Origin of the sequence: Sphingobium sp. PNB (genome assembly GCF_019873065.1) — a bacterium.
In the GTDB taxonomy this organism is placed as follows: domain Bacteria; phylum Pseudomonadota; class Alphaproteobacteria; order Sphingomonadales; family Sphingomonadaceae; genus Sphingobium; species Sphingobium fuliginis.
In genome coordinates this window covers 1-53,494 of the sequence record NZ_JAINEZ010000032.1, presented here as the reverse complement: position 1 = coordinate 53,494, position 53,494 = coordinate 1, and the positions used below count along the sequence as shown (strand labels likewise).

The 53,494-nt window shown below is 65.8% G+C and carries 64 protein-coding genes, 1 tRNA gene and 1 pseudogene; 51 read left to right on the top strand and 15 right to left on the bottom strand.

Going from position 1 to position 53,494, the window contains the following annotated elements:
* Positions 1-74: 74 nt before the first annotated feature.
* Positions 75-1,586, bottom strand: a complete 1,512-nt coding sequence (locus K7W03_RS12820; protein ID WP_222886492.1) for an acetyl-CoA hydrolase/transferase family protein — start codon at positions 1,584-1,586, stop codon at positions 75-77.
* A 100-nt stretch (positions 1,587-1,686) separates the two neighbouring features.
* Here K7W03_RS12820 and K7W03_RS12815 point away from each other — a divergent pair, with 100 nt between their 5' ends.
* Entirely contained in the window at positions 1,687-2,568 is an 882-nt protein-coding gene (locus tag K7W03_RS12815) for a LysR family transcriptional regulator (protein WP_222886491.1), read from the top strand.
* Positions 2,569-2,881: 313 nt separating this feature from the next.
* On the opposite strand, the gene K7W03_RS12810 is transcribed toward K7W03_RS12815, so the two are convergent.
* The 3 genes from K7W03_RS12810 to K7W03_RS12800 all read right to left on the bottom strand — a co-directional run bounded on the left by K7W03_RS12810 (position 2,882) and on the right by K7W03_RS12800 (position 3,917).
* Positions 2,882-3,151, bottom strand: a complete 270-nt coding sequence (locus K7W03_RS12810; RefSeq protein ID WP_044661281.1) for a 3TM-type holin — start codon at positions 3,149-3,151, stop codon at positions 2,882-2,884.
* A 9-nt stretch (positions 3,152-3,160) separates the two neighbouring features.
* On the bottom strand, positions 3,161-3,700 hold the full coding sequence (locus K7W03_RS12805) for a glycoside hydrolase family 108 protein (RefSeq protein ID WP_044661282.1): 540 nt from the start codon (positions 3,698-3,700) through the stop codon (positions 3,161-3,163).
* A gap of 140 nt (positions 3,701-3,840) precedes the next feature.
* A tRNA-Pro gene (locus K7W03_RS12800) sits at positions 3,841-3,917 on the bottom strand.
* Between the two features lie 189 nt (positions 3,918-4,106).
* Here K7W03_RS12800 and yajC point away from each other — a divergent pair.
* The 7 genes from yajC (at position 4,107) to K7W03_RS12765 (ending at position 11,000) form a co-directional block, all read left to right on the top strand.
* Complete coding sequence (yajC, locus tag K7W03_RS12795; protein WP_044661323.1) at positions 4,107-4,442, top strand: preprotein translocase subunit YajC; 336 nt, start codon at positions 4,107-4,109, stop codon at positions 4,440-4,442.
* 9 nt (positions 4,443-4,451) lie between these two features.
* Positions 4,452-6,053: a protein translocase subunit SecD gene (secD, locus tag K7W03_RS12790; protein ID WP_025551592.1), complete on the top strand. Its 1,602-nt coding sequence runs from the start codon at positions 4,452-4,454 to the stop codon at positions 6,051-6,053.
* 15 nt (positions 6,054-6,068) lie between these two features.
* Complete coding sequence (gene secF, locus K7W03_RS12785) at positions 6,069-7,055, top strand: protein translocase subunit SecF (protein ID WP_025551591.1); 987 nt, start codon at positions 6,069-6,071, stop codon at positions 7,053-7,055.
* The gene (locus tag K7W03_RS12780; RefSeq protein WP_306303108.1) at positions 7,052-7,453 is read left to right on the top strand and encodes an Mth938-like domain-containing protein; all 402 of its coding nucleotides are present in this window, start codon (positions 7,052-7,054) and stop codon (positions 7,451-7,453) included. The genes secF and K7W03_RS12780 overlap by 4 nt, the downstream gene beginning before the upstream one ends.
* Before the next feature lie 103 nt (positions 7,454-7,556).
* Complete coding sequence (locus K7W03_RS12775; RefSeq protein ID WP_025551587.1) at positions 7,557-8,675, top strand: Ppx/GppA phosphatase family protein; 1,119 nt, start codon at positions 7,557-7,559, stop codon at positions 8,673-8,675.
* 10 nt (positions 8,676-8,685) lie between these two features.
* Positions 8,686-9,357, top strand: coding sequence for an RlmE family RNA methyltransferase (locus tag K7W03_RS12770; protein WP_044661324.1), 672 nt, complete (start codon positions 8,686-8,688; stop codon positions 9,355-9,357).
* 134 nt (positions 9,358-9,491) lie between these two features.
* Positions 9,492-11,000, top strand: a complete 1,509-nt coding sequence (locus tag K7W03_RS12765) for a YifB family Mg chelatase-like AAA ATPase (protein ID WP_044661325.1) — start codon at positions 9,492-9,494, stop codon at positions 10,998-11,000.
* Positions 11,001-11,073: 73 nt separating this feature from the next.
* Here the strand turns inward: K7W03_RS12765 and K7W03_RS12760 are convergent, their stop codons facing one another.
* The 5 genes from K7W03_RS12760 to K7W03_RS12740 are packed head-to-tail and all read right to left on the bottom strand — an operon-like array spanning position 11,074 to position 17,170.
* A complete protein-coding gene (locus tag K7W03_RS12760) occupies positions 11,074-11,829 on the bottom strand; it encodes a FadR/GntR family transcriptional regulator (RefSeq protein WP_025551582.1) in 756 nt (251 codons plus the stop codon).
* 18 nt (positions 11,830-11,847) lie between these two features.
* Positions 11,848-12,771, bottom strand: coding sequence for a Gfo/Idh/MocA family protein (locus tag K7W03_RS12755; protein WP_025551580.1), 924 nt, complete (start codon positions 12,769-12,771; stop codon positions 11,848-11,850).
* Entirely contained in the window at positions 12,768-13,745 is a 978-nt protein-coding gene (gene araD1 / locus K7W03_RS12750) for an AraD1 family protein (protein ID WP_222886495.1), read from the bottom strand. The genes K7W03_RS12755 and araD1 overlap by 4 nt, the downstream gene beginning before the upstream one ends.
* A gap of 20 nt (positions 13,746-13,765) precedes the next feature.
* Positions 13,766-15,343: an aldehyde dehydrogenase (NADP(+)) gene (locus K7W03_RS12745; RefSeq protein WP_222886490.1), complete on the bottom strand. Its 1,578-nt coding sequence runs from the start codon at positions 15,341-15,343 to the stop codon at positions 13,766-13,768.
* A 24-nt stretch (positions 15,344-15,367) separates the two neighbouring features.
* The gene (locus tag K7W03_RS12740) at positions 15,368-17,170 is read right to left on the bottom strand and encodes an IlvD/Edd family dehydratase (RefSeq protein WP_222886489.1); all 1,803 of its coding nucleotides are present in this window, start codon (positions 17,168-17,170) and stop codon (positions 15,368-15,370) included.
* A 122-nt stretch (positions 17,171-17,292) separates the two neighbouring features.
* Here K7W03_RS12740 and K7W03_RS12735 point away from each other — a divergent pair, with 122 nt between their 5' ends.
* A complete protein-coding gene (locus K7W03_RS12735) occupies positions 17,293-18,195 on the top strand; it encodes a 2-dehydro-3-deoxygalactonokinase (RefSeq protein WP_222886494.1) in 903 nt (300 codons plus the stop codon).
* A 104-nt stretch (positions 18,196-18,299) separates the two neighbouring features.
* Here K7W03_RS12735 and K7W03_RS28350 read toward each other — a convergent pair whose 3' ends face one another.
* Both K7W03_RS28350 and K7W03_RS12725 read right to left on the bottom strand, forming a co-directional pair.
* Positions 18,300-18,452: a hypothetical protein gene (locus K7W03_RS28350; protein WP_222886488.1), complete on the bottom strand. Its 153-nt coding sequence runs from the start codon at positions 18,450-18,452 to the stop codon at positions 18,300-18,302.
* A gap of 7 nt (positions 18,453-18,459) precedes the next feature.
* Positions 18,460-20,496 (bottom strand): PAS domain-containing sensor histidine kinase, encoded by a 2,037-nt coding sequence (locus tag K7W03_RS12725; protein WP_226870115.1) that lies wholly within the window; start codon positions 20,494-20,496, stop codon positions 18,460-18,462.
* 146 nt (positions 20,497-20,642) lie between these two features.
* Between K7W03_RS12725 and K7W03_RS12720 the strand changes: the two genes are divergently transcribed.
* The 4 genes from K7W03_RS12720 to rpsI all read left to right on the top strand — a co-directional run bounded on the left by K7W03_RS12720 (position 20,643) and on the right by rpsI (position 23,147).
* Complete coding sequence (locus tag K7W03_RS12720) at positions 20,643-21,689, top strand: COX15/CtaA family protein (protein WP_061939341.1); 1,047 nt, start codon at positions 20,643-20,645, stop codon at positions 21,687-21,689.
* On the top strand, positions 21,686-22,003 hold the full coding sequence (gene cutA, locus K7W03_RS12715) for a divalent-cation tolerance protein CutA (RefSeq protein WP_044661331.1): 318 nt from the start codon (positions 21,686-21,688) through the stop codon (positions 22,001-22,003). Before K7W03_RS12720 ends, cutA begins: the two co-directional genes overlap by 4 nt.
* 137 nt (positions 22,004-22,140) lie before the next feature.
* Entirely contained in the window at positions 22,141-22,620 is a 480-nt protein-coding gene (rplM, locus tag K7W03_RS12710; RefSeq protein WP_007686594.1) for a 50S ribosomal protein L13, read from the top strand.
* On the top strand, positions 22,620-23,147 hold the full coding sequence (rpsI, locus tag K7W03_RS12705) for a 30S ribosomal protein S9 (RefSeq protein WP_044661332.1): 528 nt from the start codon (positions 22,620-22,622) through the stop codon (positions 23,145-23,147). Before rplM ends, rpsI begins: the two co-directional genes overlap by 1 nt.
* 137 nt (positions 23,148-23,284) lie before the next feature.
* On the opposite strand, the gene K7W03_RS12700 is transcribed toward rpsI, so the two are convergent.
* Entirely contained in the window at positions 23,285-24,463 is a 1,179-nt protein-coding gene (locus K7W03_RS12700) for a M23 family metallopeptidase (RefSeq protein WP_222886487.1), read from the bottom strand.
* 525 nt (positions 24,464-24,988) lie between these two features.
* Here K7W03_RS12700 and rpsL point away from each other — a divergent pair.
* From rpsL to K7W03_RS12555, 29 genes are all read left to right on the top strand, one after another.
* On the top strand, positions 24,989-25,360 hold the full coding sequence (gene rpsL / locus K7W03_RS12695; protein WP_007686591.1) for a 30S ribosomal protein S12: 372 nt from the start codon (positions 24,989-24,991) through the stop codon (positions 25,358-25,360).
* A 15-nt stretch (positions 25,361-25,375) separates the two neighbouring features.
* The gene (gene rpsG / locus K7W03_RS12690; RefSeq protein WP_222886486.1) at positions 25,376-25,846 is read left to right on the top strand and encodes a 30S ribosomal protein S7; all 471 of its coding nucleotides are present in this window, start codon (positions 25,376-25,378) and stop codon (positions 25,844-25,846) included.
* A gap of 174 nt (positions 25,847-26,020) precedes the next feature.
* Positions 26,021-28,093 (top strand): elongation factor G, encoded by a 2,073-nt coding sequence (gene fusA / locus K7W03_RS12685; protein ID WP_222886485.1) that lies wholly within the window; start codon positions 26,021-26,023, stop codon positions 28,091-28,093.
* 136 nt (positions 28,094-28,229) lie between these two features.
* Positions 28,230-29,420 carry an elongation factor Tu gene (gene tuf / locus K7W03_RS12680; RefSeq protein WP_025547259.1) on the top strand — a complete coding sequence of 397 codons (1,191 nt, stop codon included), beginning with the start codon at positions 28,230-28,232 and terminating at the stop codon, positions 29,418-29,420.
* Between the two features lie 208 nt (positions 29,421-29,628).
* The gene (gene rpsJ, locus K7W03_RS12675; protein ID WP_007686587.1) at positions 29,629-29,937 is read left to right on the top strand and encodes a 30S ribosomal protein S10; all 309 of its coding nucleotides are present in this window, start codon (positions 29,629-29,631) and stop codon (positions 29,935-29,937) included.
* Between the two features lie 274 nt (positions 29,938-30,211).
* On the top strand, positions 30,212-30,967 hold the full coding sequence (gene rplC, locus K7W03_RS12670) for a 50S ribosomal protein L3 (protein WP_025547262.1): 756 nt from the start codon (positions 30,212-30,214) through the stop codon (positions 30,965-30,967).
* A 2-nt stretch (positions 30,968-30,969) separates the two neighbouring features.
* Positions 30,970-31,593, top strand: a complete 624-nt coding sequence (gene rplD / locus K7W03_RS12665) for a 50S ribosomal protein L4 (RefSeq protein ID WP_025547264.1) — start codon at positions 30,970-30,972, stop codon at positions 31,591-31,593.
* Entirely contained in the window at positions 31,586-31,903 is a 318-nt protein-coding gene (locus K7W03_RS12660) for a 50S ribosomal protein L23 (RefSeq protein ID WP_007686581.1), read from the top strand. Before rplD ends, K7W03_RS12660 begins: the two co-directional genes overlap by 8 nt.
* A 2-nt stretch (positions 31,904-31,905) precedes the next feature.
* On the top strand, positions 31,906-32,742 hold the full coding sequence (rplB, locus tag K7W03_RS12655) for a 50S ribosomal protein L2 (RefSeq protein WP_007686579.1): 837 nt from the start codon (positions 31,906-31,908) through the stop codon (positions 32,740-32,742).
* A 5-nt stretch (positions 32,743-32,747) separates the two neighbouring features.
* On the top strand, positions 32,748-33,026 hold the full coding sequence (rpsS, locus tag K7W03_RS12650) for a 30S ribosomal protein S19 (protein ID WP_007686576.1): 279 nt from the start codon (positions 32,748-32,750) through the stop codon (positions 33,024-33,026).
* On the top strand, positions 33,026-33,412 hold the full coding sequence (gene rplV / locus K7W03_RS12645; protein ID WP_025547267.1) for a 50S ribosomal protein L22: 387 nt from the start codon (positions 33,026-33,028) through the stop codon (positions 33,410-33,412). The genes rpsS and rplV overlap by 1 nt, the downstream gene beginning before the upstream one ends.
* Before the next feature lie 5 nt (positions 33,413-33,417).
* Positions 33,418-34,113: a 30S ribosomal protein S3 gene (rpsC, locus tag K7W03_RS12640; protein WP_021239758.1), complete on the top strand. Its 696-nt coding sequence runs from the start codon at positions 33,418-33,420 to the stop codon at positions 34,111-34,113.
* A gap of 21 nt (positions 34,114-34,134) precedes the next feature.
* Complete coding sequence (gene rplP, locus K7W03_RS12635) at positions 34,135-34,566, top strand: 50S ribosomal protein L16 (protein WP_007686573.1); 432 nt, start codon at positions 34,135-34,137, stop codon at positions 34,564-34,566.
* Between the two features lie 3 nt (positions 34,567-34,569).
* The gene (gene rpmC, locus K7W03_RS12630) at positions 34,570-34,773 is read left to right on the top strand and encodes a 50S ribosomal protein L29 (protein WP_013847759.1); all 204 of its coding nucleotides are present in this window, start codon (positions 34,570-34,572) and stop codon (positions 34,771-34,773) included.
* 15 nt (positions 34,774-34,788) lie between these two features.
* A complete protein-coding gene (gene rpsQ, locus K7W03_RS12625) occupies positions 34,789-35,052 on the top strand; it encodes a 30S ribosomal protein S17 (protein WP_006960320.1) in 264 nt (87 codons plus the stop codon).
* Positions 35,053-35,252: 200 nt separating this feature from the next.
* Complete coding sequence (rplN, locus tag K7W03_RS12620) at positions 35,253-35,621, top strand: 50S ribosomal protein L14 (protein WP_007686569.1); 369 nt, start codon at positions 35,253-35,255, stop codon at positions 35,619-35,621.
* Positions 35,621-35,932: a 50S ribosomal protein L24 gene (gene rplX / locus K7W03_RS12615; protein ID WP_025547274.1), complete on the top strand. Its 312-nt coding sequence runs from the start codon at positions 35,621-35,623 to the stop codon at positions 35,930-35,932. Before rplN ends, rplX begins: the two co-directional genes overlap by 1 nt.
* Complete coding sequence (gene rplE, locus K7W03_RS12610; protein WP_037481563.1) at positions 35,932-36,504, top strand: 50S ribosomal protein L5; 573 nt, start codon at positions 35,932-35,934, stop codon at positions 36,502-36,504. Before rplX ends, rplE begins: the two co-directional genes overlap by 1 nt.
* A 52-nt stretch (positions 36,505-36,556) precedes the next feature.
* A complete protein-coding gene (gene rpsN / locus K7W03_RS12605; protein WP_025547277.1) occupies positions 36,557-36,862 on the top strand; it encodes a 30S ribosomal protein S14 in 306 nt (101 codons plus the stop codon).
* Positions 36,863-36,874: 12 nt separating this feature from the next.
* Positions 36,875-37,270, top strand: a complete 396-nt coding sequence (gene rpsH, locus K7W03_RS12600; protein ID WP_025547278.1) for a 30S ribosomal protein S8 — start codon at positions 36,875-36,877, stop codon at positions 37,268-37,270.
* A complete protein-coding gene (gene rplF / locus K7W03_RS12595; protein WP_025547280.1) occupies positions 37,270-37,803 on the top strand; it encodes a 50S ribosomal protein L6 in 534 nt (177 codons plus the stop codon). The genes rpsH and rplF overlap by 1 nt, the downstream gene beginning before the upstream one ends.
* Before the next feature lies 1 nt (position 37,804).
* Positions 37,805-38,158 carry a 50S ribosomal protein L18 gene (gene rplR / locus K7W03_RS12590; RefSeq protein ID WP_025547282.1) on the top strand — a complete coding sequence of 118 codons (354 nt, stop codon included), beginning with the start codon at positions 37,805-37,807 and terminating at the stop codon, positions 38,156-38,158.
* 2 nt (positions 38,159-38,160) lie between these two features.
* Positions 38,161-38,877: a 30S ribosomal protein S5 gene (rpsE, locus tag K7W03_RS12585; protein WP_044661335.1), complete on the top strand. Its 717-nt coding sequence runs from the start codon at positions 38,161-38,163 to the stop codon at positions 38,875-38,877.
* A gap of 6 nt (positions 38,878-38,883) precedes the next feature.
* The gene (rpmD, locus tag K7W03_RS12580) at positions 38,884-39,060 is read left to right on the top strand and encodes a 50S ribosomal protein L30 (RefSeq protein WP_013847753.1); all 177 of its coding nucleotides are present in this window, start codon (positions 38,884-38,886) and stop codon (positions 39,058-39,060) included.
* A gap of 154 nt (positions 39,061-39,214) precedes the next feature.
* A complete protein-coding gene (rplO, locus tag K7W03_RS12575; protein WP_025547286.1) occupies positions 39,215-39,739 on the top strand; it encodes a 50S ribosomal protein L15 in 525 nt (174 codons plus the stop codon).
* 250 nt (positions 39,740-39,989) lie between these two features.
* On the top strand, positions 39,990-41,354 hold the full coding sequence (secY, locus tag K7W03_RS12570) for a preprotein translocase subunit SecY (RefSeq protein ID WP_013847751.1): 1,365 nt from the start codon (positions 39,990-39,992) through the stop codon (positions 41,352-41,354).
* Positions 41,355-41,402: 48 nt separating this feature from the next.
* On the top strand, positions 41,403-42,059 hold the full coding sequence (locus K7W03_RS12565; RefSeq protein WP_025547288.1) for an adenylate kinase: 657 nt from the start codon (positions 41,403-41,405) through the stop codon (positions 42,057-42,059).
* A 97-nt stretch (positions 42,060-42,156) separates the two neighbouring features.
* A complete protein-coding gene (locus K7W03_RS12560) occupies positions 42,157-42,696 on the top strand; it encodes an SRPBCC family protein (protein ID WP_222886484.1) in 540 nt (179 codons plus the stop codon).
* Between the two features lie 172 nt (positions 42,697-42,868).
* A complete protein-coding gene (locus K7W03_RS12555; protein WP_103000931.1) occupies positions 42,869-43,909 on the top strand; it encodes an acyltransferase family protein in 1,041 nt (346 codons plus the stop codon).
* 280 nt (positions 43,910-44,189) lie between these two features.
* Here K7W03_RS12555 and K7W03_RS12550 read toward each other — a convergent pair.
* Positions 44,190-44,833, bottom strand: a pseudogene (locus K7W03_RS12550) (glutathione S-transferase family protein).
* Positions 44,834-45,331: 498 nt separating this feature from the next.
* Between K7W03_RS12550 and K7W03_RS12545 the strand changes: the two are divergent.
* From K7W03_RS12545 to K7W03_RS12530, 4 genes are all read left to right on the top strand, one after another.
* The gene (locus K7W03_RS12545) at positions 45,332-47,287 is read left to right on the top strand and encodes a ribonucleoside-diphosphate reductase subunit alpha (RefSeq protein WP_222886483.1); all 1,956 of its coding nucleotides are present in this window, start codon (positions 45,332-45,334) and stop codon (positions 47,285-47,287) included.
* 64 nt (positions 47,288-47,351) lie between these two features.
* Positions 47,352-47,765 (top strand): endonuclease domain-containing protein, encoded by a 414-nt coding sequence (locus tag K7W03_RS12540; RefSeq protein ID WP_319024313.1) that lies wholly within the window; start codon positions 47,352-47,354, stop codon positions 47,763-47,765.
* A gap of 6 nt (positions 47,766-47,771) precedes the next feature.
* The gene (locus K7W03_RS12535) at positions 47,772-48,827 is read left to right on the top strand and encodes a ribonucleotide-diphosphate reductase subunit beta (protein ID WP_025547297.1); all 1,056 of its coding nucleotides are present in this window, start codon (positions 47,772-47,774) and stop codon (positions 48,825-48,827) included.
* Positions 48,828-49,016: 189 nt separating this feature from the next.
* Entirely contained in the window at positions 49,017-49,517 is a 501-nt protein-coding gene (locus K7W03_RS12530; protein ID WP_103000933.1) for a glycine zipper 2TM domain-containing protein, read from the top strand.
* Between the two features lie 67 nt (positions 49,518-49,584).
* Here K7W03_RS12530 and K7W03_RS12525 read toward each other — a convergent pair whose 3' ends face one another.
* Positions 49,585-50,160 carry a thermonuclease family protein gene (locus K7W03_RS12525; RefSeq protein ID WP_025547300.1) on the bottom strand — a complete coding sequence of 192 codons (576 nt, stop codon included), beginning with the start codon at positions 50,158-50,160 and terminating at the stop codon, positions 49,585-49,587.
* 116 nt (positions 50,161-50,276) lie between these two features.
* On the opposite strand from K7W03_RS12525, the gene K7W03_RS12520 reads away from it, so the two are divergent.
* On the top strand, positions 50,277-50,669 hold the full coding sequence (locus K7W03_RS12520) for a globin (RefSeq protein ID WP_222886481.1): 393 nt from the start codon (positions 50,277-50,279) through the stop codon (positions 50,667-50,669).
* Between the two features lie 27 nt (positions 50,670-50,696).
* On the opposite strand, the gene K7W03_RS12515 is transcribed toward K7W03_RS12520, so the two are convergent.
* Complete coding sequence (locus K7W03_RS12515; protein WP_222886480.1) at positions 50,697-51,002, bottom strand: hypothetical protein; 306 nt, start codon at positions 51,000-51,002, stop codon at positions 50,697-50,699.
* A gap of 135 nt (positions 51,003-51,137) precedes the next feature.
* Here K7W03_RS12515 and K7W03_RS12510 point away from each other — a divergent pair, with 135 nt between their 5' ends.
* From K7W03_RS12510 to K7W03_RS12495, 4 genes are read left to right on the top strand one after another with little or no spacing between them, the layout of a single operon-like run.
* Entirely contained in the window at positions 51,138-51,518 is a 381-nt protein-coding gene (locus tag K7W03_RS12510; RefSeq protein ID WP_025547304.1) for a RidA family protein, read from the top strand.
* Positions 51,519-51,523: 5 nt separating this feature from the next.
* Positions 51,524-51,880, top strand: a complete 357-nt coding sequence (locus K7W03_RS12505) for an ArsC family reductase (protein ID WP_025547306.1) — start codon at positions 51,524-51,526, stop codon at positions 51,878-51,880.
* Positions 51,881-51,891: 11 nt separating this feature from the next.
* Positions 51,892-52,929, top strand: coding sequence for a glycerophosphodiester phosphodiesterase (locus K7W03_RS12500; RefSeq protein WP_222886493.1), 1,038 nt, complete (start codon positions 51,892-51,894; stop codon positions 52,927-52,929).
* A gap of 39 nt (positions 52,930-52,968) precedes the next feature.
* Positions 52,969-53,394 (top strand): RrF2 family transcriptional regulator, encoded by a 426-nt coding sequence (locus K7W03_RS12495; protein ID WP_013848211.1) that lies wholly within the window; start codon positions 52,969-52,971, stop codon positions 53,392-53,394.
* Positions 53,395-53,494: the final 100 nt, after the last annotated feature.

Sequence of the window (53,494 nt, the reverse complement as noted above, 5' to 3'; positions counted from 1 at the left end):
GGGGAGGGGAAGCATTGACGTCCGCCATTGGCCAAATCGAGCCAGCCGGGCCACCTCATCCCCATCTCCCCAACCTACCCCCGCATCGTCCCCGTATCGATGAAGCGCTGGTGCCACGCCAGCGCCTCCCCCGGCAGCATGGGCGACTGCAACCCGTATGACCCCGCCAAAGCCCGCCGGAAATAATCCTTCAGCATCGGCCGGAAGTCCGGATGCACGCAATTCTCCATGATGACCTCCGCCCGCTGCCGGGGCGCCAGCCCGCGCAGGTCCGCCAGCCCCTGCTCGGTCACGATCACCTGCACATCCTGGTTGATATGGTCGACATGGCTGCAATGCGGCACGATGGCGGAGATCGCCCCACCCTTGGCCGTCGACGGCGTCATGAAGATCGACAGATAGGCATTGCGCGCAAAGTCCCCCGACCCGCCAATGCCGTTCTGGATGCGCGATCCCATCAGATGCGTCGAATTGACGTTGCCGTAGATGTCCGCCTCGATTAGCCCGTTCATCGCGATGCAGCCCAGCCGCCGCACCAGCTCGGGATGGTTGCTGATCTCCTGCGGCCGCAGGATCATCCGGTCCCGATAGCGCCCCATATCGGCATTCATCCGCGCCGCCGCCTCCGGGCTCAGGGAAAAGGCCGTCGCGCTCGCCATCCGCAGCTTGCCCGCGTCGAGCAGGTCCAGCATCCCGTCCTGGATCACCTCAGTAAAGGCGACCATGTCCTCGAACGGCGCGTCGATCAGGCCGGTCAGCACCGCATTGGCGATATTGCCGACCCCCGACTGCAACGGCAGCAGCGAAGCAGGCAACCGCCCCTTCTTCACCTCATGGCGCAGGAATTCCAGCAAATGCCCGGCAATCGCCCGCGCCTTGTCGTCCGGCGCCTTGAAGGGCGCGTTGCGATCCGGCGCATCCGTCTCGACCACCGCGATCACCTTGTCCGGATCGCAGCGGAAGGTCGGCTGCCCGATGCGCTGGTCCGCGCACACCAGCGGGATCGGCTGGCGATGCGGCGGCAGCGCCGTGCCGTAATAAATGTCGTGCATCCCCTCCAGCGCGGGGTTCTGCCAGCGATTGACCTCCAGTATCACGCCCTTGGCCCGGTCGATCCAGGTCTTGTTGTTGCCCACGGAGGCGGAGGGGACCAGCTCGCCCCCGGCGGTGATCCCCGTCACCTCGACCACCGCGACATCCAGATCGCCCAGGAAACCCTGCCACGCCATCGGCGCGACCTGGCTCAGATGCATGTCGAAATATTGCATCTGGCCCTTGTTGATCCGCTCCCGGGCAATGGGATCGCTATTATAGGGCAGGCGGAACTCCACGCCGTCGGCCTGCGCCAGCGCCCCGTCCAGCTCCGGCCCGGTCGACGCGCCGGTCCACACCCTGACCCGGAAGGGCTCGCCCGCCGCATGCGCCTCGGTGATCCGCTTCGCCAGCGCCAGCGGCACCGCCTTGGGATAGCCCGACCCGGTAAAGCCGCTCATCCCCACGGCCATCCCGTTGCGGATCAGCGCCGCGGCCTCCTCCGCCGTCCGGCATTTGGCGGCCAGCCCGGCATGGGCGATGCGATCGGTCATGGCTATCCTCTTCCATCATTCCTTGCGCGCTGGCATCTGGCTTTTCGGCCGATCAGACAATAAGGATAAGCCGCACAATATCTGTGCGAGTATCGTGCAAATGTCCGATCTGTTGATCGCCCTGCGGACATTCGTCCGGCTATGCGAAAAACCCAACTTCTCCCGCGTGGCTGGAGAGATGCACGCCAGCCATACGACCATAGCCCGCCGGCTGGATCAGGTGGAATCGCATTTCCGCGCCATCCTGTTCCATCGCACCACCCGCCGGCTGATCGCCACGCCGGAGGCTGACCGCCTGCTGGTCCACGCCCGTGCGATGCTGGACGCGCTGGATGGGGCGGAACAGGAATTCGGCCCGGTCCGCGATCAACCGGGCGGCCTGGTGCGCATCGGCTTCACCACCGCGCTCGGCCTCTATTATGTCGAGCGCCTGGGCGATCTGACCGCGCGCTACCCCGCGCTCCAGCTCGATTGCGCGATGACGGACTGGCAACGCGACGTGGTGGAGGACCGCCTCGACCTTGCCCTGCGCGTCGGCCCGGTGGGCGACGACAGCCTGGTGGTTCATCCGCTGGGCGCGCTGCCCCGCCTGCTGGTCGCGCATCCCGCCTATCTTGCCGGCCGCGGCATGCCCTCGTCCGCCGAAGACCTTCCGGGGCATCAGTGCATCGCCTACGCTTATGGCGACGTGCCCGCCCGCTGGACCATCGACGGGCGGGAGAGGGTGGTGGGCGGCACCTTCCGCAGCGACAGCAGCGAAGCCGTCCACCGCGCCGCCCTCAGCGGCCTCGGCATCGCCCTGCTACCCGCCATCCGGGTGCAGGGCGACATCGCGGCGGGACGGCTGGTCCCGGTCCTGCCGGAAAGCCATATCGCCCCGCTCGACATCTGGGCCGTCCACCCGTCCCACAAACGCCTGCCGCCAAGAGCGCGGGTGGTGCTGGACTTCCTCAAGGAGAATTTCCCCGGTGAACGGCCCTAGAGCCAATCGACATTCAGAAGATGACGAGCCGAAAATGATGGTTTTCCGTGACCCGGAGCGCAGCCTACTCAAGGTAGGTGAGCACCGGAAGCACGGAAAAGCGTCATTTGCAGGCCGTCAGGGCTGAATGTCGATTGGCTCTAGAGCGCGCTGCGTCAAATCATAGGCAGGCCGCGCGCTCCAAGCTTTTGTTGTCGCATCCTTTTGAACGCAAAACCGGTTCCCACTTTTGCGCAGGATGCTCTGGCCTGAAGACCCGCCGCGCTCATTCGAGCGTCTTCGCAGGAACAGGATAAGGGGCAAGGGGCGCCTCTTACCGCTCCACCCCCTTCGCCTTCCCCCAGGCGCGCGCCGCCGTATAGCCCAGATAGCCCGTCCCGAAGAGCGCATAGAGCGGCTCCGGCAGGGCGTTGAAATAGGCCCGCATCGCCCGGATGATCCCCGCCGCCACATCGGGCCGCACCCCGCCGACCAGCCCCAGCGGCACCGACCACAGCAGCAACCCGTACATCATGTAGAGAAAGGCCGGCCGCGCCCGCAGCGTCCACCGGTCCCCCGCGACTCGCCTGCGTGAAGACGTCATCCCTGCCTCCTATCCGATCCGGTTGGCGAGCCAGCCATAGAGAAAGGCCTCATTGGCCGGCCTGCTCTCGGCCAGCGCCAGGTAGCGCTCGCCCTGAAGCGCTTCGAGGGCTTTCAGCAGCACCTTCTCGCCTGCCCGCCCGCGAACGGCCAGAAAGGCGCCCAGCGCGGAAAGCGTTTTCGCCCCCACCGCCTGATCCACCTTCAGGTCGGCATAGTCCCGACCGTTGCGATTGAGCGCGTTCAACGCCCGCTGCAGGAAACCGCCGGCCGTGCCCGGCCCCATGTTGACCGCCGTGTCGAACAGTTCCTCCGCCACCGCCGGCGCCAGTTCCGCGACGAAGGCGAAGCCCGGCTTCTCCCAATAGAGCCTGCGATAGATCGCCTCGGCCACCGTCCGGGGCATCGCCCGCATGTCGCCGCCATAGCCGTTGGCCCGCGCCACGGCCTGGGTGATGCCGAAATTGGTCGGTCCGCCGCGATCCGCCGGATGGTTGCCGTAGCCACCCTCCCGCGCGATGACTTCATCGATCAGAGCCGCAATATCCATGAAAACGCCCTCCTGTTCCGGAAAGGCGGGTCATTTATCCCATTTGGTTAGCTGTAGGACAGCGGAAAAGCGCTGGCGCAGGCGAAATGGATAAAAATGGGAAAAAGGCAGGCAGGCCGGAAAAGGCCCTGCCGGAAATTTGGTCGGGACGAGAGGATTCGAACCTCCGACCCCCACACCCCCAGTGTGATGCGCTACCAGGCTGCGCTACGTCCCGACCGGAGCGGCGCAATTAGAAGCAGTTTGGGGAATATGCAAGCCATTCGATGCAGGCTTTTTGCGCATTCGTCGGAAACCCTAATCATGTTGCCTCCGCCGTGCGATCTGTGTTAGCCGCGCGCCCTTGATCTGTGGGCGTTTATCGGCGCCCGCGACTGGACAAGAGAATAAGGCGAAAGTCCCAAGCATGTTCATATCTCCAGCCTTTGCCCAGACTGCGGGCGGGGAATCGTCCGGCGCCTCCATGCTGGTTCAGATGGCCCCGCTGGTCCTCATCTTCGTCGTCTTCTATTTCCTGCTGATCCGTCCGCAGCAAAAGAAGATGAAGGAGCACAAGGCCAAGATCGACGCCGTGAAGAAGGGCGATCAGGTCGTGACCGGCGGCGGTCTGGTCGGCAAGGTGGTGCGCGTCGACGAATTCTACGCCGAAGTCGAACTGGCGCCGGGCATGAAGGTGAAGGCGGTGAAGTCCACCCTGACCGACGTGATCGATCCCGCCACCGCCAAGCCCGCGAACGACTGAGCCCCACCCATGCTGAATTTCCCTCGCTGGGCGGTCGTCGCGATCCTGCTGCCGCTGCTGATCGGCATAGCCTGCGCCGTGCCGAGCTTCCTGCCGGACACGGTGGTCGGGCAACTGCCCAAATTCATGCAGACCCGCGTGAACCTGGGCCTCGACCTGTCGGGCGGCAGCCACCTGCTGCTCGAAGCCTCGACCCAGGACGTGGCGAAGCAGCGCATCGCCAATATGGAGGAGCAGGTCCGCACGGAACTGCGCCGGGGCGACACGAAGATCGCGATCGGGGATATTTCCAGCCGCGACGGGAAATTGAGCTTCATGGTGCGCAACCCGTCGCAGGTCGATGCCGCCGTCGAGCGCATCCGGCCGCTGACCCAGGGGGCGGGCCTCACCGGCCAGCGCGATTTCAATGTGGAGGTGGTGAACAGCTCCACCATCGTCATCACCCCGACCAAGGCGGGCATCGACAATGCGGTGAAGGGTGCGATGGAAGTCGCGACCGAGGTGATCCGCAAGCGCATCGACGAGATGGGCACGCGCGAACCGACCATCCAGCAGCAGGGCGACAACCGCATCGTCGTGCAGGTGCCCGGCCTTCAGGACCCCAGGGCGCTGAAGGACCTGCTGGGCCAGACCGCCAAGCTGGAATTCAAGCTTGTCGACGTCAACGCCAACCCCGCCGAGGTGGCGCAGGGCCGCGCGCCGGTCGGGAGCGAAGTGCTGCCCTATCCCACAAATCCCGCCGGGCCGCCGGTGATCGCCGTCTACCGGCAGGTCATGGTGTCGGGCGAGGACCTGACCGACGCGCAGCAGGGCTATAACCAGCAGGGCAACGAGCCGATCGTCAACATCCGCTTCAACGGTGCGGGCGGGCGCAAATTCGGCCAGGTGACGTCGCAGAACGTCAACCGTCCCTTCGCCATCATCCTCGACGGCAAGGTGCTGTCCGCGCCGAACATCAACGAGCCGATCCTGGGCGGCAGCGCGCAGATCAGCGGCAGCTTCACCGTCGAAAGCGCCAACCAGCTTGCGATCGCGCTGCGTTCGGGCAAGCTGCCCGTTGCGCTGACCGTGGTGGAGGAACGCACGGTCGGCCCGCAACTCGGCGCCGACTCGATCCGCGCGGGCCTGCTCGCCTCGGTGATCGCGGTGGCGGCGGTGGCGGCCTTCATGTTCATGAGCTATGGCCGCTTCGGCATGTACGCCAACCTCGCCGTCGCCATCAACGTGCTGGTGATCCTGGGCGTCATGGGCATATTGGGCGCGACGCTGACGCTGCCGGGCATCGCCGGTTTCGTGCTGACCATCGGCACCGCGGTCGACGCCAACGTGCTGATCTACGAGCGCATCCGTGAGGAAAGGCGGAGGGGACGCGGGGTCGTGCAGGCGATCGAACATGGCTATAAGGAAGCCAGCCGCACGATCTTCGAAGCGAACGTGACCCACGCCATCGCCGGCGGCATCATGCTCGCTCTGGGGTCGGGACCGGTCAAGGGCTTCGCGATCGTGCTGCTGATCGGCATCGCGACCAGCGTGTTCACCGCCGTCACCTTCACGCGCCTGCTGGTGTCGCGTTGGGTCCGCGCCAAGCGCCCGACCGAAATCCACATCTGACGGGCGGAGAGAAACATGAAACTGCTTAAGCTCGTCCCGGACAACACCAATATCGGCTTCGTCAAGCTGCGCCACTGGGCCTTCGCCCTGACGGCGCTGCTGACGGTGCTGGCGGTCGGCGCGACCTTCTACAAGGGGCTGAACCTGGGCGTCGACTTCGTCGGCGGCCTGATGATAGAGGCGAAGTTCGAAACGCCGCCGCAGACCGACAAGGTGCGCACGGTAATCGACCGACTGGGGGTGGGCGACGGTTCGCTCCAGCAGTTCGGCGATCCGAAAACGGTGCAGATCCGCCTCCCTCTGCCGGAACAGGGCGGCGCGGGCGCGGCCAACGCCATCGTCGAAAAGGCGCGCAAGGCGATGACGGCGGAATTCCCCGGCGTCACCTTCTCCCGCTACGACACGGTGTCGGGCAAGGTGTCGGGCGAACTGATCCAGAACGGCGTGCTGGCGGTGATGCTGGCGGTGATCGGCATCGCGATCTTCTCCTGGTTCCGCTATGAATGGCAGTTCGGCGTCTCGACCTTCGTCGCGATCATGCACGACGTGCTGATGACGCTGGGCTTCTTCGCCATCACCCAGCTCGAATTCGACCTCAACATCGTCGCCGCCGTGCTGACCATCGTGGGCTATTCGATCAACGACAAGATGGTGATCGACGACCGCATCCGCGAAAATATGCGCAAATATCGCAAGATGGACATGAAGTCGCTGATCGACCTTTCGGTCAACGAAACGCTGCCGCGCACGGTCATGACCTCGGTCACGGTGCTGCTGGCGCTGGGCGCGCTGCTGCTGCTGGGCGGCCATGTGCTGCGCGGCTTCACCGCGGCCATGATGCTGGGCATCATCGTCGGCACCTATTCGTCGGTCTATGTCTCCTCCTCGCTGCTCATCAGCCTGGGCCTGTCCCCCGCCACGGCGGAGAAGAAGGCGAGCAAGGTCAATATCGCCGCCCAGGCCGAGCGGATGGGCCCGCGCGACGACGGGGCGCGACCCTGAACGGGAACCGCTCCGGCATAGAGCTGCGCCGCGATGAATCGGGGCAGGGGCCGATCGTCACCGGCTTTCAGGGGCGGGGTTTTCGGGTCCGCGACGATGTTTTTCCCGAAGGCCTGCTGCTCTCCCCGGTGCGGGCGCTCGCCTGGCAGGATGCGCCGCCCGTCGACGCGCTGACGGTGGCGCATCTGGGCGACCTGTTCGACCTCGACGTCCAGCCGGAATTCCTGCTGGTCGGCACGGGCGCCGCCCTGCGCCAGCCGCCGCGCGCCTTCGTGCGCGAACTGGAGGGGCGCGGCATCGGTGTGGAGGTGATGGACAGCCGCGCCGCCGCCCGCGCCTGGGGCGTGCTGCGCGCCGAGGAACGGTGGATCGTCGCGGCCCTCATGCCGCTTGTCTGAGGGGGCTGTCCGCCCCGCCTTGCGCTTTCCTGTTCCTTTGCCTACTCTTGTCGCCAAGTTCCGGCGCTTTTCGGCGCTGGCGAAGAAGAAAAGAGATACGGCCATGGTGCAGCACAGCCGCCCATCGCCGCAGAGTTCCGGCCCGGCCGGCGGAATTTCGGGCAAGGGGGTCCGTTCCGGTCAGGGCAATGGGAGCAAGGCTGCGGCCCTCACTCCCCCGTCGAAATCGCGGGGCCTTTTGCCTCATCCGCTGCGCGGACGCCGGTCCTACGCGGCCATCGACCTTGGCACCAATAATTGCCGCCTGCTGATCGCCAAGCCATCGGCGGACGGCTTCATCGTCGTCGACGCCTTTTCGCGAATCGTGCGGCTGGGGGAGGGGCTTGCCGCTTCCGGCCGGATCAGCGACGCCGCCATAGAGCGCGCGATTTCCGCCCTGTCGGTCTGCGCCGACAAGCTGCGCCGCCGGCACGTCACCCTGGCCCGCTCGGTCGCGACGGAGGCGTGCCGCCGCGCCTCCAACGGCGCCGAATTCATCCAGCGCGTCTATCGGGAAACCGGCATCGCCCTCGACATCATCAGCGCGCAGGAAGAGGCGCGGCTGGCGGTGCTCGGCTGCCACGCGCTGCTGGAGCCGGGCGACGGCCCCGCGCTCATCTTCGACATTGGCGGCGGCTCGACCGAACTGGTGCTGGTGGACGCCAATCGCGCCGGCGCGCCGCATATCGTCGATTGGGTGAGCGCCCCCTGGGGCGTGGTCTCCCTGACGGAGAGCGAGCCTTTCGACCATGCCGATCCCATGGACCGGCTGTCCGCCTATGCCCGGATGCGCGCCCGCGTGGCGGATGCCTTCGCGCCGCTGGCCCGCCGCCTGCCGGCTCCGCAGGCGGATATCCGCCTGCTCGGCACATCGGGCACGGTGACGACGCTGGCCAGCCTGCATCTCGACCTGCCGCGCTACGACCGGCAGGCGATCGACGGGCTGATCGTGCCGTCGACGTCGATGCGGGCGATTTCGGCGCGGCTGTCCTCCATGCCCCTGGCGGAGCGGCAGAAGCTGCCCTGCATCGGGACGGAGCGGGCCGATCTGGTCGTGGCGGGCTGCGCCATCCTGGAATCCATCCTCGACATCTGGCCCGCCCAGCGCCTGGGCGTGGCCGATCGCGGCATTCGCGAGGGCATATTGCGCGGCCTGATGGACCGTGACGGAGTGAAGATGTGAGAGGCCCCCTGTGAGAGGTACCGGTGCCGGCAAGGTGCGGGTCAAGACGGCGAAGGGGCGGACGGCACAGTCCACCCGCTGGCTCGAACGCCAGTTGAACGACCCCTATGTCCGCCGCGCCAAGGCGGAGGGGTGGCGCAGCCGCGCCGCCTTCAAGCTGATCGAACTGGACGAGAAGTTCCACTTCGTGAAGGGGTCCCGCGCGGTGGTCGACCTGGGCGTGGCGCCCGGCGGCTGGGCGCAGGTGGTGCGGAAACTCTGCCCCAAGGCGAAGGTGGTGGGCATCGACCTGCTGCCGACCGATCCCATTCCGGGCGTCACCCTGTTCCAGATGGACTTCATGGACGACAGCGCGCCCGCCCTGCTGGCGGAGGCGCTGGGCGACGCGCCCGATCTGGTCATTTCCGACATGGCGGCGAACACCGTCGGCCATGCGGCGACCGACCATCTGCGCACCATGGGGCTGGTCGAGGCGGCGGCCATGTTCGCGGTGGAGAATCTGCGCAAGGGCGGCACTTTCGTGGCCAAGGTGTTCGCGGGCGGCACCGACGCCGACCTGCTCGCCATCCTCAAAAGGCATTTCACCACGATCAAGCATGCCAAGCCCCCCGCCAGCCGCAAGGGCAGCGTCGAATGGTATGTCGTGGCGCAGGGCTTCAAGGGCCGCCCGGAAGAGGGCTGATCCGTCCACCATCACCAAGAGATTGAAATGCCTCCCTGTTCCTGCGAAGGCAGGAACCCGGTTCGGCCCCTGACGCGGCACTCCTGCCCTCGCGGGAGCGCCATGGAGGTCGTCCGGGGCATGGGGGAACATCATTGGTTTCGACGGTATCGACGGTCGCCTATCTGGGGCTGGAAGCGCGCGGCGTGGAGGTTCAGTGCCAGCTCGTTCCCGGCCTTCCCAATTTCATCGTCGTCGGCCTGCCGGACAAGGCGGTCGCGGAAAGCCGGGAGCGGGTGCGCAACGCCATCGCCGCCATCGGCCTTTCGCTGCCGCCCAAGCGGATCACCGTGAACCTCTCGCCCGCCGACCTTCCCAAGGAGGGGTCGCATTTCGACCTCCCCATCGCGCTGGCCCTGCTCGGCGCCATGGGCGTGATCGATGCCGAGACGCTGGCGGGCTATGTCGTCGTGGGCGAGCTGGGTCTGGACGGCCGCATCGCCCCCACGCCCGGCGTGCTGCTCGCCGCGCTCCATGCGGGGGAGCGGGAACTGGGCCTTGTCTGCCCGGTGGCGCAGGGCGCGGAAGCCGCCTGGGCCGGTCAGGTGGAGGTGATCGCCGCGCCCGACCTGCTGGCCATCCTCAACCATTTCAAGGGCGCCGCCGCCCTCTCGCCGCCGCAGCCCGGGCAGGTGGAGCCGCCGATCCGGACCGCGGACCTCAGGCAGGTCAAGGGTCAGGAAAGCGCCAAGCGCGCGCTGGAGATCGCGGCGGCGGGCGGCCATAATCTGCTGATGGTCGGCCCGCCCGGCGCGGGCAAGTCGCTGATGGCGAGCTGCCTGCCCGGCATCCTGCCCGAACTGACGCCGGGCGAGGCGCTGGAAACCTCCATGGTGGCCAGCGTCGCCGGCACGCTGGAGGGCGGCCGGATCAGCCGCGCCCGTCCCTTCCGCAATCCGCATCACAGCGCCTCCATGGCGGCGCTGGTCGGCGGCGGGCACAAGGCGCGGCCGGGCGAGGTCAGCATGGCGCATCTGGGCGTGCTGTTCCTCGACGAACTGCCCGAATTCCAGCGGACGGTGCTCGATTCGCTGCGGCAGCCCCTGGAGACGGGGGAAGTCACCGTGGCGCGGGCCAATGCGCATGTCACCTTCCCGGCGCGGGTGCAGCTGGTGGCGGCGATGAACCCCTGCCGCTGCGGCCATCTGGGCGATCCGGCGCTGGCCTGTTCCCGCGCCCCCCGCTGCGCGGCGGACTATCAGGCCAAGGTGTCGGGACCGCTGCTCGACCGCATCGACCTGCATGTGGAGGTGCAGGCGGTGACGGCGGCGGACCTGGTCCTGCCCCCGCCCGCCGAAGGATCGGCGGAGGTCGCGGTCCGGGTCGCCGCCGCGCGGGCCGTGCAGACGCGCCGCTATGAAGGGACGTCGCTGCGGACCAATGCGGAGGTCGATGGAGAGCGGCTGGAGGATGTCGCCGGGCCGGATCAGGCCGGGCGCGAACTGCTGGCGCAGGCGGCTGCGGCGATGAAGCTGTCGGCGCGGGGCTATACCCGCGTGCTGCGCGTGGCGCGGACCATCGCCGATCTGGCGGGGGCGGATCGCGTCGGGCGCGTCCATGTGGCCGAAGCGCTCAGCTACAGGCGGCGGGCCCCGGTGAACTGACGGCGCCCGACCCGGCCGGGTCGGCCCTCCACGGCATCGCCCGGAAAGCCGGCGCCCGCTTTTCTACGCCCTGTTAAAGCTTGCCGGGTTCCGTCATGACCACGTCCATGTCGGCCATGGCCAGCCGCAGCAACTCCACCATGCCGTTGCGCGCGGCGGCCGTGTCGCGGGTGGCGATGGCGCGATAGACCGCCTTGTGATCGGGCAGGGGATCGCGCGGCAGCAGCTTCTTGCGATGCTTGAAGGTGGTGGTCCAACTCACCGCCGCCCCCACCGAACTGGCCAGCGCGGCGAGCGCGTCATTATGCGTTGCCGCCAGCACTGCATGATGGAAACGCTGGTCCGCCGCCCGCCCTTCCGGCGTCGAAAGGCCGTGCTTTTCCATCTCGTCCAGCGCCTGCGCCATGATGGCCAGTTGCTCGTCGGTCCGCCGCCGCGCCGCGAATTCGGCCGCCGCCGGTTCGATCACGCCGCGCAGTTCGAACAGGTCGCGGATGAAGTCGCGGTCCGGCTCCCCCGCGAACATCCAGGCGAGCATTTCCGGGTCCAGCACATTCCATCGGCTGCGCGGCAGCACGCGGGTACCGGCCTTGGGCCGGCTTTCCAGCATCCCCTTGGCGATCAGGATGCGCACCGCCTCGCGATAGGCGGTGCGGGATACGTGAAGCCGCTCCGACGCCTCGATCTCCCCCTCGAACAGGTCGCCGGGCTTGTGGACGCCCATCAGGATCGCCGTGCCCAATTGCCGGGCGATGGCCTGATGGATGCGAAGCGAGCCTTCGTCCGTCGCGAATTTGCGTTCCGTTACGTCCTTGCGCTCGCTTCCCAATGTTCAGGCCCCCCCGGTTCAGTCCTCGAAGGCCGTCGTAGGGCAATGCCGCCCACAAAGGAAGGCGTCCGCCACCAAACGCAGCGGCGCGATGTCGGCGTCGATCGCCCGGTCCTCGACCAGCCCCACGAAGCGGCGATACATGGCCGGATATTCCTCGTCCGGCGCCTTGAGCTGGATTTCCCCGTCCAGGCGCAGCATATTGCCGCCCTCCGACAGCAGCAGGCTGCCATTCGCCGTCTCGACCGCGATGTCCCATGTCTGCGGGCCGGTCTGGCGCCAGTCGAACACGGCCTCGACCGTCGCGCCCGACGCCGTCGCCATGCTCAGCGCGGCGCCGATGGGCGCGTCCCTGTTCTCCGGCACTTCCAGGCTGGCCGACAGCATCGTCACCGGCTCCGGCACGATCTCCGTCAGGATCGACAGGGCGTTGATGCCCGGATCGAACACGCCGAACCCGCCCGCTTCCCAGATCCACGGCTGGCCCGGATGCCAGTGGCGGACATCCTCGCGCCACTGGATGTCGATGTGCCGGATCGTGCGCTCCGCCACCCACGCCTTCGCCTGCGCGACCGCGGCGGCATAGCGGCTGTGCCAGCTTGCATAAAGGGTGACGCCCTGCGCGCGGGCGAGGGCGATCAGCGCCTCCACTTCCGACACGGTGGCGCCCGGCGGCTTTTCCAGAAAGACGTGCTTGCCCGCCAGGATCGCCTGCCGCGCCGCCTGGTATCGGACCTGCGGCGGCTGGCAGAGGATCACGGCGTCCATGTCCGGCTCCCCCGCCAGCATCGCGTCCAGATCGGGATAGTTGTTCACGCCCTCGCCCCGCGCATTGCGGCTGGCGACGGCGACAAGGTCTATGCCGCCGGTCTTCGCGATGGCGGGAAGGTGCTGGTCGCGGGCGATCTTGCCCAGGCCCACAAGGCCTGCCCTGATGGTCATAGGACTTTCACCTTCGTCTTGCCCTCGTCCGCCGCGCGGCGCAGGCCGTTGCGCACGGGCAGGGTGAAGGGCGCGGCCTCCACCTCGAACACATCGCCTTCCTGCGCGGCGAAGCCTTCCGAAAAGGAAAGGGTGGCGGTGCCGAAGAAATGGACATGGATGTCGCCCGGACGGCGGAACAGGCCATATTTGAAATGATGATGTTCCAGATTGTCGATCCCGTGGGACATGTTGGTCTCGCCGGAAAGGAAGGGCTTTTCCCACACCGTCACGCCATTGCGGACGATGCGGCTGGTGCCGCGCAGATCCTCCGGCAGGTCGCCCAGCAGCAGTTCGGGGCCCAGCGCGGCCTGACGCAGCTTGCTGTGCGCAAGCCACAGATAATTGCCGCGTTCGGTCACATGATCGGAAAATTCATTGCCGATGGCAAAGCCGAGGCGAACCGGCGCGCCGTCCCCGTCGATCAGGTAGATGCCGGCGACCTCCGGCTCCTCCCCGCCATCCTCCGCGAAGGCCGGCATGGTGAAATCCTCGCCGGGATGGACCAGTATCTGGCCGTCGCCCTTGTAGAACCATTCGGGCTGCGCGCCGATGCCGCCGTCGGCGGGCTTGCCGCCCTCCACGCCCATCAGGAACATGCGCATGCTGTCGGTCAGATCGCCCGACGCGGCCGCCTTGTGCATCTTGTCGCGGCCTTCCGCCGAGCCGAGATGGGTGAGGCCGGTGCCCGCGACCAGCAGGTGCGCGGCATCCTCATGGTCGATGGGGCAGAGCAGCCGGACGGCGGAAAGGTCCACCGCCCCGCCCAGCCGCGCTTCCGCCATGGCGGCCAGGCCCTGCCCGGCCGCAATCGCCTCCAGCGCCAGCGCGCGGGTGGAGCTTGCGCCCTCCACGCGCCGGGCCGCGCCGGTCCGGTCGAGGGCGGCGACGCCGCGGCGGCCGCCTTCCTCGAACTGGACCAGCGACCGGATCATGGATTCATCCACGGACGGCATCACCGGGCGATCTCCAGCCTGCCCTCGATACGGCGGTTGAGCTGCCACGGATTGGCGGCCTGCAAGGCGGGCGGCAGCACCGCGTCGGCCACGTCCTGATAGCAGACCGGGCGCAGGAAGCGCATCATCGCCAGCGTGCCCACGGACGTCGAACGGCCGTCGGAGGTCGAGGGGAAGGGGCCGCCATGCACCATGGCATGGGTGACTTCCACCCCGGTCGGCCAGCCATTCGCCAGCACGCGTCCGACCTTGCGGGACAGGGTGGGCAACAGCTTCGCGGCATCGGCCCGGTCGCTGTCGTCCATCTGGAGCGTCGCGGTCAACTGGCCCTCCATCCGGGCGATGGTGTCGATGACCTCCTCGATCGTCGCGCATTTGACGAGGATGGAGGAGGAACCGAACACTTCATGCGCCAGCGCCGGATTGGCGCGGAACTGCTCGCCGCTGGCGGCGAACAGCGCGTGCTGGCCGCGATTGACGCCGTCCGCCGCCGCGCCGCGCGCGATGGTGGTGACGCCCTCCGCCCCGGCCAGCGCCGCGACGCCCTTTTCATAGGCGGCATGGATGCCGGGCGTCAGCATGACCTGCGCCGCATTGGCCGACAGGGCCTGGGCCGCCGCAGCGACGAAACGGTCCAGATCGGGGCTGTCGAGCGCGATCACCAGCCCGGGATTGGTGCAGAACTGGCCCGAAAACAGCGTCAGCGACCCGACGAAGGCGGCGCCCAGCGCTTCGGCCCGGGCGGCCAGCGCGCCGGGCAGCAGCACGACCGGGTTGATGCTCGACATTTCGGCATAGACCGGGATGGGCTCGTCGCGCCCGGCCGCGATCTTCATGAGGGCAAGGCCGCCGCCGCGCGACCCGGTGAAGCCCACCGCCTTGATGCGCGGATCGGCCACCAGCGCGCCGCCGAGGTCGTTAGTGGTGCCGGGCAGGTAGGAAAACACGCCTTCATGCAGGCCGCTGGCCTCGACCGCCGCGGCGATGGCGCGGGCGACCAGTTCGCCGGTGCCGGGATGGGCCGGATGGCCCTTCACCACCACCGGGCAACCCGCCGCGAAGGCCGATGCGGTGTCGCCGCCCGCGACCGAGAAGGCGAGCGGGAAGTTGGACGCGCCGAACACGGCGACCGGTCCGACCGGCTGGTTGACGCGGCGCAGGTCGCTGCGCGGCAGCGGCTGCCGCTCCGGCAAGGCCTTGTCGATGGTGGCGTCCAGCCAGTCGCCCTGGCGGACATAGCCTGCGAACAGGCGAAGCTGGCCGACGGTGCGGCCCCGCTCGCCTTCCAGCCGCCCGCGTGGCAGGCCGGTCTCGCTCATGGCGGTGGTGATCAGCAGGTCGCCAATGGCCATGATCCCGTCGGCCACCGCCTCCAGAAAGGCGGCGCGGGCGTCGGGCGTCAGCGTGGAGAAGCTCTCGAACGCGGCATCGGCCAGCGCGCAGGCGTCCGCGACATCGGCGGCCGAGGCGTTGTGAAAGGCGATCCCGCCCTTCGCGCCGGTCGACGGGTCGATGGCGAAGAAGGGCTCGCCGCCCTGGCGCTCGCTCGCGCCGACAAGAATGGCTCCGTTGAACATGGGGATAAACTCCGAAATGGGGGATTAATGATTGTCGCGCGGCAGGCCCATGGTCTGGGCAATGCGCTGATATTTCTCCGCGCCCTCCAGGATCGCGCCGCTGTTCAGCTGGCCGACGACGGAGCGCTGGATTTCCTGCCACGGCGTCTGCGAGGCGGGATAGGGATAGCCGCCCTCCGCCTCCAGCGCCGCCCGGCGGCCGGCCAGTTCCTCGTCGGGAATGAGGACGTTCACCGTGCCCCTGTTCAGGTCCATCCGCACCCGGTCGCCGGTCCGCAGCAGCGCCAGGCCGCCCATGGCCGCCGCTTCGGGCGAGGCATTGAGGATGGAGGGACTGCCCGAAGTCCCCGACTGCCGCCCGTCCCCGATGCAGGGCAGGGCGGACACGCCCTCGGTGATGAGGTAGGCGGGCGGCCGCATGTTCACCACCTCCGCCGCGCCCGGATAGCCGACCGGGCCGGCGCCGCGCATGAACAGCAGCGTATCGGGCGTGATGCCGACGGCCGGATCGTCGATCCGCGCATGATAATCCTCCGGCCCGTCGAACACGACCGCCGGGCCTTCAAAGGCGTTGGGATCTTCGGGGTTGGACAGATAGCGCTGGCGGAACTCGTCCGAAATCACGCTGGTCTTCATCACCGCCGCGTCGAACAGATTGCCCGACAGCACGAGGAACCCGGCCTCCTCCTTCAGCGGCCGGGCGAAGGGACGGATGACCTTCTCGTCCTCGATCTCCGCGCCCCGGCAATTCTCGCTTATGGTCTTGCCGTTGACGGTCATCGCGCCCTCGCGGATCAGGCCCTGCGCGATCAGCTGGCCCACCACCGCCGGCACGCCGCCGGCGCGATAATAATCCTCGCCCAGATATTCGCCCGCGGGCTGGAGGTTCACCAGCAGCGGCACCTTGTGCCCCACCGTCTCCCAATCCTTGAGCGGCAGCTCCACCCCGACATGGCGCGCGATCGCCGCCAGGTGGATCGGCGCGTTGGTCGACCCGCCAATGGCCGAATTGACGACGATGGCGTTGTGGAACGCGTCCAGCGTCAGGATGTCGGACGGCTTCAGGTCCTCCGCCACCATCTCGACGATGCGCTTGCCGGTGAGGTAGGCGACCTCCTGCCGGTCGCGATAGGGCGCGGGGATCGCCGCCGATCCCGGCAGCATCATGCCCAGCGCCTCGGCCAGCGAGTTCATCGTCGTCGCCGTGCCCATGGTGTTGCAATAGCCGGTCGACGGCGCGGAGGACGCCACCAGCTTGATGAAGCCCTCATCGTCGATCTTGCCCGCGGCCAGCAATTGCCGCGCATGCCAGACGATGGTGCCCGAACCCGTCCGCTCGCCCTTGAACCAGCCGTTCAGCATCGGCCCGACCGACAGGGCGATGGCGGGGATGTTGACCGTCGCCGCCGCCATCAGCAGCGCGGGCGTCGTCTTGTCGCAGCCCGTGGTCAGCACCACCCCGTCCAGCGGATAGCCGTAGATCGCCTCGACCAGCCCCAGATAGGCCAGGTTGCGGTCCAGCCCCGCCGTCGGCCGCTTGCCGGTTTCCTGGATCGGGTGGACCGGAAACTCCAGCGCGATGCCGCCCATCTCCCGAATGCCCTCGCGCACGCGCTCGGCCAGCACCATATGATGGCGGTTGCAGGGCGACAGGTCGCTGCCGGTCTGGGCGATGCCGATGATCGGCTTGCCGCTGCGCAGTTCGTCCAGGCTCAGGCCGAAATTCAGATAACGCTCCAGATAGAGCGCGGTCATGTCTATATTGTCTGGGTTGTCGAACCAGGCGCGGCTGCGCAGCTTGTTGGCGGGCTTGGACGAATCGCTCATTGAGAAGGCACCCTGTCGAAGAAAATGGTCAATGGATTCTCGGGCACGTTGACGCGCTTGCCTCTCCGATATACTCATACAAATAGAAATTCAAGGATGGTTCGGGCCAGGTGACGAATTTGCTGAGCCGCTACGAGGTCGTCGGGGACTGGGGCACCAGCCGCCTTCGGCTGTTCCGTATCGAGCAGGGCCGCGTCACCGCCCGCCATGACGGCCCCGGCATCGCTGCGGCGGCCGGGCAGGCGGAAGCGGCATTCGCCGCCACCATCGCCCCCTGGCTGGAGGAAGCCGCGCCGACGGAAATACGCCTTTGCGGCATGGCCGGCGCCCGCGACGGCTGGGTGGAGGCGCCCTATGCGGATTGCCCCGCCGACGCCGCGACCTGGCGTGCGGCGGCGGCGCGGTTCGACTGGCGCGGCGTGCCCGTCGCGATCATGGCGGGCCTCGCCTGCACCGGGACGGCCGGCGCGCCCGACCTCATGCGCGGAGAGGAAACGCAGATATTCGGCGCCATCGCGCGCGATCCGGCGCTGGGGCAGGGCCGCCGGCTCATCGTCCTGCCCGGCACCCACAATAAATGGGCGGTGGTGCAGGATGGCCGCGTCACCTCCTTCCGCACCATGCCGACGGGGGAGCTTTTCGCCCTGCTGCGGGATCGTTCCACCCTGGGCGCGCCGGCCGACCGGCCCGATCCGGCGCAGGAGGCGCAGGGCTTCGCCGACGGCCTGCGCCGGGCGGAGGAGGAGGGGCGTCTGCTCTCCTCCCTGTTCGCCGCGCGCAGCATGCGGCTGCGCGACGGGCGTTCGGCGGACTGGTCGGAAGGCTATCTGTCCGGCCTGCTGATCGGGTCGGAGGTCGCGGAAATCCTCGCCACGTCCGGACTCGCCACGCCCGGACAGGCGGACGACATATGGCTGATCGGGGACGCCCGACTCTCGGTGCGCTACGCCCAGGCGCTGGGCAGGCGCGGCGTGCCGAGCGAGACGCTGGACGGCGACGCCTGCTCGCTCGCTGGTCTGTCCTGATGGGGGCCTGTCCTGATGGGGGCTGTCCCGATGGGGGGCTGTCCTGATGAGGACCGGGGAGGAGAGAGGCTGTTCCCGCCGCCCCATCCCCCCAATGCCCCATCTCACGGAGAGCCCTCATGACCCTGGACGACCTGCTGGCCGAAGGCGCGCCACCCATTTGCGCGATCCGGCGCGGCATCGGGCTGGAGGAAGCGCTTGCGGTCGGCGCCGCCCTGATAGGGGCGGGCATCCGCATTCTCGAACTTCCCTTCCACTCGGGCTTCACCCCACCTGCCGCGCTCCGTTCCGGTCCAGCATGTCGCGCACCTTGGCGGCCAGTTCGGCATAGGTGAACGGCTTGGTCAGCAGTTCCACGCCCGGATCGAGCCGCCCGTGATGGATGATGGCGTTGCGCGCATAGCCGGTGGCGAACAGCACCCTCAGCCCCGGCCGCTCCGCGCGCGCCTGTTGCGCGATGTCGGCCCCGGTCATGCCGCCGGGCAGGATGACGTCGGTGAACAGCAGGTCGATGGACTGCGAAGCGCTGTCCAGCGCCTGCAAGGCCGCCGCGCCGTCATTCGCCTCGATCACCCGATAGCCCAGTTCCTTCAGCACATCGACGGTATAGGCGCGCACCTTCTCGTCATCCTCGCACACCAGCACCGTCTCGTCGCCGCCGCATATCGGCGCGGCGCGGTCCACCGACCCGGTGTCGTTGTCCGGCAGCGGACCGTAGAAGCGGGGAAGGTAGATCTTGACCGTCGTGCCATGGCCGCTTTCGGAATAGACGCGGATATGGCCGCCGGACTGCTTGATGAAGCCATAGACCATCGACAGGCCAAGGCCGGTGCCCCGCCCGACCTCCTTGGTGGTGAAGAAGGGTTCGATGGCGTGGCTCAGCACCTCCTCGTCCATGCCCTCGCCCGTATCGGACACGCTGATCAGCACATATTGGCCGGGCTTTACCTCCGCCTCCTGCGCGGCATAATCCTCGTCGATATGGGTATTGGCCACCTCTATGGTCAGCTTGCCGCCGTCCGGCATGGCGTCGCGCGCATTCACCGCCAGGTTCAGCAGCGCATTCTCCATCTGGTTGACGTCGATCTCGATCGGCCAGATGCGCGCGCTCTGGATCGTCTCCACCTCTATCGTCTCGCCCAATGTGCGGTTGAGCAGGTCGGACATGCCGCTGACCAGCCGGTTGGGGTCGATCCGCTCGGGCGCCAGCGGCTGGCGGCGGGAAAAGGCGAGCAGCCGCTGCGTCAGCAGCGCGGCGCGCTCCGCGCCCGCCATGGCATTGTCGGCGGCCCGCCGCAGCCGCGCCTGATCCTCGTGAAGGCCGCGTTGCAGCAGTTCCAGATTGCCGGTGACGATCTGCAGCAGATTGTTGAAGTCATGCGCGACGCCGCCGGTCAACTGGCCCAGCGTCTCCATCTTCTGCGCCTGCCGCAGCGCCTCTTCCGCCTCCGCCAGCGCCCGGGCATGGGCGCGCTGCTCGGTCACGTCGCGGGCGACGCAATAGATAAGGTCGTTTTCCGGCACCGCCGTCCAGCTGAAATTGCGGTAGCTGCCGTCCTTCGCCCGGAACCGGTTTTCGAATCGCACCGTCGGCATGCCCCGCGCCAGCCCGGCGATCTCCCCCTTCGTCTTCTCCAGATCGTCGGGATGCTCCATCCATTCGGACGTGCGCCCGATCAGGTCCGCCTCGCTCCATCCCAATATTTCGGTCCAGGCGGGGCTGGCGGCCAGCCAGGTGCCGTCCCGGTCGGCGACCAGGAACGGGTCGCGCGCCAATGCCCAGAGGCGGGCGCGATCGGCGCGCATCTCCTTTTCCGCGACCACCCTCTTGGTGGTCTCGCTGACGATGCACAGCGCGCCGCCGACGGAGCCGTCCGTCTCGAAAACCGGGGAATAGTTGATGTCGAAGAACACCTGTTCGCCCTGTCCGCCGTCCCGCTCGATATAGAAGGGGCGGTCCTTGGCATGCACGGACTGCCCCTGGTCGACGACGGAACGCAGCAGCGGCTCCAGATCGTCCCACAGTTCCGTCCACCCCTCCCGCGCCGGGCGGCCCAGCACGCGGGGATGCTTGTCCCCGATGGTGGGCGCATAGGCTTCGTTGTAGAGCGCGCAGAGATCGGGGCCCCAGAACAGCACGATCTCCGCCTGCGACGACAGCATCAGCCGGACGGTCGACACCAGCGCCGGGGACCAGCCGTGCACCGGCCCCAGCGGCGATCCGGCGTCGATGCGCGCGGTCAGGGCGCCCAGCGGCCCCTGCGCGGCGATCATCTCCGCTATGCCCGGCGCGCCGCTCATCGATTATCCTCGGTCAGCCTGTTCATAGGGCGAGATACGCCTGTCCGGCGCTTTGTATCCGTTCAGGCAGAAGGCGTTACGACCTTTTGTCCACCGGTCAGGGTTATCCTTGCAACAGGCGAAACAAGCGCGCATGGATCGGCGCCATGACCGCGACGACCCTGAGCCGCCCCGCCACCGCCGTCCCACGCCCCGCGCCGATCGCGCGCTGGCTGCTGACGGTCGCCGCCCTCGTCTTCTGCATGGTGGTGGTCGGCGGCATCACCCGCCTGACCGAATCCGGCCTGTCGATCACGCAATGGAAACCGATCAGCGGCGCCATCCCGCCGCTGACCCACGACCAGTGGATGGATGCGTTTCGCGCCTATCAGCAGATTCCCGAATATCGGCAGTTGCGGCAGGGCATGACGCTGGGCGATTTCCAGTTCATCTTCTTCTGGGAATGGGTGCACCGGCTGCTGGGGCGGCTGATCGGCGTCGCCTTCGCGCTGCCGCTGCTCTGGTTCGCGTGGAAACGGGCGATCCCGCAGGGCTATGGCTTCCGTCTCGTCGCGCTGCTGGCGCTTGGCGGGCTGCAGGGCGCGATCGGCTGGTGGATGGTGGAATCGGGCCTGTCGGTGCGCACCGACGTCAGCCATTACCGGCTGGCGGTGCATCTGCTGACGGCGCTGTTCATCATGGGCGGGCTGATCTGGACCGCGCTCGACCTGCTGACCCGCGCGAAGACCCCCTTCGCCAGGCCCGCCATGCTCCATCCCTTCGCGGTGGTCGCGCTGCTGGCGCTGCTGGTGCAACTCATGTTCGGCGCCTTCACCGCCGGCCTGGACGCGGGCTATGTCTCCAGCACCTGGCCGCTGATGAACGACCATCTGGTGCCGGAGGGGATCGAATGGCTGGGTTCGCTCTGGGCCACCCTTTCCAGCGATCCCTATCTCGTCCATTTCATCCATCGCTGGTGGGCCTGGGTCGCCGCGATCCTGCTGGTCATGCTGGCGCGCATGGCGAAGCAGGCGGGGCAGCGCGGCCCCTCCATCGCGATCAACGCGGCGGTGGGCACGCAGGTCGCGCTCGGCATCGCCACGGTCGTCAGCGGCATCGCCCTGCCGCTGGCGGTGCTGCACCAGGCGGTCGGCGCGCTGGTGGTGGCGTCCGCGACCTGGGGCGCCCATGCGCTGGGGGAACGCCGGGGATGAGCGCCGTCGCGCTCGTCTACACGCTGTTCGGCTCGCGGGAGGCCGCGACCCGCATCGCCCGCCAGCTGGTGGAGGAAAGGCTGGCCGCCTGCGCGAACCTGCTGGGGGAGGCGACCTCCATCTACGAATGGAACGGCGCGGTCGATACCGCGGCGGAGGTGCCCGTCCTCTTCAAGACCGCGCCCGCCCGCCGCGACGCGCTGATGGCGCGCATCGCGGAACTGCACGATTATCGGGTTCCGGCGATCCTCGCTCTGCCCGTCGACGCCGCCCACGCCGCCTTCGCCCGGTGGGTGGACGATCGGACGGGCTGATCGGAAGGTATTATTTTACCTGTCAGCAAAGCCGCCGAATCTCTTGACTTGCGCCCTTCCACCCGTCATTAGCGCGCATCTTCCGAAAGCTGGAAACAGCCTTCAATTCACTGTTTCATTCTTGGAGTATTGGCACCATGAAGGCGCTGATGAAGACCACCAAGCCGGCGACCCCGGCCACGGTCGAAAAGAAGTGGGTCCTGATCGACGCGGAAGGCCTCGTCGTCGGCCGCCTCGCCTCGACCGTCGCGAACATCCTGCGCGGCAAGCACAAGCCGAGCTTCACCCCCCATGTCGATTGCGGTGACAATGTCATCATCATCAACGCGGAAAAGGTGAAGTTCACCGGCCGCAAGCTGACCGACAAGGTCTATTACAAGCACACCGGCTATGCCGGCGGCATCAAGGAAACCACCCCCCAGAAGGTTCTGGAAGGCCGTTTCCCCGAACGCGTCCTGGAAAAGGCCGTCGAGCGCATGATCCCCCGCGGTCCGCTGGGCCGTCAGCAGATGCGCAACCTGCGCATCTTCGCCGGCGCCGAACATCCGCACGCCGCGCAGAACCCCGAAGTGCTCGACTTCGCGTCGCGCAACCGCAAGAACAAGGTGGGTGCATAATGTCCGATAACCGCCAGTCCCTGTCCGACCTCGCGTCGCTGACCGCCAACGCTCCGGCCGCTGCCGAAACCGTCGCCGCCGACGCGCCGATCGCTCCGGTCCAGCCCTCGGCTCCGCTGCGCGCCCAGGAAATCGACAGCCTCGGCCGCGCCTATGCGACCGGCCGCCGCAAGGATGCCGTCGCCCGCGTCTGGGTGAAGCCCGGCACCGGCAAGATCACGGTCAACGGCCGCGATCAGGAAATCTACTTCGCCCGCCCGACCCTGCGTCTGGTGATCAACCAGCCCTTCGGCGTCACCGAGCGCGAAGGTCAGTATGACGTGATCGCCACCGTCAAGGGCGGCGGCCTGTCCGGCCAGGCCGGCGCAGTCAAGCACGGCATCGCCCAGGCGCTCGCCAAGTACGAGCCGGCGCTGCGCAGCGCGGTCAAGGCCGAAGGCTTCCTGACCCGCGACAGCCGCGCCGTCGAGCGCAAGAAGTACGGCAAGGCCAAGGCCCGCCGCAGCTTCCAGTTCTCGAAGCGCTGATCGGTTCGACCGTTACGAATGCAAGGGAAGGGGTCGGGTTTCCGGCCCCTTTTCCTTTTGGGGCAGATGAACCCCCGACAGGCAGGGCGCGCGAATCAGGTGGGGCTGGAAATCCGGATCAGCCGAAAGCAAAAGCGCTAACCGCGGCCGCCGACATCCGCCAGACGCGCGGTGGCGATCTGCTGGATCTGGAGGATATCCTTGCGCGCCTCCAGGAAGCGGCGGGGATTGATGGCATTGCCGTTCACCCGCACCTCGAAATGAAGATGCGGCCCCGTGGAGCGGCCCGTCGATCCCATCCGCGCAATGGCGTCGCCGCGCGCCACCTGCTGGCCGACCCGCGCGCTGAAGCCTGAAAGATGGGCATATCGGGTCAGGATGCCATTGCCATGGGTGACCTCGACCACATTGCCATAGCCGCTGCGCTGGCCCACGAAGCTGACCTTGCCCGATGCGGCCGCCAGGATCGGCTGGCCCATGCTGCCGGGGAAATCCAGACCCGCGTGAAAGGCCGCATGGCCGTTGAACGGATCGCTCCGGTAGCCATAGCTGCTGCTCAGCATCGGCGTCGCCGTGGGCTTGCCTGAGGGGATGGCGAGCAGGCTCCCTTCCAGAAATTCCATGCGGGACAGCGCCTGGGCGAGCTTTTCGAACTCGTCCGGCAGGACGTCCTGCCCTTCCCATGGCACGAAGGGGCCGCCCTGCGCGCGGGCCGCCGTGCGGGCGAGGCTGTCGGGATTGAGGCCGAAGCTGCGGATCGCGGCGGCTGCCTTGTCGGCACGATGCCGGACGGCGTCGGTCAGCAGGGCGGCAAAACGGCGCTGCCGCGCGTCGATCCGGAACAACGGCGCCGCTTCGGGCGCGACGCTGATCTTGGTGTCGAGCTTGGACGTGCCGTTCCTGGTTCCGCTGTCGGCCTTGCCGACCACATCGCCCGCCGGGGCCGCGCCCTCCTGACCGAAATGCGTGCGGTAGAGGTCGTCCATGAAATCCTGGCGTTCCTGCAACTCCTGCGCGAGCTGGTCGACCGACTTGCGGTAGCGCTCGACCTGGCTGGCGCTGTGGGCAACGGCCTTGTCACGGGCGGCGAGGGCGGCGCGCTCCTGCTCGATCTCCGCGTTGTTGGCGGCCATGGACAGGGATAGCCCAAGCCCACCGATCAAGGCGGAAGAGAGCAGGCCGACCGTGGCGAGCTGCGCCCTGCGCGAAATACGGATGAACTTCACCTGGCCGCCGGAGCGCAGGAAAATCTCCCGTTCCGGGCACAGCTTCGAACACCGGGCGGTCATGCCGGCCCAGAGGGCGGCTGCCCCCATCTTGCTCCATTGCGACAATTGCGACCCCGCATGCTTCTTTAGTGAACGGGGCGCTAACAAAAGGAATCGAGTCGCGCGAATCCGGGGGAGCGGAGTCGTGACGAGTCGAAAGATGAACGGGGTGAAACGTGGAACCGGGCAAAGGGTTCCGGTCCCCCGCGAAATTTTTGCCGGCGCTCTCCGCCCTTCGCAAACCGGCCTCGCCGGACTCTGCGGCGCCGGATAGAAAGGCGTCATCTCCTGCCGTCCCGCCACGTCGGATCGGGACGGAGCAGACCGTCGGGCCTGTTCTTGACCGGCGGCCGCCACATGGCTATAGGCGCGCCTGCCCAAAGGCCGGAATGGACGGATTCGTTCGCGCCGAACCCCGGTTCTCAGGGCATCAGAGCTGAACATTGCCGGTGCTCTTGCGGCTCCGGGCGGGTTTCCGCCGGAGCCTTTGCTGTTTGGAGGCGATTCGTTTTCCAGGCCGCAAGGAACGCGGGAATGCATGCGGTAAAGTAACTGAAAAAGGTGAAGGGCTTCATGCCAACGATCAACCAGCTGGTCCGCAAGGGCCGCGAACTGCAGAAGACCAAGTCGAAGGTCCCTGCAATGGAAGCGAACCCGCAGAAGCGCGGCGTTTGCACCCGTGTCTACACGACGACCCCGAAGAAGCCGAACTCGGCTCTCCGCAAGGTGGCGAAGGTGCGCCTGGTCAACCAGCGCGAAGTCATCACCTACATTCCGGGTGAAGGCCACAACCTTCAGGAGCACAGCGTCGTGCTGATCCGCGGCGGCCGCGTGCGCGACCTTCCCGGTGTGCGCTATCACGTGCTGCGCGGCGTTCTGGATACCCAGGGCGTCAAGGACCGCAAGCAGAGCCGTTCGAAGTACGGCGCCAAGCGTCCGAAGTAAGGGGAGACCAGTAATATGTCACGTCGTCGTCGCCCCGAAAAGCGCGTCATCCTGCCCGATCCCAAATTCGGTGATGTCGTGCTGTCGAAGTTCATGAACAGCATCATGCAGGACGGCAAGAAGGCCGTCGCCGAGTCCATCGTGTACTGCGCTCTCGACACTGTCGAGGCGAAGTCCAAGAAGGACCCGATCGCCATGTTCCATGACGCGCTGAACAATGTGAAGCCCGGCATCGAGGTCCGCAGCCGCCGCGTCGGCGGTGCGACCTACCAGGTCCCCGTCGAAGTGCGCCCGGAGCGCGCCCAGGCGCTGGCGATCCGCTGGCTGATCACCGCGTCGCGCAACCGCAGCGAAACCACCATGGCCGCCCGCCTGTCGGGTGAACTGCTGGACGCCGCCAACAACCGCGGCAATGCCGTCAAGAAGCGCGAAGACACGCACCGCATGGCGGAAGCGAACCGCGCCTTCTCGCACTATCGCTGGTAATCCGGCGCTGGAAAAAGGCGAAGCGGGCGCCCATATCGTCCGCTTCCTCTCATGGTTTCGAAAAATCGGTCCGTTCGCCACGGGTGGCTACCCATGGCGGACGGATTGGTTTAGGGGCCACGCGCAGATTTAACGAATCCCCAACCGCCGGCGCGCCGGCAACGGAGAAGCATCATGGCCCGCAGCCATCCGCTCGAACGCTATCGCAATTTCGGTATCATGGCGCATATCGACGCCGGCAAGACCACCACGACCGAGCGTATCCTTTACTATACCGGCAAGTCCTACAAGATCGGCGAAGTCCATGACGGCGCCGCCACCATGGACTGGATGGAGCAGGAGCAGGAGCGTGGGATCACCATCACGTCGGCTGCGACGACCTGCTTCTGGAACGATCATCGCCTGAACATCATCGACACTCCCGGCCACGTCGACTTCACCATCGAAGTCGAGCGTTCGCTGCGCGTGCTCGACGGCGCGGTCGCCGCGTTCGACGGCGTCGCCGGCGTTGAGCCGCAGTCGGAAACCGTGTGGCGCCAGGCGGACAAGTACAAGGTTCCGCGGATGTGCTTCATCAACAAGCTCGACCGCACCGGCGCCAACTTCTATTATTGCGTGCAGACGATCATCGACCGTCTGGGCGCGACCCCGGCCGTCCTCTATCTGCCCATCGGCGCGGAATCGGAGTTCAAGGGCCTGGTCGATCTGGTCGAGAACCGCGCCATCATCTGGAAGGATGAGAATCTGGGCGCCGAATTCTCCTATGAGGAGATTCCGGCCGACCTTGCGGACAAGGCCGCCGAATATCGCGAGAAGCTGATCGAGCTCGCCGTCGAACAGGACGACGATGCGATGGAAGCCTATCTGGAAGGCAATCTGCCCGACGTCGCCACGCTCAAGAAGCTGATCCGCAAGGGCACGCTGGGCCATGCCTTCGTGCCGGTGCTGTGCGGTTCGGCGTTCAAGAACAAGGGCGTCCAGCCGCTGCTCGACGCGGTGGTCGACTATCTGCCCTCGCCGCTCGACATTCCCGACGTTCAGGGCATCAACCCCGACACCGACGAGCCCGACAGCCGCAAGACGGCCGACGACGCGCCCTTTTCGGGTCTGGCGTTCAAGATCATGAACGACCCGTTCGTGGGTTCGCTCACCTTCCTGCGCGTCTATTCGGGCACGCTGACCAAGGGCAGCTATCTGAACTCGGTCAAGGACAAGAAGGAAAAGATCGGCCGCATGCTCCTCATGCACGCCAACTCGCGTGAGGACATCGACACCGCCTATGCCGGCGACATCGTCGCCCTGGCGGGCCTCAAGGAAACCACCACCGGCGATACGCTGTGCGCCGAGCGCCAGCCGATCATCCTGGAGCGGATGGAATTCCCCGAGCCGGTGATCGAGCTGTCGGTCGAACCCAAGACCAAGGCCGACCAGGAAAAGATGGGCATCGCGCTCAACCGCCTGGCCGCCGAGGACCCGTCCTTCCGCGTCTCGACCGACCACGAATCGGGCCAGACCATCATCAAGGGCATGGGCGAACTGCACCTCGAAATCCTCGTCGACCGCATGAAGCGCGAGTTCAAGGTCGAGGCCAATGTCGGCGCGCCGCAGGTCGCCTATCGCGAATATCTCGCGAAGAAGGTCGACATCGACTACACCCACAAGAAGCAGTCGGGCGGCTCGGGCCAGTTCGGCCGCGTCAAGGTCACCGTCATCCCCGGCGAGCGCGGTTCGGGCTACCAGTTCTTCGACGAGATCAAGGGCGGCAACATCCCGCGCGAATATATCCCGTCGGTGGAAAAGGGCTTCCGTGAGACGGCAGAGACCGGTCATCTCATCGGCTTCCCGATCATCGACTTCGAAGTCCACCTGACGGACGGCGCCTATCACGACGTCGACTCGTCGGCCCTGGCCTTCGAAATCTGCGCCCGCGGCGCCATGCGCGAGGCGGCCGCCAAGTCGGGCATCAAGCTGCTTGAACCGATCATGAAGGTCGAGGTCGTGACCCCGGAGGAATATCTGGGCGACGTCATCGGCGACATGAACAGCCGCCGCGGCCAGATCCAGGGCACCGACAGCCGCGGCAACGCGCAGGTGGTCGAGGCGATGGTCCCGCTGGCCAACATGTTCGGCTATGTGAACCAGCTTCGCTCGTTCACCCAGGGGCGCGCGAACTACTCGATGATCTTCTCGCACTATGACGAAGTGCCGCAGAATGTGGCGGACGAGGTCAAGGCGAAGATGGCCTGATGAATTTCCCGGGCCGGGCCGCGCAAGCGGCTCGGTTTTGGGCTGGCATTCTCTAAATTTGCTGCTATGGACGCGCCTTCGCGAGGCGCGGCCGAGCGGTCAGACCAAAGCTGATTTGATTAGAAGGTAGGATAAAATGGCTAAGGCTAAGTTTGAGCGGAACAAGCCGCACTGCAACATCGGCACCATCGGTCACGTCGACCATGGCAAGACCTCGCTGACCGCGGCGATCACCAAGGTGCTCGCCGAAACCGGCGGCGCGACCTTCGTCGACTATGCCAATATCGACAAGGCGCCCGAAGAGCGCGAGCGCGGCATCACCATCTCGACCGCCCACGTCGAATATGAGACCGAAGCCCGTCACTACGCGCACGTCGACTGCCCGGGTCACGCCGACTACGTCAAGAACATGATCACCGGCGCGGCCCAGATGGACGGCGCGATCCTCGTCGTTTCGGCCACCGACGGCCCGATGCCGCAGACCCGCGAGCACATCCTTCTCGCCCGCCAGGTCGGCGTGCCGCAGCTCGTCGTGTTCATGAACAAGGTCGACCTCGTCGACGATCCGGAAATCCTGGAACTGGTCGAGCTGGAAATCCGCGAACTGCTGTCGTCCTACGACTTCGACGGCGACAACATCCCCGTCATCCCCGGTTCGGCCGTCAAGGCTCTTGACGGTTCGAACGACGAAATCGGCAAGAACGCCGTTCTGAAGCTGATGGCCGCCGTCGACTCGTTCATCCCGCAGCCGGAGCGTCCGGTCGATCGTCCGTTCCTGATGCCGATCGAAGACGTGTTCTCCATCTCGGGTCGCGGCACCGTCGTGACCGGCCGCGTCGAGACCGGCATCGTCAAGGTTGGCGAGGAAGTCGAGATCGTCGGTCTGAAGGATACCCGCAAGACCACCGTGACCGGCGTCGAAATGTTCCGCAAGCTGCTCGATCAGGGTGAGGCCGGCGACAACATCGGCGCGCTGATCCGTGGCGTGGGCCGTGAAGAAGTTGAGCGCGGTCAGGTTCTGGCCAAGCCCGGCACCATCACCCCGCACACTGAGTTCGACGCGGAAGTCTACGTCCTGTCGAAGGAAGAAGGCGGCCGTCACACTCCGTTCTTCGCCAACTATCGTCCGCAGTTCTACTTCCGCACCACCGACGTGACCGGCGAAGTGATCCTGCCCGAGGGCACCGAGATGGTCATGCCCGGCGATAACGTGAAGCTCGGCGTGAAGCTGATCGCCCCGATCGCGATGGACGCGGGTCTCCGCTTCGCCATCCGCGAAGGCGGCCGCACCGTCGGCGCAGGGGTTGTCGGCACGATCTCGAAGTAATATAGGACCGCAGCGGCGCGAATCGCCTGATTCGCGCCGCTGAGTTTTTTACCGCCCCGGATCGCCTTTCTCCGGCTCCAATCGAGCTAGAAGGGCAAGGAACGGGGCGGATATTTTTTGGTTGGCGCATTTTCATAAATCATCGGCTGCTCCGGCTGATTTCTGAAAATGCTCCGGGTTTTGGCTCTTTCGCATCGGTACAGGAACAATGGACAGCAACATCCGCATTCGCCTCAAGGCGTTCGATCATCGCGTGCTCGATCAGGCGACCGGCGACATCGCCGACACCGCCCGCCGCACCGGCGCCCTTATCCGCGGTCCGATTCCCCTTCCGACGCGCATCGAAAAGTTCACGGTCAACCGTGGCCCGCACATCGACAAGAAGTCGCGCGAGCAGTTCGAGGTCCGCACCTACAAGCGCATGCTTGACATTGTGCAGCCGACGCCGCAGACGGTCGACGCGCTGATGAAGCTGGATCTGGCTGCCGGCGTGAACGTCGAAATCAAGCTGGCCTGAAGCCGGCAAGTCCCTGCCAACCCGCAAGGTGGGCAGGGTATCGGGCATTCCGCTGGCCGGAAGCTCAAAAGACACAGGGATACCGCACGGCCTCTCCGGTGAACCGGAAAGGGCTCGTGGTCCTGGTCCCCCGTCGCTGGTCCCGAATAGGGGTCGGCATCCAACCCGGACGGGGTGATCTATATTGGGGTTGGGCCGCGAGGGAGAAATCCTGAGCGGTTTTTTCGTTGGATACGCCCGCTGCTAAGGCGGGCCTCTATGGGAGTAATCGGTGATGCGCACAGGCGTGATCGCTAAGAAAGTCGGGATGACCCGTCTGTTCCAGGAGGACGGACGTCATATTCCGGTTACGGTTCTGGCCCTTGAGGGCAATCAGGTCGTGGCCCGCAAGGAAACCGATCGCGACGGCTATGTCGCGGTTCAGCTCGGTGCGGGCGTCGCGAAGGTCAAGAATGTCGCCAAGCCGCAGCGCGGCCACTTCGCCAAGGCGGAAGTGGAGCCGAAAGCGCGCCTGGTCGAATTCCGCGTTGCCGAGGATGCGCTCCTCGATGTCGGCGCCGAGATCGCGGCCGACCACTTCATCGCCGGCCAGCTGGTCGACGTTGCCGGCCACACCCAGGGTAAGGGTTTCGCCGGCGCCATGAAGCGCTGGGGCTTCGGCGGTATGCGCGCCACCCACGGCGTCTCGATCAGCCACCGTGCCCATGGTTCGACCGGTAACCGTCAGGACCCGGGCCGCGTCTTCAAGAACAAGAAGATGGCCGGTCACATGGGTGACCGCGAGCGGACCCAGCAGAATCTCGAGATCGTCCGCACGGACGTCGAGCGCGGCCTGCTGTTCGTCAAGGGCAGCGTCCCCGGCGCCAAGGGCACCTGGCTGACCGTCTGCGACGCCGTCAAGGTCAAGCGTCCAGCCGACGCTCCCTATCCGGCGAGCCTGAAGCAGGCTGCCAACAGCAACAACGCTCCGGCCGAAACGCCCGCTGAAGAAGCGGCCGCTCCCGAAGCGACCGAAGGCCAGGAGGGCTAATCATGAAGGTCAAGGTACAGACCCTCGATGCCGCAGCCGCCGGTGAAGTGGAACTGAACGATGCCGTGTTCGGCGTCGAACCCCGCACCGACATTCTGCACCGCGTCGTCACCTGGCAGCTCGAAAAGCGTCGCGCTCCGGCGCGCGCCACCCGCGAGCGTTCGGATGTTGCCCGCACCGGCAAGAAGTTCGGCCGCCAGAAGGGCGGCGGCACGGCCCGTCACGGCGACCGCAAGGCGCCCGTGTTCATCGGCGGTGGTAAGGCGCACGGCGCCCGCGCCCGCACCTTCGGCCACGACCTCAACAAGAAGGTTCGTGCGCTCGGCCTGAAAATGGCCCTGTCGTCGAAGGCCAAGGACGGATCGCTGATCGTTCTCGACAATCTCGACGTGGCGGAAGGCAAGACCAAGGCTCTGGTCGCGCACCTCGCCAAGCTGAACCTCAACAAGGCTCTGTTCATCGACGGCGACGCGGTGAACGTCAGCTTCGCGAAGGCTTCGGCGAACATCGTCGGCGTGGACCTGCTGCCCGCCGTCGGCGCCAATGTCTACGACATCCTTAAGGCGGATTCGCTGGTGCTGACGCGCGCCGCGGTCGAAAAGCTGGAGGCCCGTTTCAATGGCTAAGAAAGAAGCCGCGACCGTCGACAACCGTCATTATGACGTCGTTGTCGCGCCGGTCATCACCGAGAAGTCGACCCTTCTCTCCGAGAACAACGCCGTGGTCTTCAAGGTCGCCAACGATGCGTCGAAGCCGGAGATCAAGGCCGCCGTCGAAGCCATTTGGGGCGTGACGGTCAAGAGCGTGAACACGCTGGTCGCCAAGGGCAAGACCAAGAAGTGGAAGGGCAAGCCCTATACGCGCTCGGACGTCAAGAAGGCGATCGTTCGCCTGGCCGATGGCCAGTCGATCGACATCACCGAAGGAGTGCGCTGACCATGGCGCTTAAGAGCTACAACCCGACCAGCCCCGCCCAGCGCGGCCTGATCCTCGTCGACCGCAGCGCGCTGCACAAGGGCAAGCCCGTCAAGGCGCTGACCGAAGGCAAGCGCAAGACCGGCGGCCGCAACAACAAGGGTCATGTGACCTCGCGCGGCATCGCCGGCGGTCACAAGCAGCGCTACCGCATCATCGACTTCAAGCGTCGCCTGTGGGACGTCGAGGGCACGGTCGAGCGTCTGGAATATGACCCCAACCGCACCGCCTTCATCGCGCTGGTCAACTATCCCGACGGCACCCAGGCCTATATCCTGGCGCCGCAGCGTCTGGCCCCCGGCGACAAGGTCGTCGCGGGCAAGAAGACCGACGTGAAGCCGGGCAATGCGATGGAACTCGGCCAGATGCCGGTCGGCACCATCATCCACAATATCGAGATGAAGCCCGGCAAGGGCGGTCAGCTCTGCCGTTCGGCGGGCACCTACGCCCAGCTCGTCGGCCGCGATCGTGGCATGGTGATGGTCCGCCTGTCCTCGGGCGAGCAGCGCTACATCCGTTCGGACTGCATGGGCACCGTCGGTGCCGTGTCGAACCCGGACAACGCCAACACCAATCTCGCCAAGGCCGGCCGCAACCGCTGGCTCGGCAAGCGTCCGCTGACGCGCGGTGTGGCGAAGAACCCGGTCGACCACCCGCATGGCGGCGGTGAAGGCCGGACCTCGGGCGGCCGTCATCCGGTCACGCCCTGGGGCAAGCCGACCAAGGGTGCACGCACCCGCCACAACAAGGCGACGGACAAGTTCATCATCCGTAGCCGCCACGCGAAGAAGAAGAGGTAAGCGAGATGGCTCGTTCCGTCTGGAAAGGTCCGTTCGTGGACCTCAGCCTTCTGAAGAAGGCGGAAGTGGCGCAGGACGCCGGTGGCCGTTCGGGTCCGATCAAGACCTGGTCGCGCCGTTCCACCATCCTGCCGCAGTTCGTCGGCCTGACGTTCAACGTCTATAACGGCCGCAAGCATGTGCCGGTCTCGGTGAACGAGGACATGGTGGGTCACAAGCTGGGCGAATTCGCCCCGACCCGCTACTTCCCCGGCCACGCCGCCGACAAGAAGGGCAAGCGCTAATGAGCAAGGAAAAGGCTCCCCGTCGCGTCGCCGACAATGAGGCGCTGGCCGTCGGCACGCAGATCCGTGGTTCGGCCCAGAAGCTGAACCTGGTCGCCACGCTCATCCGCGGCCGCAAGGTCGAGGACGCGCTGAACATCCTCGCCTTCTCGAAGAAGGCGATGGCGGTCGACGTGCGCAAGGTGCTGGCTTCGGCCATCGCCAATGCGGAAAACAATCATAATCTGGACGTCGACTCGCTGGTCGTCGCGGAAGCATCGGTGGGCAAGAGCTTCACCATGAAGCGCTTCCACGCTCGCGGCCGCGGCAAGTCGACCCGGATCCTGAAGCCCTTCAGCCGCGTGCGCATCGTCGTTCGCGAAGCAGCTGAAGAAGCGGAGGCGTAAGAGACATGGGTCACAAGAGCAATCCGATCGGTCTGCGTCTGCAGATCAACCGTACCTGGGACAGCCGCTGGTTCGCGGAAGGCGCCGACTATGGCCGCCTGCTGCTGGAGGATCTGAAGATCCGCCAGTACATCATGAAGAACCTGCCGCAGGCCGCGATCTCCAAGGTCGTGATAGAGCGTCCCGCCAAGCTGTGCCGCGTGTCGATCTACGCTGCCCGCCCCGGTGTCATCATCGGCAAGAAGGGCGCGGACATTGAGAAGCTGCGCAAGAAGCTGGGCAGCCTGACCTCTTCGGACGTCAGCCTGAACATCGTCGAGATTCGCAAGCCGGAAATCGACTCCAAGCTCGTCGCGCAGGGCATTGCCGACCAGCTGGAGCGCCGCGTGGCGTTCCGCCGTGCGATGAAGCGGGCGGTGCAGAGCGCCCTGCGTCTGGGCGCCGAAGGCATCAAGATCACCTGCGGCGGCCGTCTGGGCGGCGCGGAGATCGCCCGCGTGGAATGGTATCGCGAAGGCCGCGTTCCGCTGCACACGCTGCGCGCGAATGTCGACTATGCCGAAGCCGAAGCGCACACCGCTTATGGCGTTTGCGGCATCAAGGTCTGGATCTTCAAGGGCGAAATCCTTGGTCACGATCCGATGGCTACCGACCGGCTGATGCTGGAGGCTCAGACCTCCGGCGTGCGCCCGGCGCGCTGAAGATAAGAAGGTAATAGCGTCATGCTGCAACCGAAGAAAATGAAGTTCCGCAAGACCTTCAAGGGCCGGATCAAGGGCGACGCCAAGGGCGGTTCGGCCCTGAACTTCGGCGCTTACGGTCTGAAGGCTCTGGAACCCGAGCGCGTCACCGCCCGCCAGATCGAGGCGGCCCGCCGCGCGATCCAGCGTCACCTTCGCCGTCAGGGCCGTCTGTGGATCCGCGTGTTCCCCGACGTGCCGGTGTCGAAGAAGCCCGCCGAAGTCCGTCAGGGCAAGGGCAAGGGTTCGGTTGAATATTGGGCGGCCCGCGTCAAGCCCGGCCGCATCCTGTTCGAACTGGACGGCGTTCCCGGCCCGCTCGCAGCAGAGGCCTTCTCGCGCGCCGCGATGAAGCTGCCCATCAAGACCAAGGTCGTTGCCCGCCTCGGCGACACCTCGCACCTGGAGGGCTAAGCCGTGGCGAACGTTGCCGACCTCAAGACCAAGACGGACGACGAACTGTCGACCGAACTCAACAACCTGAAGCGCGAGCAGTTCAACCTGCGCTTCCAGGCGGCCACCAACCAGCTGGAAAAGCCCAGCCGCGTGCGTGAAGTCCGCCGGTCGATCGCGCAGATCAAGACCCTTCAGTCCGAGCGTTCGCGCTCGGCTGCGAAGTAAGAAGGAAATCACACGATGCCCAAGCGCGTGCTGACGGGAACGGTGGTTTCCGACAAGACCGACAAGACGGTGGTGGTTCGCGTAGAGCGCAAGGTTAAGCATGCGCTCTACGGCAAGATCATCCGCCGTTCGAAGAAGTACCATGCCCATGACGAGGGCAATGTCTACAAGGAAGGCGAAACGGTCCGCATCGAGGAGACCGCTCCGATTTCCAAGCTCAAGACCTGGAAGGTCATCGAGCGCGTGGACACCCACAAGTCGCCGGAAACGGCGGCCTGAGGGAGGCTCGCTGAGCCTTTGAAGAAAAGTGTCGCGCGGGGCTGGCCTTTTCCGCCTGGAAAGGGTACAGGCCCGCGCTTCGCGTAGAGTCAGATGGCTCCTCAAAGGAGAGTCAGATGGTTCGCCAAGGGCTCTAGTGCAGTGAAATTCGGAACCGCCGGGAATTGTCCCGGTAGGCCAAATAAGAAGGAACCGGATCCATGATCCAGATGCAATCCAATCTTGACGTCGCTGACAACAGCGGCGCCAAGCGCGTCCAGTGCATCAAGGTGCTGGGCGGCTCGAAGCGTCGCTTCGCGAGCGTGGGCGACATCATCGTCGTCTCGATCAAGGAAGCTGCGCCTCGTGGCAAGGTGAAGAAGGGTGACGTGCACCGCGCCGTCATCGTGCGCACCGCCAAGGACGTGCGTCGCGCTGACGGCAGCGTGATTCGCTTCGACGGCAATGCCGCCGTGCTGATCAACAAGAACGAGGAGCCGATCGGCACGCGTATCTTTGGCCCGGTCGTTCGCGAGCTGCGCGCCAAGAAGCACATGAAGATCATCTCGCTCGCCCCCGAGGTGCTGTAATGAGCGCTGCCAAGATCAAGAAAGGCGACAAGGTCGTCATCCTGGCCGGCAAGGACAAGGGCCGCACCGGCGCCGTCCTGCAGGTGCTGCCGAAGGAGGACAAGGTTCTCGTCGAAGGCATCAACGTGCATGCGCGTCACCGCAAGCCCGACCAGGCGAACCCGCAGGGCGGCATCGAGCGCAAGCCCGCGCCGCTCCACATTTCGAACGTCGCTGTCGCTGACAAGGATGGCAAGCCGACCCGCGTCCGCTTCGAGGATCGCGACGGCAAGAAGGTCCGTGTCGCCGTCAAGTCCGGTGAGGTGCTGTAATGAGCGACAAGTACATCCCGCGCTCGAAGGCGCTCTATGACGCCGAAATCGCCAAGGCGATGACCGAAAAGTTCGGTTACAAGAACGTCATGGAAGTGCCGAAGATCGAGAAGATCACGCTCAACATGGGCGTTGGCGAAGCCACGCAGGACAAGAAGAAGGTCACTTCGGCCGCCGAGGAAATGGAACTGATCGCCGGCCAGAAGCCGGTCATCACCAAGGCGCGCAAGTCGATCGCGCAGTTCAAGCTGCGTGAAGGCATGCCGATCGGCGCCAAGGTCACGCTGCGCCGCGAGCGCATGTATGAGTTCCTTGATCGTCTGATCAACATCGCTCTGCCCCGCGTGCGCGACTTCCGCGGTCTCAACCCGAAGAGCTTCGACGGCCGCGGCAACTATGCCTTCGGCATCAAGGAGCAGATCATCTTCCCCGAGATCAACTATGACCGCATCGACAAGGTGCGCGGCATGGACATCATCGTGACCACCACGGCGAAGACGGACGAGGAAGCGCGCGAACTGCTGCGTCTCTTCGGCTTCCCCTTCCCGCTCGAAGAGAAGCAGGCGGCCTGAAAAGGTCCCGCTTCTCTTTCCAACCGTTAGGCTAAGAAAGAGAACTTAAGTCATGGCGAAACTGAGTTCGATCAACAAGAATGAGCGCCGCAAGAAGCTGGTGAAGAAATATGCCGGCCGCTATGCGAAGCTCAAGGCGATCGCAGCCGATACCGCGCTCGACGACACGGAGCGTCTGATCGCGCGTCTGAAGATGGCGGAAATCCCCCGCAACGGCAACCCGACCCGCGTGCGCAATCGCTGCGAGCTGACGGGCCGTCCCCGGGCCTATTACCGCAAATTCCGTCTCTGCCGCGTGCAGTTGCGTGATCTGGCCAACAAGGGCCTGATCCCCGGCGTCACCAAGTCGAGCTGGTAAGGATCATTTGAGATGGCATTGACCGATCCCCTGGGTGATATGCTCACCCGCATCCGCAACGGGCAGCAGGCGAAGAAGGACAGCGTTGTGTCCCCCGCTTCGAAGCTCCGCGCCCGCGTGCTCGACGTGCTGCAGCGCGAAGGCTATATCCGCGGCTATTCCGAGGAACTGCTCGGCAAGCATGCCGGCCTGCGCATCGAGCTGAAATATTTCGAAGGCCAGCCGGCGATCAAGCATGTCGCCCGCGTGTCCAAGCCGGGCCGCCGCGTCTATTCGGGTTCCAAGGAACTTCCCGTCGTGCGCAACGGCCTTGGCATCACCATTGTCTCGACGCCCAAGGGCGTTCTGTCCGACGCCGAAGCGCGCGAGCAGAATGTCGGCGGCGAAGTGCTGGCGGAGGTGTTCTGATGAGCCGTACTGGTAAGAAGCCGGTTGCCGTCCCCGCGGGCGTCACCGCCGCTATCGCCGACGGCCAGCTTTCGGTGAAGGGCCCCAAGGGCACCCTGTCGCTGCCGCTGGCCGACGAAGTCACCTACAGCATCGAGGAAGGCTCGATCGCGGTGAAGCCTGCCAATGACAGCAAGCGCGCCCGCGCTTTCTGGGGCATGCAGCGCACGCTGATCCAGAACCTGATCACCGGCGTGACCGAGGGCTTCTCGAAGAAGCTGCTGATCACCGGTGTCGGCTACCGCGCCAATGCCCAGGGCAAGACCCTGAAGCTGCAGCTCGGCTATTCGCATGACGTCGACTTCGCGGTGCCCGAAGGCATCGAGATCAAGACCCCGGACAACACCACGGTCGAGATCAGCGGCATCGACAAGCAGCAGGTGGGTCAGGTTGCCGCCGAGATCCGCCGCTGGCGCAAGCCCGAACCCTATAAGGGCAAGGGCATCAAGTACGCCGGCGAGTTCATCTTCCGCAAGGAAGGGAAGAAGAAGTAAGATGGCAAAGCTTTCCCTCTTCGCGCGGCGTCGCCGCCGCGTCCGCACCGCGCTCAAGGCTGTTTCGGGCACCCGTCCGCGCCTCAGCGTCCACCGTTCGGGCCGTCACATCTACGCCCAGATCATCGACGATGCGCAGGGCAAGACCCTGGCCGCCGCGTCGACCCTGGACAAGGATGTCCGCGGCAATACCGGCGCCACCGCCGATGCCGCTGCGGATGTCGGCAAGCGCGTTGCCGCTGCGGCGACCGCCGCCGGCGTCACCCGGGTCGTCTTCGACCGTGGTGGCTTCCTGTTCCATGGCCGCGTCAAAGCGCTGGCCGATGCGGCCCGTGAAGCCGGGCTGGAGTTCTGATCATGGCTGACGAAAACGATATCCAGGCCCAGCCGGGCGCACCCGCGGCCGTTGAAGGCGGCGAGCAGACCGAAGGCCGGGGTCCCGGTCGGGGCCGTGGCCGTGGCGGCGACCGCAACCGTGGCGAGCGTGGCGGCCGTGGCCGTCGCGACGACCGTCGCGGCAATCGTGACGAGGAACAGGGTGAGGAGCTGATCGAGAAGCTGGTTCACATCAACCGCGTCTCGAAGACGGTGAAGGGCGGCAAGCGCTTCGGTTTCGCCGCTCTGGTCGTCGTTGGTGACGGCAAGGGCCGTGCGGGCTTCGGCCATGGCAAGGCGCGCGAAGTGCCCGAAGCCATCAGCAAGGCGACCGCTTCGGCGAAGAAGGCGATGGTCCGCGTTCCGCTGAAGGAAGGCCGCACCCTGCACCATGACGGCAAGGGCCATTTCGGCGCCGGCAAGGTGACCGTGCGTTCGGCGCCTGCCGGTACGGGCATCATCGCGGGCGGTCCGATGCGCGCCGTGTTCGAAAGCCTCGGCGTCGCTGACGTCGTGACCAAGTCGAACGGCACGTCGAACCCCTACAACATGATCCGGGCGACCTTCGAGGCGCTGGGTGAACAGGTCAGCCCCAAGGCGGTGGCGCAGCGTCGCGGCAAGAAGGTTGCCGACCTGCTCCGTCGCGGCGGCGCCTCGGCCGAAGTCGCCCAGGCGGATGCCGAAGCGATTGCGGAGTAAGACATCATGGCGAAGATCAAGATCAAGCAGATCGGATCACCGATCCGCCGTCCCGAAGCCCAGAAGAAGATTCTGATCGGCCTCGGCCTTGGCAAGATGCACCGCGTGGTGGAGCTGGAAGACACCGCGGAAGTCCGCGGCGCCATCGCGAAGCTGCCCCATATGGTGGCGGTGGTCGACTAAACCGTCATCCCGGCGTAAGCCGGGATCGCAAACCGCTGGGCGCTTCTTCCAACGGATGTGCCCAGCCTCACGAGGCCCCGGCATTCGCCGGGGCTCCGGCCCGGTCCTGGTGGATCGGGCCTTCGCGCGAACATAGCGAAAGCGAGTGCAGATTATGACCAAGCTTAACGAACTCAATGACAATGCCGGCGCCCGCAAGGGCCGGATGCGCGTCGGCCGTGGTATCGGCTCGGGCAAGGGCAAGACCGCCGGTCGCGGCCAGAAGGGCGCGAAGGCGCGTTCGGGCGTCAGCATCAACGGCTTCGAAGGCGGCCAGATGCCGCTCCACATGCGTCTGCCGAAGCGCGGCTTCAACAACATCTTCGCCAAGGATTACGCGATCGTGAACCTGGGCGCGGTGCAGAAGGCGATCGACGCCGGCAAGCTGGACGCCAATGCCACCATCGACCATGCGGCGCTGAAGGCGGCCGCGCTGGCCCGTGGCGGCAAGGACGGCGTGCGTCTGCTCGGCAAGGGCGAACTGACGGCCAAGGTCAACCTGCTCGTCGCCGGCGCGTCGAAGGGCGCTGTCGAAGCCGTCGAAAAGGCTGGCGGCAAGGTCGAAGTGATCGCCGTCGTTCCCGCCGCTGAAAAGGCCGCCGCCAAGAAGGGCAGCGCCAAGGCCGCGAAGAAGGCGTGAATTAAGCCGTAAGGCTTGCAAGCATGGCCCCGCTGCCCGATATGGGTGAGCGGGGCCACGTGTTTTGGGGACTCCGGAACCCTCGCCGTCCGTATCGAGTGGAGGCTGAGCCTGTCGACAGGCGCAAGGCCATTCGGAATGGACGGGGTGCAATTCCCGGTTCGACAGCGCCCCATCGCCCCGCTAAGGGGTTAGCGATTCCGCTCCGGGCTTTCCAAATCCCGGCAAGATGTTTTGAAGGGCAGCCAAGATGGCATCGAGAGCCGACCAGCTCGCATCCAATCTCAGCCTGGCGAAGTTCAGCCAGGCCACCGACCTCAAGAAGCGCCTGTGGTTCACCCTGGGCGCGCTGATCGTTTTCCGCTTCCTGAGCTTCGTGCCGCTGCCGGGCGTCGATCCGACCGCGCTGTCGCAGCTTTACAAGCAGACCAATGGCGGCATCCTCGACATCTTCAACACCTTCTCGGGCGGGTCGCTGTCGCGCATGAGCCTGATCGCGCTCGGTGTGATGCCCTACATCACCGCCTCGATCGTGGTGCAGCTCGCCGCCTCCCTCTCGCCGCAACTCGCGGCGATCAAGAAGGAAGGCGAAAGCGGCCGCAAGAAGCTGAACCAATATACCCGCTACGGCACGGTGGGCCTGACCGCCGTCCAGGGCTATTTCATCGCCGTGGGGCTGGAAAGCTTCGGCGCCCAGTCGGGCGTGCAGGCGGTGGTCGATCCGGGCTATCTGTTCCGCGTCGCGGCGGTGATCTCGCTGATCGGCGGCACCATGTTCCTGATGTGGCTGGGTGAGCAGATCACCTCGCGCGGCATCGGCAACGGCGTCTCGCTCATCATCATGGCGGGCATCGTCGCGCAATTGCCGGTGACGCTCAGCAACCTCTTCAAGTCGAGCAGCACGGGCGCGATTTCCGGCCTGGTCATCTTCCTGGTGATCGTGCTCGGTTTCGGCCTCATCGCCTTCATCTGCTTCATGGAGCGGGCGCAGCGCCGGGTGCTGATCCAATATCCCAAGCGCCAGACGCGCCAGGGCCTGATGCAGGCCGACCGCAGCCATCTGCCGCTGAAGGTCAACACGGCGGGCGTGATCCCGCCGATCTTCGCCAGCTCGCTGCTGCTGATGCCGCTCACCGTCTCTCAGTTCGCCGGCCAGACCGTGGCGGGCGAGAGCAGGCTGGGCGATTTCGTGCTGACGCTGAACCAGTATCTGTCGCACGGCAGCCCGGTCTATATGGCGCTCTATGGTCTCGGCATTGTCTTCTTCTGCTTCTTCTACACCGCCGTGGTGTTCAATCCGGAAGAGACGGCCGACAATCTGAAGCGCAATGGCGGCTTCATTCCCGGCATCCGTCCGGGCAAGAACACCGAAAATTATCTCGACTATGTGCTCACCCGGATCACGGTGATCGGTGCGGCCTATCTGGCCTTCATCTGCCTGGTGCCGGAATTCGTGATCGCCCGGGCGGGCATTCCCTTCTACCTTGGTGGGACTAGCCTGTTGATCGTCGTCAATGTTACGGTCGACACCGTGACGCAGATCCAGAGCCACCTGCTCGCCCATCAATATGGGGATCTGATCAAGAAGGCGAAGCTGAAAGGGCGTCTGCGCTAAGCGGCGCGGAACGGTAAAAAGCGCGAAGAACAGGGGAGAATGCGCGACATGAATATCATTCTGCTCGGCCCTCCGGGCGCCGGCAAGGGAACGCAGGCGACGCGCCTGGTGGACAGCCGGGCCATGGTGCAACTCTCGACCGGCGACATGCTGCGCGCGGCGGTGAAGGCCGGGACGCCCATCGGCCTCAAGGCCAAGGCGGTGATGGAGGCCGGCGAACTGGTGTCGGACGAGATCGTCTCCGGCATCATCGGGGAGGCGCTGGATGCCCTGGCGCCCGAAACCGGCGTGATCTTCGACGGCTATCCGCGGACCGAGGCGCAGGCCCATTCGCTGGACGGCATATTGGCCGACCGCAACCGCACCCTAGACCATGTGATCGAACTGGAAGTGAACGAGGATGCCCTGGTAGAGCGCATCACCGGCCGCTTCACCTGCGCGACCTGTGGCGAGGGCTATCACGACAGCTTCAAGCAGCCCAAGGTCGAGGGCGAGTGCGACAAGTGCCATGGGCACGAGTTCAAGCGCCGTCCCGACGACAATGAGGAAACCGTCCGCACCCGCATGGCCGAATATCGCGCCAAGACCGCGCCGATCCTGCCGATCTACGAAGCGCGCGGCATCGTCTCGCGGGTCGACGGCATGGCCGATATGGACGATGTGACGGTCGCGATTGCCGCCATATTGGACGGCAAGGGCGCCTGACACCTCTCCGTTCGCGCCGGATTGCCGCATCCGGCCGCTCGGCAAATGCGGCAATCGGCATTAGGCTCGCCCTTCTGATCAGGGAAGGGAAGGCGCGATGGGAAAGCAGCGGATATGGATATGGGCTGGCGTGGCGATGGCTGCGCCGGCCCATTCTGCCGTCACCGACAGCAGCGATCATGGCTTCGCCGTGGAGAACAGCGTCCACATCTCCGCCGACGCGGCCACCGTCTATCGGCTGTTGGGGCAGCCGGGGCGCTGGTGGAACGGGCAGCATACATATAGCGGCGACGCCGCCAATCTCAGCCTCGATCCCATAGCCGGCGGCTGCTTTTGCGAGAAGGTGCCCGGGAAGGACGGCAGGCCGGGCAGCGTCGAACATGGCCGCGTGATCCAGGCGCAGCCCGACAGGCAGTTGCGCCTGTCCGGAGCGCTGGGCCCGTTGCAGGCGGAGGCGGTGACCGGCACGCTCACCTTCGACATTGCGCCCGACGGCGAGGGCGCGCGCGTCGGGATGAGCTATGTCGTCGGCGGCTATCTCCGCGCCGGTGCGGCGGGCATCGCTCCGATCGTCGACAGGGTGCTGGCCGAACAGTTGCAGGGGCTGAAACGCGCCGCGGAAGCAGGCGGGCAATAGCTTTCCATCCCGGTTGCGCCGCTGACGCGCAATGCCATGCCATCCGATAGGCCGACGGGGCGCGCAACGGGCCTCGTCGCGCCACCGCCGCTTTTTTCCGGAAATGCCGCCGGGCTGCGCGTTAACCACGATATTAACGGTATGATTGCTGTTCTGTTGCTATGGCGGACTCATGACAGGGCCGCGCCCTTCCACCCGCCGCCTGACGGAATTGGACGCCTTGCGGGGGCTGGGCGCGCTGTGCGTGCTCGTCTTCCACTATTCGACGCGCTTCCATGAGCTGTTCCCCCAGGCGGCCCATGTTCCCTTCCGCTTTCTGGGCGGCAATTACCGGGTGCTGCTGTTCTTCGCCATCTCCGGCTTCGCGATCTTCTTCACGCTCGATCGCATCCGCACCACCGCCGATTTCCTGATCAACCGCTTCGCCCGGCTCTATCCCGCCTATCTGGTCGCCATGCTGCTGACGCTGGGCGTCGAATATCTGGCCCATGTCTCGCAACTGCTGATCGGGCCGGGGGCGATCCTGGCCAATGTCACCATGCTGCAGGGCTTCGCCTTCCTGCCGGAGGTCGACGGCGCCTATTGGACGCTGACGGTAGAGATCGCCTTCTATGTCTGCATGCTGTCGATCTGGAAGTGGACGGGCCTCAGGCGGCTGGAACCCGTACTGCTCGCCTGGCTGGCCCTGCGCTGGCTCTATGCGCTGTGGCCGGGCATGCCGGAGCGGATCGTGATGCTGCTGGTGCTGCGCTACGTGCCCTTCTTCATCATCGGCATATTGTCCTATCGCGTCTGGGCAGGGCAGCGGAGCTGGCGGCAACAGGCGCCCTATGCCGCGCTTGCGCTGCTGTCGATCGCGACGATCGACAGCCCGGACATCATGCTGGCCGGCCTCCTGCTGCTCGCCGCCTTCGCAGCGCTGACCGCCGGGCGGCTGCACTTCCTCAGCCTTCGTCCGCTCGTCTGGATGGGCGGTATCAGCTATTCCTTCTACCTCATCCACCAGCATGTCGGTTTCGTCGTGATGCTCAAGATGGCGGAGGCGGGATATAGCCCCTGGGCGGGATTTGCGGCGGCGTTCGCCGTGGCGCTGGCGCTGGGCACGCTGATCAACCGGCTGGTCGAACGGCCCGCTGGCGAGGCGATATTGGGCTGGTGGCGCCGTCGCCGGGACCGTGCCGCGCCGCGCGAGACGGCCCCGAGCCGGGCCTGAGGCGATTCGGAAGCGCTGCCCGATCCGTAAGGCCTGGAGGGTTTTCCAAGCAGATGGAATCATCTGCTGACTCGGAAAACGCGACAAAACAAAAACTTAGAGCAGTCGGGCCGATGCAATCGGATCGGAATCTGCTCTAGAGCCAATCGACATTCAGATGATGACGAGCCGAAAATGGCGGTTTTCCGTGACCCGGCGCGCAGCCTACTCAAGGTAGGTGAGCACCGGAAGCACGGAAAAGCGTCATTTGCAGGCCGTCAGGGCTGAATGTCGATTGGCTCTAATCCGCAAAGGGAAACATGGACCACCAGGGCTGCTTCTCCCGCAGCACCCGGGCAAAGCTTTCCCGCGCCTCCAACCGTTCCAGATAGGCGCGCAGCCCCGGAAAGCCCCCGCGCATCGGCTCGATCTTGTCGGCATAGAACAGCGCCGGGGCCGCCGCGCAATCGGCCAAGGTGAAATCGTCGCCCGCCGCCCAGCGCCGCCCCGCCATCCGCGCCTCCAGCAACGCATAGGCCTTGCCAGCATTCGCCGCGCCTCTCCCACGCCATGGGAATCGCGGGCGACGCCCTCGGGCCGGATCTTGTCCGCGACGATCGCCTGCATCGGCGTCATCACATAGAGGTCGAACAGCCGGTCCATCAGCCGCACCTCCAGCGCCGCGTCGGCATCCTCGGGAATCGGCCGGAAGGGTCCGGGATGATGCCCTCCCAGATATTCGACGATGATGCTGGTTTCCGCGACCGTCCTGTCCCGCGCCTCGTCCCGCAGCACGGGGAACTTCCCCAGCGGCCACAGCGCCAGCCACGCCTCCGCCACGGCCGGATCGTCCAGCATGCGCGCCTCGAAAGCCGTGCCGTTCTCGTAAAGGGCGATCAGCACCTTCCAGCTGCAGGAGGAGAGGGGGTGGTAATAGAGAATCATGTCGGCTCCTCTCGTCGGCCATGGGTTCGTGCCATTCCGTTCCCCTGTCTTGTCATCCATCCGTCACGAAGCGCCAAGCGCGGAATCGCCCGGCCCGGGGAATTGCGTGGCAAGCCAAATTTATTTTCCGCGCCAAATTGTCCCTCTTGCCTTTTGCAAAGCCAAGGAAAGTCCGTGCGTCGCTGCGCTGCGCCGTGCCGGACCGTCGATGAAATGAGTCTCCGCGTCGATGAACCGAGTCCCCGAACTGTCATTTACCCCCTTGAAAGGAAATGAAGCTGTGGCACTATCCCTTGTATCGGGTTAACGGGGGTTACCCAACAGATTGTGATCGCACCAACCGGGCCGGTTCCCGGAGGGAGGCTGTTTTTGCCCTTGCGATCGCGTCTGCTGGCCCCATCTCCGTGCCTGACCGGGTCGATAATGCTACATTCGTTCGGCCCGGCCGGCAGCGGCTTGACCGAATCGAACGAAACAGGAACATTCGGGGAGCTGGTCATGGATTTTCGAGACAGCGAACAGGTGAGTGCAAGCGACGTGGCAACCGTGATTGACGAAGTGGTCGAAACCGTGGCGGACAAGAAGAAGACTCCCGCTCCTTCGGATCAGGCGCCGGCCCCTAGGGCCGATCCCACGCCGGGCTCGTCAACCGTGCTGGAACGCCGTTTCCATGTCGTGACCGATGCCAGCCGCGACGCGCTGCTGACCGATTTCGGCAAGGACACGCTGCAGGACCGCTATCTGCTGCCCGGCGAGAGCTATCAGGACCTGTTCGCCCGCGTCGCCGCCGCCTATGCCGACGACGCCGACCATGCCCAGCGCGTCTACGACTATATCTCGCGCCTCTGGTTCATGCCCGCGACGCCTGTGCTGTCGAACGGCGGCACCGGCCGCGGCCTGCCCATCAGCTGCTATCTGAACTCGGTCGACGACAGCCTGGAAGGCATCGTCAACACCTGGAACGAGAATGTCTGGCTCGCCAGCCGGGGCGGCGGCATCGGCACCTATTGGGGCAATGTGCGCGGCATCGGGGAGCCGGTGGGCCTCAACGGCAAGACCAGCGGCATCATCCCCTTCGTCCGCGTGATGGACTCGCTGACCCTCGCGATCAGCCAGGGCAGCCTGCGCCGCGGCTCGGCCGCCTGCTATCTCGACATCTCCCATCCGGAGATCGAGGAATTCCTGGAAATCCGCAAGACGTCGGGCGACTTCAACCGCAAGGCGCTGAACCTGCACCATGGCGTCCTGCTGACCGACGAGTTCATGGAGGCGGTGCGCGACGGCAAGGACTTCGCCCTGCGCAGCCCCAAGGACCAGTCGGTGCGCGGCAGCGTCAACGCCCGCGCCCTGTTCCAGAAACTGGTGGAGGTCCGCCTCGCCACCGGCGAACCCTATATCGTCTTCAACGACACCGTGAACCGCACGATGCCCAAGCATCACCGCGATCTGGGGCTCAAGGTGTCGACCTCCAACCTCTGCTCCGAAATCACTTTGCCGACGGGTCGCGACCATATCGGCAATGACCGCACGGCCGTCTGCTGTCTTTCCTCCCTCAATCTCGAAACATGGGATGAGTGGAAGGACGACAGGCAGTTTGTCGAGGATGTCATGCGCTTCCTCGACAATGTGCTGCAGGACTATATCGACCGCGCGCCGCCGGAAATGGCGCGGGCGAAATATAGTGCGAGCCGTGAACGGTCGGTGGGCCTGGGGGTGATGGGGTTCCACTCCTTCCTCCAGGCCCGGGGACTTCCCTTCGAAGGCGCGATGGCGAAAAGCTGGAACCTGCGCATCTTCAAGCACATCAACGAGAAGGTGAACGAAGCCTCGATGCAGCTCGCGGTCGAGCGCGGTCCGTGCCCGGACGCCGCCGACATGGGCGTGATGGAGCGCTTCTCCTGCAAGATGGCGATTGCGCCGACCGCGTCGATCAGCATCATCTGCGGCGGCGCGTCGGCCTGCATCGAACCGATCCCGGCGAACATCTACACCCATAAGACGCTGTCGGGCAGCTTCGCGGTCAAGAACCCCTATCTCGAAAAGCTGCTGGTCGAAAAGGCGAAGGACTCGACGGCCGTGTGGAATTCGATCCTGGAAAAGGGCGGCAGCGTCCAGCATCTCGACTTCCTGACCCAGGAGGAAAAGGATGTGTTCAAGACCAGCTTCGAGATCGACCAGCGCTGGCTGCTCGAACTGGCCGCCGACCGCACGCCCTATATCGACCAGGCGCAGTCGCTGAACCTGTTCATCCCGGCCGATGTGGAGAAATGGGACCTGCTGATGCTCCACTATCGGGCGTGGGAGCTGGGCATCAAGTCGCTCTATTATCTCCGCTCCAAGTCGGTCCAGCGCGCCGGCTTCGCGGGCGGGGTGGAAGCGGACAACACCATCGACGCCCCCAAATTCGAAATCGGCGAGACCACCGACTATGACGAGTGCCTCGCCTGCCAGTGATCCAAGAATCTCCTCTCCCCTTGTGGGAGAGGAAGGGGCCCGCGCGGCAAAGCTGCGTGGGAAGGTGAGGGGTAAGGCCCCAAACCCGACGATCGCCCGTGCGAGAGAACTGCGCCGCAACGCCACGGATGCTGAGAAGCTGCTCTGGAAGCATCTCCGCCAAAAGCTGTCCGCAGCCAAGTTCCGCCGCCAGGTTCCCATCGGCCCCTATTTCGCGGACTTCGCCTCTCATGCCGCCCGCCTGGTCGTCGAACTGGATGGCGGCCAACATGAAGAAGCGGCAGATGCGCCCCGCACGGCCTTCCTCGAACGGGAAGGCTATCGCGTGATCCGCTTCTGGAACCATGACGTGATGCAGAATCTGGAAGGCATGCTGGCAACCATCGCCGCCTTCACCCCTCACCCTCCCATCGCTGACGCGATGGGCCCCTCCCTCTCCCACAAGGGGAGAGGGTCTGGTATAAGTTTCGCGGAGTAAAAACCCATGCCCCTTCTTCAAGCCAGCAAGGTCTACAAGCCCTTCGAATATCCCTGGGCCTATGAGTTCTGGAAGCGCCAGCAGCAGCTCCACTGGCTGCCGGAGGAAGTGCCGCTGGGCGAGGATTGCCGCGATTGGGCGCAGAAGCTCAGCGACCATGAACGCAACCTGCTGACGCAGATCTTCCGCTTCTTCACCCAGGCGGACGTGGAGGTGCAGGACTGCTACCACGAAAAATACGGCCGCGTTTTCAAGCCGACCGAAATCAAGATGATGCTGACAGCGTTCAGCAACATGGAAACGGTCCACATCGCGGCCTATTCGCACCTGCTCGACACGATCGGCATGCCGGAAAGCGAATATAGCGCCTTCATGCAGTATAAGGAGATGAAGGACAAACACGACTATCTCCAGCAGTTCGGCGTCGACACGGACGAGGACATCGCCAAGACGCTCGCCATGTTCGGCGGCTTCACCGAGGGGTTGCAGCTCTTCGCCAGCTTCGCGATGCTGATGAACTTCCCGCGCTTCAACAAGATGAAGGGCATGGGCCAGATCGTGAGCTGGTCGGTCCGCGACGAGACGCTGCACTGCGAGGGCATCGTCCGCCTGTTCCACGCCTTCGTGAAGGAACGCGACTGCCTGACCCCGGCGGTCAAGGACGACATCATGGACATGTGCCAGAAGACCGTCCGCATCGAGGACGCCTTCGTCGACCTCGTCTTCGAAATGGGCCCGGTGCCCGGCATGACGCCCAAGGACATCAAGAAATATGTCCGCTACATCGCCGACTGGCGCCTGGGGCAATTGGGCCTGAAGCCCATCTACATGATCGACGAGCACCCGCTCCCCTGGCTGACTCCGCTGCTGAACGGCGTGGAGCACGCCAATTTCTTCGAAACCCGCGCCACCGAATATTCGAAGGCGGCCACCCGCGGCCAGTGGAACGACGTGTGGGATGCGTTCGACCGCCGCTCCAAGCTCAAGGGCGGCACCGCCGCCAATGCGGATGAAGCGGGCGATCCGGATATGTTCAAGGCCGCCGGGATCGCGGCGGAATAATCATGACAGGCGAAAAGGCGGCACCGCTCCCACGGTGCCGCCTTTCGGTCCAAGGCAATGCTTCCCGGCCGTCCCCGCCGGCCGGCAAGCTGACCCCCGCATGAACGCCCTGTTTTGTTCCGTTCATGCAACGTTTATCTGCTTTGGTTTGTTGTGCTCCCATCGAAAAGTCGACCAAGGGAGCCAGAGATGAAATCCACCCTGAAAGCCGCTTTAGCCGCCCTGTCGCTTGGCGCCGTGACGCTGAGCGCCGCCCCCGCAGCCGCCGATCCGCCGCCCTGGGCCGGACATGGCAAGGGCCATGGCCGCGACGACTGGAAGCATGGCGGCCGCCACGACAATGGCCGTCACGAAGGCTGGCGCCGTCCCGGCGGCGTGATCTACAGCTATGACTGGAACCGGCCGGACCCGCGCTATGGCCGCTACTATCGGCCCGACCGCTATTATCGCGGCGGCTATGAGCCGATCCGCGTCACCCGCTCTACCCGCATCTATCGCGGCTATGACGACCGCTATTATTGCCGCCGTTCGGACGGCACCACCGGTCTGATCGTCGGCGCGGCGCTGGGCGGCCTGCTCGGCGGCCAGCTCGACCGCGGCTATTCGAACACGGCGGGCATCCTCATCGGCGCAGGCGCGGGCGCGCTGCTGGGCCGGGAGATCGACCGCGGCAATCTGAGCTGCCGCTAAGCCGTGAGGGGAGGGCGAAGGCCTTCCCCTCCCGACCCGCTCAACACCGGGCCATCAATATGGGCGATCAACACCATGGATGCCGCGCCCCGTCCCATTCCCGCGCCAGCCCTTCGCTCACCAGCATCTCGCCGATCGACTGCCCGCCGCGCGTCACCACCCGCAGCGCCCGCCCATAGCGGTCCGTCTCCCGATCCCCGCTCTCCAGCGAGAAAGGGCCGGCATTCATCAACTGCTGCAATCGCTGCGTCGCCCGCGCTCCCAGAGCGGCTTCCTCGGCACAGCGCGGCCCGTGCGTTTCCGGCGCGTCGATGTCCATCACCCGCACCTTCTCGCCATGGAACCAGAAGGTGTCTCCGTCGACCACGCAATTGACGCCCCCGCCGACATGGCAGAAGCCGAATTGCGCCGACAGGCTGTCCCCTGCGACGGGAAAGGCGGCCTCCCGCCCACTCCTCTGGAAGCGCTGCGCCAGGTCCGGCCCGAACCAGCCCAGCGCCGCGCCGATCAGCACCCCGCCGATCACCAGCACGGCGATGGAGGGCCCACGGGACTTCCTGGGTTGCAGGCGCCCGCGCCCAGCCCGACGCGCCTCCGCCAACCAGACCGTTTCGCTGCGCTTCTTCCTCGACCCTCGGCTCATGACGCGGCCATAACGAAAGCCGCTCCTGCCGTCTCGCGCCAAAAGCGTCCGATTTGACCCTGATCAATGATCGCCGCGCGCAAGCCGCCACGCTGTGCCCATCCGCAGGAGGCTCCATGACCACCCCCTATGCCCGCATCGGCGGCGAAGCGACCGTCGCCGCCATCGCCAACCGTTTCTACGACCTGATCGACCGGGACCCCGCCTATGCCGATCTGCGCGCCATCCATGCGGCCGACCTCAGCGCCGTGCGCCATGGTCTCACCCGCTTTCTGGCGGGATGGTCCGGCGGTCCGCGCGACTGGTTCGAACGCGGCCAGTGCATCATGTCGCTGCACCGCGCCTTCCCGATCACCTCGGCGCTGGCGGATCAATGGTCCGCCGCCATGACCCGCGCCATAAAGGCGCAACCGGGCATCGACCCGCAACTCGCCGCCGCCATGGCCGATGCGCTCGGCCATATGGCGCGGGGGATGATCAACCTGTCGCTGGACCAGAACGCGGCTTAGCCGGATAGCAGGCCGGCGGGCCGGACCTTATTCCTCGTCCTCGGTCGGCCCCAATATATCCTCCTCATCGTCCATCTGCGGTTCGCCGGCGAAGGCGTCATTGTCGATCCGGCCGGATCGGTTCATCTCCTCCATCTTCTCCACCAGATCGGGCGTGTCGTCGGGAATGATCTGCGCCGGGTTGGGCCGCCCGCCGCGCTCGCTGTCCTCGGCCAGGTCCGTCGACCGCACCCGCGCCTCATCGGCCACGTCCTGCGCCTGCGAACCCGCATCGGCCTGTTCGTCATTCTCCTCGCCCGTGTCGGGAAAGGGACTGTTGTCGGGTCGGTTCATGCTCTGTCTCCTTTCCCGCTCCAACGGCCGGCGGCCCGCGCCGTTCCCGCCGGGCAAAAGGCGCTGGACAGCATCCCGCGAACGGGGCAAGAGCCGCGGCGATCCTTTTCGCTTCGTTCTGCACAAGGAACTTCCATGCCCCGCCAGCTTATTTCCTCCGGCTCGCCCTTCGAGGCGCAGGTCGGCTATTCGCGCGCCGTCGTCCAGGGCGACTGGTGCTTCGTCGCCGGCACCACCGGCACCGATCCCGAAACCAGGGCCATGCCCGAATCCGTCGTCGATCAGGGCAGGAACGCGCTGAAGGTCATCGGCCGGGCGCTGGAGGAGGCGGGCTTCTCCTTCGCGGACGTGGTGCGCGTCACCTATTACATCACGGACCCGGCCTATTGGGACGTGCTGGGGGAGGCGACCGCACCGGTCTTCGGCGACATCCGCCCCGCCGCGAGCTGCATCGTCACCGGCCTCATCAAGCCGGAGATGAAGATCGAGATCGAAGTCACCGCGTTCAAGGGATAACAGCCATGCTGACCATGTACGGCATCAAGAATTGCGACACGATCAAGAAGGCGCGCAATTTCCTCGACAATAGCGGCAAGGCCTACAGCTTCCACGACTATAAGGTGTCGGGCGTCGACAAGGCGAAGCTGGAGGAATGGGTGATGGAACATGGGTGGGAAACCATCCTCAACCGTTCCGGCACCACCTTCAAGGCGCTGGACGCGGGCGACAAGGCGCATATCGACTCGGAAAAGGCGATTCTGCTGATGATGAGCAACCCTTCGATGATCAAGCGCCCGATCCTGGACCTGGGCGACCGCACCATCGTCGGCTTCAAGGCGACCACCTATGAGGACGCTCTGGAGGGCGTGAAGGCATGACCGTGGGGAGGATGCTCGGGCCGGGCATGTATCGGGCCGCCATCCTCCTCCTCACCCTGTTGATGGCGGCGCCTGCGATGGCCGAACCCTTCATCATCGCCCATCGCGGCGCCAGCGGCGAGCGGCCCGAACATACGCTCGCCGCCTATGAGCGCGCGATCGACCAGGGCGCCGACTATATCGAGCCGGACCTGGTGCTGACCCGCGACGGCGTCCTCGTCGCCCGGCACGAAAATGAGATTGGCGGGACCACCGATGTCGCGGATCATCCCGAATTCGCTACCCGCAGAACCAGCAAGACCATCGACGGCCAGCCCGTCTCCGGCTGGTTCACGGAGGATTTCACGCTCGCGGAACTGCGCACGCTGCGCGCCCGCGAACGGCTGCCGCAGCTTCGCCCCGCCAACAGCCGCTTCAACGACCTGTACCTCATTCCGACCTTCGAGGAGATATTGAAGCTGGTCCGCGCCAAAGAGGCGGAGCTTGGCCGCCGCATCGGCCTCTATCCCGAAACCAAGCATCCCGGCTATTTCGCGGGCATCGGCCTGCCGCATCAGCAGCCCTTGCTCGCGCTGCTCAGCCGATATGGCTATCAGACGGAGGCCGATCCGGTCTTCATCCAGTCCTTCGAGGTCGGCAACCTCAAGGCCCTGCGCGCGGCGACCCGCCTGCGCCTGATCCAGCTGGTGGACGGCGAGGGCGGACCGGCCGATGAACCCGGCACGACCTATGCCGACATGATGACGACCCAGGGGCTGCAACAGATCGCTAACTATGCGGACGGCATCGGCCCAGCGACCGCCATGGTGCTTGCCCCCGACGGGTCGACGGGCCTTGTCGACCGCGCCCATCAGGCCGGGTTGCAGGTCCATGTCTGGACGCTGCGCATGGAAAACGGCTTCCTGCCCGCCGCCTTCCAGCGCCCGGACGATCCGCAGGGCAGGGGGGACTTTGCCGGCTATGTCCGGGCGGTCGCCGGCACGGGCGTCGACGCGATGTTCAGCGATTTTCCGAAACAGGCGCGGCAGGCGCTGAATCCCGCGCCCTGATGTCTTGTCAAATCTCCGGCGGGAGCGAATAACAGCCCTATGCTTTCGCAGAAGACCCGTTACGCCATCCGCGCCCTCCAGCATCTCGCAGACCGCTACCGGCAAGGCCCGGTGCCCCTGAACGAGATCGCCACACGCCAGAATATCCCGTCCAAATTCCTGACGGTGATCCTGTCTGAACTGGCGCGTGAGGGGCTGGTCGCGACGCAGCGTGGGCGGGATGGCGGCTATTGGCTGGCGCTCGCCCCGGTCGACATCAGCTATGGCGACATCGTCCGGCTGACGCGCGGCTCGCTCGCGCTCACCCCCTGCGCCAGCCGCTTCGCGCATGAGACCTGCACCAACTGCCTGCCCGAATCGGAATGCCGCCTGCACCGGGTGATGCTCCGCGTGCGCGACGAAACCGCCAAGGTGCTCGACAGCATCAGCCTGGCGGAACCCTTCGCGACGGAGGAAATGGGCTAGGAACCTTGGCCGGTTGAGCCATCAGGCGCGCCGTGCTCCTGCCTTCGCGGGAGCAGCTTGTGCATCAGGGAAAGCGGAAAAGCAGCAAGCCGCCCCAGCC

Excerpts from the sequence above, each read along its gene's own strand:
- K7W03_RS12810 (WP_044661281.1), bottom strand. The coding sequence starts at position 3,151 with ATGACGTCTTCACGCAGGCGAGTCGCGGGGGACCGGTGGACGCTGCGG.
- rplC (WP_025547262.1), top strand. The coding sequence starts at position 30,212 with ATGCGCACAGGCGTGATCGCTAAGAAAGTCGGGATGACCCGTCTGTTC.
- rplP (WP_007686573.1), top strand. The coding sequence starts at position 34,135 with ATGCTGCAACCGAAGAAAATGAAGTTCCGCAAGACCTTCAAGGGCCGG.
- rpsN (WP_025547277.1), top strand. The coding sequence starts at position 36,557 with ATGGCGAAACTGAGTTCGATCAACAAGAATGAGCGCCGCAAGAAGCTG.
- rpsG (WP_222886486.1), top strand. The coding sequence starts at position 25,376 with ATGTCACGTCGTCGTCGCCCCGAAAAGCGCGTCATCCTGCCCGATCCC.
- rpsL (WP_007686591.1), top strand. The coding sequence starts at position 24,989 with ATGCCAACGATCAACCAGCTGGTCCGCAAGGGCCGCGAACTGCAGAAG.
- K7W03_RS12740 (WP_222886489.1), bottom strand. The coding sequence starts at position 17,170 with ATGAGCGATTCGTCCAAGCCCGCCAACAAGCTGCGCAGCCGCGCCTGG.
- yajC (WP_044661323.1), top strand. The coding sequence starts at position 4,107 with ATGTTCATATCTCCAGCCTTTGCCCAGACTGCGGGCGGGGAATCGTCC.
- K7W03_RS12805 (WP_044661282.1), bottom strand. The coding sequence starts at position 3,700 with ATGGATATTGCGGCTCTGATCGATGAAGTCATCGCGCGGGAGGGTGGC.
- K7W03_RS12525 (WP_025547300.1), bottom strand. The coding sequence starts at position 50,160 with ATGAGCCGAGGGTCGAGGAAGAAGCGCAGCGAAACGGTCTGGTTGGCG.
- rplR (WP_025547282.1), top strand. The coding sequence starts at position 37,805 with ATGGCAAAGCTTTCCCTCTTCGCGCGGCGTCGCCGCCGCGTCCGCACC.
- K7W03_RS12775 (WP_025551587.1), top strand. The coding sequence starts at position 7,557 with ATGGTGCAGCACAGCCGCCCATCGCCGCAGAGTTCCGGCCCGGCCGGC.
- K7W03_RS12565 (WP_025547288.1), top strand. The coding sequence starts at position 41,403 with ATGAATATCATTCTGCTCGGCCCTCCGGGCGCCGGCAAGGGAACGCAG.
- K7W03_RS12755 (WP_025551580.1), bottom strand. The coding sequence starts at position 12,771 with ATGACCATCAGGGCAGGCCTTGTGGGCCTGGGCAAGATCGCCCGCGAC.
- secD (WP_025551592.1), top strand. The coding sequence starts at position 4,452 with ATGCTGAATTTCCCTCGCTGGGCGGTCGTCGCGATCCTGCTGCCGCTG.
- K7W03_RS12820 (WP_222886492.1), bottom strand. The coding sequence starts at position 1,586 with ATGACCGATCGCATCGCCCATGCCGGGCTGGCCGCCAAATGCCGGACG.
- rplV (WP_025547267.1), top strand. The coding sequence starts at position 33,026 with ATGAGCAAGGAAAAGGCTCCCCGTCGCGTCGCCGACAATGAGGCGCTG.
- rpmD (WP_013847753.1), top strand. The coding sequence starts at position 38,884 with ATGGCGAAGATCAAGATCAAGCAGATCGGATCACCGATCCGCCGTCCC.
- rplM (WP_007686594.1), top strand. The coding sequence starts at position 22,141 with ATGAAGGCGCTGATGAAGACCACCAAGCCGGCGACCCCGGCCACGGTC.
- rplB (WP_007686579.1), top strand. The coding sequence starts at position 31,906 with ATGGCGCTTAAGAGCTACAACCCGACCAGCCCCGCCCAGCGCGGCCTG.
- rpsJ (WP_007686587.1), top strand. The coding sequence starts at position 29,629 with ATGGACAGCAACATCCGCATTCGCCTCAAGGCGTTCGATCATCGCGTG.
- rpsC (WP_021239758.1), top strand. The coding sequence starts at position 33,418 with ATGGGTCACAAGAGCAATCCGATCGGTCTGCGTCTGCAGATCAACCGT.
- K7W03_RS12500 (WP_222886493.1), top strand. The coding sequence starts at position 51,892 with ATGCTCGGGCCGGGCATGTATCGGGCCGCCATCCTCCTCCTCACCCTG.
- K7W03_RS12505 (WP_025547306.1), top strand. The coding sequence starts at position 51,524 with ATGCTGACCATGTACGGCATCAAGAATTGCGACACGATCAAGAAGGCG.
- K7W03_RS12700 (WP_222886487.1), bottom strand. The coding sequence starts at position 24,463 with ATGGGGGCAGCCGCCCTCTGGGCCGGCATGACCGCCCGGTGTTCGAAG.
- rplX (WP_025547274.1), top strand. The coding sequence starts at position 35,621 with ATGAGCGCTGCCAAGATCAAGAAAGGCGACAAGGTCGTCATCCTGGCC.
- rplD (WP_025547264.1), top strand. The coding sequence starts at position 30,970 with ATGAAGGTCAAGGTACAGACCCTCGATGCCGCAGCCGCCGGTGAAGTG.
- rplO (WP_025547286.1), top strand. The coding sequence starts at position 39,215 with ATGACCAAGCTTAACGAACTCAATGACAATGCCGGCGCCCGCAAGGGC.
- cutA (WP_044661331.1), top strand. The coding sequence starts at position 21,686 with ATGAGCGCCGTCGCGCTCGTCTACACGCTGTTCGGCTCGCGGGAGGCC.
- rpsQ (WP_006960320.1), top strand. The coding sequence starts at position 34,789 with ATGCCCAAGCGCGTGCTGACGGGAACGGTGGTTTCCGACAAGACCGAC.
- araD1 (WP_222886495.1), bottom strand. The coding sequence starts at position 13,745 with ATGATCCGGTCGCTGGTCCAGTTCGAGGAAGGCGGCCGCCGCGGCGTC.
- K7W03_RS12535 (WP_025547297.1), top strand. The coding sequence starts at position 47,772 with ATGCCCCTTCTTCAAGCCAGCAAGGTCTACAAGCCCTTCGAATATCCC.
- K7W03_RS12560 (WP_222886484.1), top strand. The coding sequence starts at position 42,157 with ATGGGAAAGCAGCGGATATGGATATGGGCTGGCGTGGCGATGGCTGCG.
- rpsS (WP_007686576.1), top strand. The coding sequence starts at position 32,748 with ATGGCTCGTTCCGTCTGGAAAGGTCCGTTCGTGGACCTCAGCCTTCTG.
- secF (WP_025551591.1), top strand. The coding sequence starts at position 6,069 with ATGAAACTGCTTAAGCTCGTCCCGGACAACACCAATATCGGCTTCGTC.
- rpsH (WP_025547278.1), top strand. The coding sequence starts at position 36,875 with ATGGCATTGACCGATCCCCTGGGTGATATGCTCACCCGCATCCGCAAC.
- tuf (WP_025547259.1), top strand. The coding sequence starts at position 28,230 with ATGGCTAAGGCTAAGTTTGAGCGGAACAAGCCGCACTGCAACATCGGC.
- K7W03_RS12660 (WP_007686581.1), top strand. The coding sequence starts at position 31,586 with ATGGCTAAGAAAGAAGCCGCGACCGTCGACAACCGTCATTATGACGTC.
- K7W03_RS12815 (WP_222886491.1), top strand. The coding sequence starts at position 1,687 with ATGTCCGATCTGTTGATCGCCCTGCGGACATTCGTCCGGCTATGCGAA.
- rplE (WP_037481563.1), top strand. The coding sequence starts at position 35,932 with ATGAGCGACAAGTACATCCCGCGCTCGAAGGCGCTCTATGACGCCGAA.
- rpsE (WP_044661335.1), top strand. The coding sequence starts at position 38,161 with ATGGCTGACGAAAACGATATCCAGGCCCAGCCGGGCGCACCCGCGGCC.
- K7W03_RS12515 (WP_222886480.1), bottom strand. The coding sequence starts at position 51,002 with ATGAACCGACCCGACAACAGTCCCTTTCCCGACACGGGCGAGGAGAAT.
- secY (WP_013847751.1), top strand. The coding sequence starts at position 39,990 with ATGGCATCGAGAGCCGACCAGCTCGCATCCAATCTCAGCCTGGCGAAG.
- K7W03_RS12720 (WP_061939341.1), top strand. The coding sequence starts at position 20,643 with ATGACCGCGACGACCCTGAGCCGCCCCGCCACCGCCGTCCCACGCCCC.
- fusA (WP_222886485.1), top strand. The coding sequence starts at position 26,021 with ATGGCCCGCAGCCATCCGCTCGAACGCTATCGCAATTTCGGTATCATG.
- rplF (WP_025547280.1), top strand. The coding sequence starts at position 37,270 with ATGAGCCGTACTGGTAAGAAGCCGGTTGCCGTCCCCGCGGGCGTCACC.
- K7W03_RS12510 (WP_025547304.1), top strand. The coding sequence starts at position 51,138 with ATGCCCCGCCAGCTTATTTCCTCCGGCTCGCCCTTCGAGGCGCAGGTC.
- K7W03_RS12555 (WP_103000931.1), top strand. The coding sequence starts at position 42,869 with ATGACAGGGCCGCGCCCTTCCACCCGCCGCCTGACGGAATTGGACGCC.
- K7W03_RS12530 (WP_103000933.1), top strand. The coding sequence starts at position 49,017 with ATGAAATCCACCCTGAAAGCCGCTTTAGCCGCCCTGTCGCTTGGCGCC.
- K7W03_RS12745 (WP_222886490.1), bottom strand. The coding sequence starts at position 15,343 with ATGTTCAACGGAGCCATTCTTGTCGGCGCGAGCGAGCGCCAGGGCGGC.
- rplN (WP_007686569.1), top strand. The coding sequence starts at position 35,253 with ATGATCCAGATGCAATCCAATCTTGACGTCGCTGACAACAGCGGCGCC.
- K7W03_RS12725 (WP_226870115.1), bottom strand. The coding sequence starts at position 20,496 with ATGAGCGGCGCGCCGGGCATAGCGGAGATGATCGCCGCGCAGGGGCCG.
- K7W03_RS12495 (WP_013848211.1), top strand. The coding sequence starts at position 52,969 with ATGCTTTCGCAGAAGACCCGTTACGCCATCCGCGCCCTCCAGCATCTC.
- K7W03_RS12520 (WP_222886481.1), top strand. The coding sequence starts at position 50,277 with ATGACCACCCCCTATGCCCGCATCGGCGGCGAAGCGACCGTCGCCGCC.
- K7W03_RS12545 (WP_222886483.1), top strand. The coding sequence starts at position 45,332 with ATGGATTTTCGAGACAGCGAACAGGTGAGTGCAAGCGACGTGGCAACC.
- rpsI (WP_044661332.1), top strand. The coding sequence starts at position 22,620 with ATGTCCGATAACCGCCAGTCCCTGTCCGACCTCGCGTCGCTGACCGCC.